This is a genomic window from Thalassobaculum litoreum DSM 18839 (genome assembly GCF_900102465.1).
Lineage (GTDB): Bacteria > Pseudomonadota > Alphaproteobacteria > Thalassobaculales > Thalassobaculaceae > Thalassobaculum > Thalassobaculum litoreum.
The window spans coordinates 1-54235 of sequence record NZ_FNBW01000006.1; the positions used below are offsets into that span (position 1 = coordinate 1).

The window sequence follows — 54235 nt, forward strand, 5'->3', positions numbered from 1 at the left end:
AGGTCTTGGTACCGACACTGCGGTCAGGCGACATCGTCGTGATGGATAACCTTCCGGCTCACAAGCCCGCCGCAGTCCGCGACGCGATTGAGCGGGCCGGCGCCGAGCTCCGCTTCCTGCCGCCCTACAGCCCAGACTTCAACCCGATCGAATTGGCCTTCTCCAAGATCAAGGCGCTACTCAAAAAGGCCGCCGCCCGAACCCTACAAGACCTCTGGGACGCAATCGCTCAGGCCATCGATGCCGTCACGCCGGAAGAGGCCAGAAACTACTTCACCGCTACAGGGTACGATCATGAGTGATCCGAAAACGCTCTAGAGCGCGATCGGTTCAGATCGAACCGATCTGAACCGTGAACCGCCCTCTTACCCATTAAAGACAGAGAAAATTCACACGGGCAGACGGTTCCATCTGATCATGGTTTGCGCTATCCGCGCAGGGCGTCGCGCACCGCGTCGGTGAACAGCCGAAGCTCGCCGTGGCGGTCCGGCACCGGGGCCGGGACATGGGGGAGCTGCGGGAAGGCGGACAGTGTGACGATGGCCAGCCGCTCGGCCCGGTCAAGGAAGATCCGTTGGCCCGCGAATCCATGGGCTTGTGCGCTGCCGTCCTCGCCGATCCACCAGCTGTAGCCGTAGCCCTTCAGGCGCGAACTGCGGATCGAGCCGAAATCCTGGTCCCGCGGCCCGAATAGGAAGGCGGGCGACAGCGCCTCGTCGACCCAGCCCTCCGGCAGCACCCGCCGGCCGCCGATCACGCCGTCATCGAGCACGACCTGGGCGACCCTGCCGAAATCGCGCAGCGCCATCCCGGCGCGGCTGCCGCCGATCTCGTTCCCGCCGGGCATGTCCAGGGTATAGAAGGCGTCGAACTCCATGCCCGCCGGCTTCCAGATCGTCTGCGACAGATAGTCCGCGAGCGGGCCCCCGAGGGCCGCGACCAGAACCCGGCCGAGCAGATAGGTGTCGCCGGTGTTGTAGGCCCAACGTGTTCCTGGCGGGCAGGTCCGCCTGAGCCCGCGCAGCAGCGTGATCACCCCATCCGGCGTCCCTTCCGCCAGGCATCGGCTGTACCGGTTCACATCGGAGGCCGGATCGGCATAGGCCTCGCTCCACGCCAGCCCGGATGACATGGTCAGGAGGTGACGCAAGGTCACGCCCTCGTATCCGCTTCCCCCGATGGCCGGCAGATAACGCTCGACGGGGTCGTCCAGGCCCTCGATCACCCCGTCCCGGATGCAGGCTCCGACCAGCATTGCGGTGATCGACTTCACCGTCGACATAGTGCTCCAGCGGTCGTGGTCGCGCAGCCCGAGCCCGTACCGCTCCAGAACGATGCGCCCGGCCTTCAGCACGAGCAGGCCGGCCACGACGTTGTGATCCATGAAGGCGTCGATCCCGCGCTCGATCCCGCCGCTGACATAGCGCAAGTCCAGCTCGGGGCCGTAAGGCATGGCGCTTCCCGCCCCGCTCGCCGGTACCGTCCGCGAGTGGAACAGGCGGTCGACGATCCGATACCCGTAGGCCTGAAACTGCGGCGGCCAGTACAGGAACTCTGCCGCCGGCGGCAGATGCGGCCTGGGCCCGGCGGCCGGGTGATCCGTCACGGCCGCGGTCCCACGGGGCCGGATCGGTCCGGTCGGGTATAACTAAATTGATTATACGTGGTATTTCGGACCGATAGGCTGGATCGATCTGGCATCGATGGATCAGGTCTTAGGGACGAGAGGGTCGTCCTCGTCGTCGTCGGCATCGAAATCCCAACTCGTGCCGCTCGAATCCTCCGCGTCGGAGTCACCCTCGATGTCCGCCTCCGGATCCGCATTGTCTGCTTCGACCGAGGTCCCGCCGTCCATAGACGGCGCCGGCGTCCGCGTCGGATCCACGGGACCCTTTAGATCGACTTCACCCGGCAGCGGCTCCGCCCAGTCGCCCCCACCCTCCCCGTCCGGGTCGGCATCGTCGCCGTCGTCGGCGGTGGCGACCGGTGCTTCGGAGCGCGTCGGATGCGCCGACAGACGCTCCACGATCAGGTCGAGCTGGTCGAGATCCTGGTAGCGCAGCGTGACACTACCGGACCCGTTATTGCTGTTATGACTGATCGCTACCACAAGACCTGTGCGATCTGACAGGTCCTGTTCGAGGATCCGGGTATCCGCGTCCTTCTGCTTCGGCGCGGCGGGCGTCGGAGGCGGCGTCTTCTCGCGCTGCACCAGGCGCTCGGTATCGCGCACGTTCAGCTTCCGGGTCACCACTTCGCGCGCCAAAGCCGCCGGGTCCTCCGCCGACAGCAGCGCGCGGGCGTGGCCGGCGGTGAGCTGGCCGTCCTCGACGAGAACCCGGACCTCGTCCGGCAGGTTCAGCAGCCGCAGCGTATTGGCCACATGGCTGCGGCTCTTGCCGACGGCCCGGGCGATATCCTCCTGGGAATGACTGTATTCCTCGATCAGCCGGCGATAGCCCTCGGCCTCCTCCAGCGGCGTGAGGTCGCGGCGCTGGACGTTCTCGACGATGGCGATCTCCATCGCCGTCTGGTCGTCGAACTCGCGGATGAGGACCGGGACCTCGTGCAGCTGGGCGAGCTGCGCGGCCCGCCAGCGGCGTTCGCCGGCGATGATCTGGTACTTGTCGCCGTCCGGCGCGCGGCGGACCAGGATCGGCTGGATCACCCCCTGCTCGCGTACGCTCTCCGCCAGCTCGCGCAGCTCCTCCTGGTCGAACCGCCGGCGCGGCTGGAACGGGCCGGGTGTGAGCTGCTCGACCGGGAGCGCCCGGGACTGACGCAGCCGCTCGAGCTGGACCTGCTCGTCCTCGTCCTCGCCCAGCAGGGCGGACAGGCCGCGGCCCAGCTTGTTGCTGCGTCGTTTGCCGGTTTCTTCGCTCATCTCACCTCGGACGGGCTGGTCTGAGTGGCTGGTCTAGGTGGCTAGCTCGGGCGCGTCCTCAGGCGGCGAAGGCGTTCGCCGCCAGGGTGGATTCGCGGGTCAGGACCTCACGCGCCAGGGAGATATACGCCCTCGATCCGCTGCAGGCCATGTCGTAGACGATCACCGGCTTGCCGTAGGACGGCGCCTCGGAGACCCGGACGTTGCGCGGGATCATGGTGCGGTAGACCACGTCGCCGAAATACTCACGCACATCGGCCGCCACCTGATCCGACAGGTTGTTGCGGCGATCGTACATGGTCAGCACCACGCCCTGGATCTCCAGGCCGGGGTTCAGCGCCTTGCGCACCCGCTCCACCGTGCGCACCAGCTGGGACAGACCCTCCAGTGCGTAGAACTCGCATTGCAGCGGCACCAGCACCGCGTCGGCGGCGACCAGCGCGTTCAGGGTCAGCAGGCCGAGGGACGGCGGACAGTCGATCAGGATGTAGTCGTAGGGCGAGGTCGCCGCGTGGCGCACCACCGCCTCGCGCAGGCGGAACTCGCGGTGGTCCATCTCGACCAGCTCGATCTCCGCGCCCGACAGGTCGCTGGAGGCCGGCACCACTTCCAGCCCCGGCACCGGCGTCTCGATCGCCGCCTCGGCGATCGTCGCCTCGCCGATCAGCACGGCGTAGGAATCCGCGTCGCGACCCTTGCGCGGCACGCCGAACCCGGTGGATGCGTTACCCTGTGGATCCAGGTCGATGACCAGGACCTTCTTCTTGCAGGCCGCCATGGCCGTGGCCAGGTTCACCGCCGTCGTCGTCTTTCCGACGCCACCCTTCTGGTTCACGATCGCCAGAATGCGCGGTGCCACTACCTGGTTGGTCTGTCCGTCAAGCACGGCTCACCTCCTCCAGCCTCAGCACGACCCCCCGGGAGTCAGAAATGCTGGGAGCCTTGGTGACAGCCATTTTCCAGGTGTTTTGCGCGGTAGTCAACTCGGCGTCAACCTGCTCTCCCTTGAGGAAGAGAAATACCGCTTTCTCATCGGCATATGGCGCGGCGTAGCGCAGCAGCTTATGGACCGGCGCGAGGGCCCTCGCGGTGATAATACCGGCGCGAATCGGACGTAGTGATTCGATTCGACAGGCTTCCAGGGTCGGTTTCACCCCGGTCATGCGGGCCACCTCCTGTAGGAAGGCGACCTTGCGGCGGTCGGATTCGACCATGGTGACATCGTCGCGCCCGAGAATCGAAAGCACCAGACCGGGAAACCCCGCCCCCGACCCGAAGTCCAGAACCGGCCCCGGCAGATCTTTCATGTGAGACAGGAGCTGCGCCGAATCGAGGAAATGGCGCGACCAGAGGTCCGGAAGGGTCGCCGGCGCCACCAGATTGATCCGCGCCTGCCACTTCTGGAGCAGCTCGGCATAGGCTTCCAGGGCCCGGCGCTGGGCGTCGGTCAGGGAAAGCCGCTGTTGAAGCTCGCTTGGGGTCACGCCGCTGTCTTTTTGTCCGTCTTTTTCACGTGACGCAGCAGAGCGACCGTCGCCGCCGGCGTCATTCCGGGCAGACGGCTCGCCTGCCCGAGCGTCCGCGGCCGCTCGCGCTTCAGAAGCGTGCGGATTTCCGTCGAGAGCGAGCCGATCGCATCCGGATTCAGGTCCTCCGGCAGCTCCAACCCCTCGTCCCGGCGATAGGCGCGGATATCCGCGTCCTGCCGATCCAGATATCCGGCGTATTTCGCTTCGGTGGCGATCTGCTCGACGACGGTTTCGGGGATTCCGTCGAGCGACTCCGGCCACACGGCCACCAATCTGTTCCACGTGACGTCCGGATAGGACAGGAGATCGAGGGCGGAGCGGCGTTTGCCGTCCTGATTTACTGTGAACCCCAGTCTGGCCAGCACCTGGGGCGAGCCGCCGAGGGTCTCCAGTGTTTCACGTGAAACACGCATGAGGGTCTGGCGCGCCTCGAAAGCCTCTAGCCGGACCGATCCGACCAGGCCGACACGCTGCCCCATCGGGGTCAGGCGCAGATCGGCGTTATCGGCGCGCAGCCGCAGCCGATACTCGGCCCGGGAGGTGAACATACGGTAGGGCTCGGGTGCGCCACGGGACACAAGATCATCGATCATGACCCCAATATACCCGTCTGCCCTGTCTATATATAGTGAGTCATCCGACCCACTCGCTACCAGGGTAGCGTTGGTAGCAGCGACCAGACCCTGGGCGGCGGCCTCCTCGTATCCGGTCGTGCCGTTGATCTGGCCGGCCAGATACAGGCCCGGCAGCGCCCTCACCTCGAGGTTTCGGGACAGCGACCGCGGGTCCACGTAGTCGTATTCGATGGCATAGCCGTATTGCAGAATCCGCGCCCGCTCCAGTCCGGGGATGGAGGCGACCATCTGGTCCTGCACATCCCGGGGCATCGAGGTCGAGATTCCGTTCGGATAGACCGTCGGATCGTCCAGGCCCTCGGGCTCCAGGAAGATCTGATGCGCCTCCTTGTCGGCGAAGCGGACGATCTTGTCCTCGATCGACGGGCAATAGCGCGGACCGGAGCTGCCGATCTGGCCGCTATACATCGGCGCCCGGTCCAGATCGGCCCGGATCGCGGCGTGGGTCGCGGCGGTCGTATAGGTGATGTGGCAGGGCACCTGCGGCACCGTGATCCGCTCGGTCAGGGTCGAGAACGGCTCCGGCGGATCGTCGCCGGGCTGAACCTCCAGAGCGTCCCAGTCGATGGTGGTCCCGTCGAGGCGCGGCGGCGTGCCGGTCTTCAGCCGGCCGAGGGGCAGACCCAGCCGCTCCAGCGTGAGCGCAAGCCCGACCGCCGGCGCGTCGCCGACCCGACCGGCCGGCCGCCGCTCCTCCCCGAGATGGATCTCGCCCCGCAGGAACGTGCCGGTGGTCAGCACCACGGCGGCGGCGGTCAGCGTGCGGCCATCGGCCAGGACGACCCCCCGGCAGCGCCCGTCGGTGACGATCAGATCCTCGACTCCGGCCTCGACGATGGAGAGCGTTTGGAACTCCGCCAGGATATCCTGGATGGCCGCGCGATAGAGCGTCCGGTCGGCCTGGGCTCGCGGCCCACGGACCGCCGGCCCCTTCGACCGGTTCAGCATGCGGAACTGGATTCCGGACCGGTCGATCCCCCGCCCCATGATCCCGTCCAGGGCGTCGATCTCGCGCACCAGATGGCCCTTGCCGAGCCCGCCGATCGCCGGGTTGCAGGACATCACCCCGATGGTGTCGCGCCGATGGGTCACCAGGGCCGTGCGCGCGCCCATTCGGGCCGCGGCCGCCGCCGCTTCCGCGCCGGCATGGCCCCCACCCACCACGATGATGTCAAAGGCGTTCATGGGTCTGAGATACGCAGCCCCAGCCGCCCTGTCAAAGCCCGCGCGCGATTCCGGAGTCTCCGGCGCCGTTTCACGTGAAACGACCGCCCTCCCTCCGCTATTTGCCGAGGCAGAATTCCCCGAAGATCCGGTCGAGCAGCTCTTCCACGTCCACCCGCCCCAGGATTCGGCCCAGCGCCGCGGTGGCGATGCGCAGATCCTCCGCCGCGATCTCCAGCGGCGCACCGGTTTCCAGCGCCTCCAGGCATCGCCCGACCGCCGCCCGCGCCGCACCGACCGCATCGCGATGGCGCGCCCGGGTCAGGGCCACGGACCCGACCCGGTCCATGCGGTCGGCCATCGCCGTGCCCAACGCCGTCAGAAATTCCTCGGTCCCCGCCCCGGTCCGGGTCGACAGACCGATCCAGGGCGCCGGAGCCGGCCCCTCCACCAGATCGATCTTCGTCGCGATGGCCAGCGCCGACTCCTGGACCAGGTACGGTCGCATCGCATCGCGCCCGGCCTCACCGTCCGAGGCATCGGCAAGGACAAGCGTCAGATCCGCCGCCTCGGCCCGCGCCAGGGCCCGCCGCACCCCTTCCGCCTCAATCTCGTCGGGGGTTTCGCGCAGCCCGGCGGTGTCCGCTACCGTGGCCGCATACCCGTTGATATCGAGGTGAACCTCGAGCACGTCGCGGGTCGTGCCCGCGGTGGCGCTCACGATGGCAACATCACGTTTCGCCAACCAGTTAAGCAGGGAGGACTTGCCCGCATTCGGCACTCCCACGATGGCGATCCGCAGCCCCTCGCGCACCAGCTCGGCCCGACTACCTTCGGCCAGGGCCGCGGCCATGGCGGCGTCGAGCGAGGACAGCCCGGCGCGGATCTCCGTTTGCAGGGAGTCCGGCAGATCCTCGTCCGGAAAATCGATGAACGCCTCCAGCCGCGCCATCGCGGTGACCAGGATCTCGCGCCAGCCGTCGAGCGCGGCCGCCAGTCCACCCGTCGCCTGGCGCACGGCCTGGCGGCGCTGGGCGTCGGTCTCCGCATCGACCAGATCGAGGATCCCTTCCGCCCGTGTCAGGTCGATCCGGTCGTTGAGAAAGGCCCGACGGGTGAATTCGCCGGGATCGGCGATGCGCAGACCCGGCAGCGTGGCGAGCCGGTCGCAGACCGCGGCGACCACCGCCCGGCCGCCATGCAGATGCAGCTCGACCAGATCCTCGCCGGTGGCGCTGGCCGGGCCGGGAAAGGCCGCCACCATCGCCTCGTCCAGCACCTCCTCCCTGCTGGAGTCCCGCAGGACTCGCAACGACAGGCGCCGCGCCGGCGGGACGTCGCCGGTAAGCGTGCGCAACGCCTCCAGCGCCCGCGGACCGGAGATCCGCACGACCGCCAGGGCCGCCCTTCCCGGTGCCGTCGCCGGCGCGAAGATGGTATCCTGCTCCACCGTGTCCGCCTCGTGCTGTCGATATATTGTCGATACGCCGCTGATCCTGCGCCCGTCTTATCAGGCCGTCCGCCATGCCCGCCAGCGAACTCGATACCCCGGTTGGCCGTCTGCGCGCCGTCAGCGACGGCGAGGCCCTCGTGCGCGTCACCTGGGTTCCGGCGGGCATGACCCCTACAAGCACGACCGCTGTCGATGAGGAAGAGTGCGACGCTGTTTCACGTGAAACCGTGCGCCAGCTCGACGCCTATTTCCACCAGGGACTCACCGTATTCGATCTGCCGATCCGGTTCCGTGGCGGCTCGGCCTTCGAATACAGCGTCTGGGAAGCCATGCGCTCCATCCCCTATGGCGAGACCTGGACCTACGGCGATCTGGCAGCGCGGGTCGGCGGTGTGGCCCGCGCGGTCGGCGGCGCCTGCGGCCGCAATCCGATCCCCGTGGTCGTTCCCTGCCATCGCGTCGTCGGGTCCAGCGGCAAGCTCGTCGGCTTCTCCGGCGGCGAGGGCGTGGAGAGCAAGCGCCAGCTTCTGGATCTGGAGCGCGGACAGACATCGCTGTTCTGAGGCGCGGCTTGAGCGCACCCTTCCGAAGCCCCTCCTCGGCGTGTCGGTTCCGACGCGTTGTTTCCATATGGCCGGCTTTGCTACGGTCGCGTCCAACGACGCCTGAACCCACAGCGAGTCAGAGGGGAGTCCCATGTCCACCGTTACCGTCACCGCCGCCGACGGCGGCAGTTTCAGCGCCTATGTCGCCAAGCCCTCAGCCACGCCGACCGCGGCCGTGGTCGTCATTCAGGAGATCTTCGGCGTGAATCAGGTGATGCGCGACCTGACCGACGCCTATGCCGCCCAGGGATATCTGGCGATCTGCCCGGACCTCTTCTGGCGCATCGAACCGGGGATCGACATCACCGACAAGACCGAGGCGGAGTGGCAGAAGGCATTCGACCTGTTCGGCAAGTTCGACGTCGATCTCGGCGTGAAGGACCTGATCGCCACCCTCGACCATGTGCGCGGCATGGACGGCTGCAACGGCAAGGCCGGCTCGGTCGGCTACTGCCTGGGCGGCAAGCTGGCCTATCTGATGGCCACCCGCTCCGATGCCGATGCGAATGTCAGCTTCTACGGCGTCGGGCTCGACGAGCTCATCGGCGAGGCCGACAGGATCAGCCGGCCCTATCTCTGCCATGTGGCCGAGAAGGACGGCTTCGTGCCGCCGGAGGCCCAGGCCCAGTTCGTCCCGGTGCTCGAGGCCAACAGCAAGGCCACCGTGCATGTCTACGCGGGCCAGGACCACGCCTTCGCCCGGGTCGGCGGCCAGCATTACGACAAGGCATCCGCCGATCTGGCGAACCGCCGCACGACGGAGTTCTTCAGGACCCATCTGGCCTGAGCCTTCTCACGCAAAGAATTTCCGTGCCGCCAGGCACGGCACTGCTGCCCGCGACGACGGTTCACGTCGCGCGGGTCCTGGCGTAGCCAAGCGAAGCTAGAACAGGGAACAGGGAGGACATCCCATGGTAAAAGCCATCCGCATGCACGAACAGGGCGGCCCCGAGGTCATGAAGCTCGAGGACGTCGACCTGCCCAAGCCGGACGCCGGCCAGATCCAGATCAAGCACAGCGTCATCGGCCTGAACTATATCGACACCTATCACCGCTCGGGCCTGTATCCCCTGCCCCTGCCCTCGGGCATCGGCATGGAGGCCTCCGGCACCGTCGAGGCGCTCGGTGACGGCGTGACCGATTTCGCGATCGGCGACCGGGTGGCCTACGCCGCCCCGCCGCCGGGATCCTATGCCGAGGCCCGGAACCTGGAAGCGACCAAGGTGGTCAAGGTGCCGGACTCGGTCGACGACAAGCTCGCCGCCGCGATGATGCTCCAGGGCATGACGGTGCAGTACCTGATCCGGCAGATCTACAAGGTCGGTCCGGGCGACACGATCCTGATCCATGCCGCCGCCGGCGGTGTCGGCCTGATCCTGTGCCAGTGGGCCAAGCACCTGGGTGCCACGGTCATCGGCACGGTCAGCTCCGACGAGAAGGCGGCGCTGGCCAAGAAGAACGGCTGCGACCATCCGATCATCTATACCCGCGAGAACTTCGTGGAGCGGGTGATCGAGATCACCGACGGCAAGAAGGTGCCCGTGGTCTATGACAGCATCGGCAAGGACACCTGGCCGGCCAGCCTGGACTGCATCGCGCCCACCGGCATGATGGTGAGCTTCGGCCAGGCTTCCGGTCCGATCGCGCCTGTCGATCTCGGCATCTTCGCCGCCAAGGGCTCGCTGAAGTTCACCCGGCCGACCCTGATGACCTACACGGCCACCAAGGAACTGCTCGCCGCCTCCGCGGCCGATCTGTTCGACGTGGTCGGCAAAGGCGTGGTCAGCGTTTCGATCAACCAGGAATACGCCCTGGCCGACGCGGTCCAGGCGCATATCGACCTGGAAGGCCGCAAGACCACCGGATCGACCGTTCTGCTGCCGTAACAACAGAGCCATGTTTCACGTGAAACATGGTGGGACAGGCAGTTAGCCGGCCCCCTCATACGCCACCGCCATCCTGGCGGTGGCGGTCAGGGGCAAACCCTGCATCCCCTACAATCCGTCTCCACACCCTCTCCGCCTCGGCCCGCTGGCGGTCTCGCGGCGATCGCGATAGCGTGGCGCCCATGATGACCCGCGACTCCTTCAATGCCTTCTGCGCCTCCCTGCCCGCCACGTTCCAGGTCGTGCAATGGGGCGGCTCGACGGTGTGGAAGGTCGGCAACGCCGAGCAGAGCAAGGTCTTCACTATCGCCGGATTGAGCAATGGGAGCCAGCCGGGCTACACCTTCAAGGTCTCGCCCATCGCCTATGAGATGCTGCGCGAGGAACCGGGGCTGCGCCCGGCGCCGTATCTGGCCTCCCGTGGCATGAAATGGATCCAGCAGTACGAGGACCCCGGCCTCGGGGAGGCCGACCTGAAGGCCTATCTGGCGGAATCCCACCGGCTGGCGTCCCGCAACCTCACGAAGAAACTGCAGCGCGCGCTCGGCCTGAATCAGGACTGACCGTCAGCCCGCGGCGGCGGAGACCGCCGGCGGGACGGCGTTCGGGTTGACGCCGACCGGCAGCAGCAGCCACATCCGGCCGCTGGCCGCCATCGCCCCGGCCTTGTCCCCGGCCGCAGCGCCAGAGCCCCAGAAGAAGTCTCCGCGGATCGGACCGCGGATCGCGCCGCCGGTATCCTGGGCGACCATCAGACGGCGCAGCCCACCATCGTCCCCGTAGTCGATATCGACCCAGATCGGCACGCCGAGCGCATGCTTGGTGCGGTCGACGGCGAGCGAGCGCTGGGCGGTCAGGGCCACCCCCTGGGCGCCGATCGGGCCGTCGCCGGTCAGCTCGCGGAAGAAGATGTACGAGGGATTGAGGTTCATCACCGCCTGCATCTGACCCGGATGGGCCTCCAGCCAAGTGCGGATCGCCTGCATCGACATCTCTTCCTTGGGGACATGCCCCTCGCCGATCAGGTGGCGGCCGATGGGGAAGTAGATGTGGCCGTTATGCCCGTCATAGCCCACCCGGGTGCGGGTGCCGTCGGGCAGGCGGATCAGGCCGGAGCCCTGGATATGCAGGAAGAAAGCGTCGATCGGGTCGGCCAGCCAGAAGATCGGCTGCACCTTACCGTCGAGCGCGCCGGTATCGATCTCGGCCCGGCTGTCGTAAGGCTTGAGCCGGAACCCCTCGAGCCGACCGGCGATCCGTTCGCCCTTCATGCTCTCGCGGAAATCGCCCAGATCGACCAGCACCAGGTCGCCCGGCCGCGGATAGAGCGGCACGCCATAGGTCGCGTCCGGTCGCCGCGCCCCGCGCAGCTCCGGCTCGTAATAGCCGGTGAACAGATCGTCCTTCGGAACGGCGTCGGAGGCCCGCCAGACCGTGAACTGCTCCTCGAACACGGCGCGTGCGGCGGCGGTGTCGCCGGGCGTGAGCCGTTCCATCGCCGCGCAGGCGGCGCGCCAGTCGCCGATGGTGCCGAAACGGGGACCCGGAGTCAGCGGCTTGGCGTCCTCGCCGCGCAGCATCCGGGAACAGGACCGGCGCATGGCCGGCACCGCGGCGGCCACGTCGTCTTCGGTCCAGCCCGGCAGGTCGGAGAAGCCGGCACGCGCCAGCAGCAGCGTCCCACCGTCGGCGGTCTCGGGCGGTTGATCGGCCGAGCATGCGGCAAGGACACCCAGCAGCAGCGAGGCCGCAAGCGCCCGGAGGCGAGGTTTATTCCTCGGGGACACGGGCGGCGACCAGCTCCCAATTCGGATCGCTGGACCGGACGTCGCGCTCGAAGGTCCAGATATCGGTCAGGACTTCGATCTTGTCGGGATCGCCGTCGACCACCGTTCCCGCCGCATCGCGGGTCACCTTGACCTGCTCGGTGACGAATTCGACGGTCACCCGGGCCTCGTGGCCATCCAGCTCGGCGCCGGTGATCTCGACCGAACGAAAGCTGACGATGGTGGTTTCCTGGGTCTCGTTGGCCTGTTCCCGCTCCTCGATCGCCTGGACGAACCCGCCATAGAGCGGGCCGGAGATCAGGGATTTGAGGGTGTCGACGTCGCCGGCGGCATAGGCCTGGACGATCATCTCGAACGCGCCGCGGGCGCCGCCGACGAATTCCTTATCGTCGAAGCTGTCGTCGGCCAGCTTGATGCGCATCAGGCTGGCGGTCAGCGGATCCCGCTCGTCGATGTCGTCCGGCTCCTTGGCGGCGCGGTCGGGCAGCGGAATGATATTGTCCTGCTCGCTCTCATTGGCGGCCGGCGGAGCGCTGAACGGATCCGGCCGCTGCTTCTCGTTGCCGGTACGCCGGCCGAGAACGCTGCGCAGCTTTAAGATCAAAAACCCGGCTATCATCGCGTAGAGGATGATTTCGAAGAGTGGAAAACTGGATCCCATACCTGTTGCGCCCTCCGGGTGGACCGAGCCGCACCCGCCCGTTTAGAGTGCCCGCCCCGGACAGCGGTCGCCACGGCGGTCGCGGCGCCGGTGCATCCATGAGGATGCGGGCATCGCTTCGACGGCCATCGGGATTGCATCCCGACGCCTCCGGTGTAGATAGGGCCTTGATATCCGAAGGGCAAGCATGGGCTTAGTCATTCTCCTGATTCTGATCGGCGTGCCGACGGTGGAACTCTGGCTTCTCATCGAAGTCGGCGGTGAAATCGGCGCCGCGGCGACCATCGCGCTCATCATTCTGACCGCCGTGCTGGGCACGGTGCTGTTCAGAATTCAGGGTCTCGCCACCCTGGAACGGCTGCGCGGCCATATCGATCGGGGCGAAACGCCGGCCGTGGAGGCCGTCTCCGGCTTCGGCCTGCTGTTCGCCGGTCTTCTGCTGCTGATCCCGGGTTTCGCGACCGACGCGCTCGGGTTTCTGCTGTTCATCCCGCCCCTGCGACGCTGGCTGGCCGGGATGATCATCGCCTATCTCGTCGCACGCGGCGGTACGACGGTGTTCGTCAACCTGCGCGGCGGCGGGTTCGGGGGCCGAGGACCCGGTGGCGGACCCGGTGGCGGGCCCGGTGGCGGACCCGGCGGCGCACCTGGTGGGAGACCTGGCGGCGGACGCGCACCGGGCGGTCGCGGCGACATCATCGAGGGCGAGTACGAAGACCTCTCCGACCGCCCGACGCAGGACGAAAGTTCGCCCGACGACACCCAGTCCGACGACACCCCGTCCGGCGAAACCGGATCCGACAGCGTCCGGCCGACCCTCGACCGGCCCCGGGACTGACCGGCCATGTATCTGCTGCGTCACGGAGAGAGCGAGTTCAACGTCCACTTCTCCAAGACCCGGGTCGACCCGGGCATCGAGGATCCGGCTCTGACCGAGTCCGGCCGGGTCCAGGCCGCCGCCGCCGCCGACCGGCTTGAGGGACGGCCGATCAGCCGGGTGGTGGCGAGCCCCTACCGGCGCGCCCTGCAGACTGCGGAGATCGTCGCCGGCCGGCTCGGCCTGCCCATCGAGATCGAGCCACTGGTGCGCGAGCGATGCTGGTTCGTCTGCGATATCGGCACCCCGGCCTCCCGTCTGCGTGTCGACTGGCCCGCCATCGCCTTCGGAGATCTGCCGGAGCAGTGGTGGCCGGCCGGCGGAGAGAACGAGGAGGAGCTCGGGCTGCGCTGCTCCGCGTTCCGCGAGAAGCTGAATGCCGCGGAGCGCTGGGACGACACGGTTTTCGTCACCCATTGGGCCTTCATCCGCGGCCTGACGGGCATGACGGTGCCGAACGGAACGCTCCTGTCGCTGGACCGGTCGCTGGCCGCCACTATTGTCCACACCTCGCAGTCGTGTTAGCGAAGCCGCAACCATTCTGTCCGCTGGCGGACGCTAGACCCGGGATACCTCATGTCCGACACCCCTCTCGCCACCGAGCCCCAGCCGATGCAGGCCACGTCGATGCCGCTGCAGATCAACGCGCAGTACATCAAGGACTTCTCCTTCGAGAATCCGCGCGCGCCCTCCAGCCTGCGTCCGCAGAGCTCGCAGCCGCGGATCGACGTGAATGTCGACGTCCAGGCGTCCAAGGTGTCAAAGGACGACGAACTCTTCGAGGTGGTCCTGAAGATCACCGCCACCGCAAAGGTTGAAGAGGATCCGCTGTTTCTCGCGGACCTGACCTATGCCGGCCTGTTCAAGCTTCAGGCCATGGACGAGGACTCGCTGCATGCGGTGCTGCTGGTGGAATGCCCGCGCCTGCTGTTCCCCTTCGCCCGGGCGATCGTGGCCGACGCCACCCGCGACGGCGGCTTCCCGCCGCTGCTGATCCAGCCGGTCGACTTCGCGTCGATGTACCGCCAGAGCAAGGAATCCTCGATCGGCGCGCCGGTGGCCTCGGCCTGACGGGGCCTGACCGGCAGCGCCACTTACTCGGCGGCGCCGCCGCTCCAGATCGGGTTCTTGATCCTCTCCAGGAAGGCGGCATGCGCCGCCGCCTCCTCCGCGCTCGGGGCGTGGGGCCGGGGTTCCCGGTAGACCCGCTCGATCTTCTCGACGGTCTTGGGCGCTCCTCCGGCAGCCGCCCCCCCTTTGCTGTCCTCCGCCGGCGGCGCCATCAGATCCGGCTGACGCCCGCCGATCAGCTCCAGATAGACCGAGGCCAGCAGATCGGCGTCGATCAGCGCCCCGTGCAGCGACCGGTTCGAGTTGTCGATCTCGAAACGACGGCACAGGGCGTCCAGGCTGACCTGCGCACCCGGATACTTGCGGCGCGCGAGCGCCACCGTATCCAGGGCGCGGTCCATCGGGATCGGCGCCCGGCCGAGAAGCTGCAGCTCCTTGTTCAGGAACTTCATGTCGAAGCTGGCGTTGTGGATCACCAGGGTCGCGTCGCCCAGGAACTCCATCACCTCGTCCACCAGGACGCCGAAGGTCGGATGGCCTGAGAGAAACTCCGCCGACAGGCCGTGCACCCGGAAGGCTTCCTCCGGCATGTCGCGTTCGGGGTTGAAGTAATGGTGCAGCGTGCGGCCGGTCGGTACGTGGTTGATCAGCTCCAGGCAGCCGATCTCTACGACCCGGTCCCCTGTCTCGGGGTCCAGGCCCGTCGTCTCCGTATCGAGCACGATTTCCCGCATGCGATCCTCTTTCCGTAGGCCGGGTCCCGCCGGAGCCCGGCCACAAGCCGTTTGACCGACCGCATGGTAAAGGCCCGGCCGAGCCCGGTGGGGATCACCCGGTCGGCCCGGCGGCGCTTCTCCGCGTCCGGCATTTGCTTCGCAAGGATACTTGCCAGGCGCCCGTCCGTCATCCCGGGCCTGGCCAGAACCCGCTGGCGCTGGATGAATCCGGGCGCGCTGACCACGGCGACCAGGTCGCACAGCCGATGACTGTTGCCCTCCAGGAGCAAGGGCACGTCCAGCACCACGATGGACCGCCGATGCCGGCGCGACAGGCTCAGGAAGCGCCGCGTCCGCGCCCCCACCATCGGGTGGACGATCGATTCAAGCCGGCGCAGGGCCGCGGCATCCCCGAACACCCGCGCGCCGAGCGCGGCCCGGTCGACCGCCCCGTCCCGCACCACGTCGGGAAACGCCGACGCGATGGCGGCCACCGCCTCACCGCCCCGGCGCATCGTCGCATGAACGGCGGCGTCGGAATCATGCAGCGGAACGCCGAGCCGCCGGAACATGGTCGCCGTCGTGCTCTTGCCCATGCCGATCGAGCCGGTCAGGCCGATGACGATCATCGCGCCAGCACACCGTGAGTCCGCAGATACTCGAGCAGCTGGAGCAGCGGCAATCCCAGCACGGTGAAATAGTCGCCCTCGACCCCGGTGAACAGCTGCGCGCCGAGGCCTTCCAACTGATAGGCGCCGACCGAGGCGAAGACGTCCTCGCCGACGACATCCAGATATTGGTCGATGAACCCGTCGGAGAGCGGGCGCATCCGCATGGTCACGCTGTCCATCGCGTGCCAGATCCGGCTGCCGGCCCGGGCCACGACCACAGCCGTCACCAGGCGATGGGTCTTGCCGGACAGGGCCTTCAGCGTGGCCTGGGCATGGTCGCGATCCACCGGCTTCTCGAACCACACGCCGCCGCAATCCAGCATCTGGTCCGAGCCGATGACCAGGGCGTCGGGATGTTTCCGCGAGATCGCGATGGCCTTCAGTTCGGCTAGGACGGTGGCCACGTCCTCGGTGGTCGCGTTCTCCGCACGCAGGGAGTCCCGCACCGATCCCTCGTCCACGCCGGGTACGTCGATCGAGAACGGCACCCCGGCATTGCGCAAGAGCTCGGCACGGAACCGGCTGCCCGAGGCGAGCACCACCGGCACCGATCCGGCGGACGCTCCGAGCAGGGTCGGACCCAGCGCCTCAGACATTGCCGGTCTCCCGCGCTTCAAGATGCTGCAGCACCGCCGCGGACGTCTCCTCGATCGATCGACGGGTGACGTCGATCACCGGCCAGCCGTTCTTCACGAACATGCGGCGGGCTTCCGCCACCTCCTTGCGCACCTGCTCCATCGCCACGTAGTCGGTCTCCTCGCGCTGCTTGAGCATCAGCACCCGGTTGCGCCGGACCTGGATCAGCCGGGCCGGGTCGGTGGTGAAGGCGACCACCAGCGGCCGCTTCAGATGAAAGATCTCGTCCGGCGGCGGCACGTCCGGGACGATCGGCACGTTCGCCGTCTTGTAGCCGCGGTTGGCCAGATACAGCGAGGTCGGCGTCTTCGACGTGCGCGACACCCCGAGGATGACAATATCCGCCTCCTCCAGGTCATGGACCTGCTGGCCGTCGTCATGGGCCAGGGTGAAGTCCATCGCCTCGATGCGGTTGAAATAGGCGGCGTCCATCTCGTGCTGGCGGCCCGGGCGGGGATGGGATTCCCGCCCCATGTAGTTGGCCAGGGTCATCACGATCGGGTCGAGCACCGGCAGGCACGGTACCTCGATCCGCCGGCAGGCCTCCTCCAGCCGCCGGCGCAGGTCCGGATCGACCAGGGTGAACAGCACCGGCCCCGGATTGGCCTCCACCCCGGCGATCACCTTGTCGAGATAGCTGCCGGTGCGCACCAGCGACCAGACATGCTCCTTCGCCCGCACATCCTCGAACTGCACCAGGCAGGCGCGCGCGATCTGGTGATTGGTCTCGCCGGTTGCGTCGGACACCAGATGCAGGTGGAGAAGATCGGTCGAACTCATCCACCGACACCCTGGGGAGAACTGCCGCGAGCAGGGGGATAAGTCGGGCCGAAACCGACGGCGTCGAAATTGCTCAAGGATCACCTCGATTCACTGCCCCCGCTTGTCCGGGGGTGGACAAGTTTATCGGGGCGACGGGACAACGTCACCGTCCGCACACTTGACCAGACTGTCCCCGTTATCCCCATGATTCAATTCCGCCGTCATGGCCAGGGCAGCCGCGGCACAGCGCGGGCCTGTCACCGGATCGCTCCCCATGGGCCGAAGCGGAATCACGTCGCCGACAAGTCTGTGGATGAGCGGTGGACCGGATTTGATCCCCAGGTTTCCACCCCCCAACCACTTCAACTCCCTATCTTTTAAAAAGAGTAATGAGGTAGAGAAGTTGTGCAGAACGTGAGGGAGCGAAGCATGTCGGGCATCCCGTTGTTGGACACGCTGAACGGTCGGGTCGGATCGCCGCCGCCGGTCTGGCTGATGCGCCAGGCCGGGCGCTATCTGCCCGAGTACAAGGAAACCCGGAAACTGGCCGGCGGTTTCGTCGATCTGTGCCTGAATCCGGAACTGGCCTGCGAAGTGACGATGCAGCCGATCAGGCGCTTCGGCTTCGATGCGGCGATCCTGTTCTCCGATATCCTGATCGTGCCCTATGGGGTCGGCCGGCGCCTGGAGTTCGTAGAAGGCCGCGGACCGGTCCTCGATCCGATCGAGAGCGAGGCCGAGATCCCGCCGTTCGACGCGGATGCGTTCCACGCCAAGGTCGGCAATGTGTACGAGACCGTCGCCCGTCTCCATGAAGCGCTCCCGAAGGAGGTGGCGCTGATCGGGTTCGCCGGCAGCCCCTGGACCGTCGCCTCCTACATGGTCGAGGGCGGCAGCAGCCGCGACTACGCGAAGCTCAAAGGCTGGGCCTATGGCCGTCCGGAGGGCTTCGCCAAGCTGATGGACCTCCTGGTCGACGCCACCGTGGCCTATCTGGACCGCCAGGTCGCCGCCGGCGCCCAGGTGGTGAAGCTGTTCGACAGCTGGGCCGGGGCGGCGCCGGAGAGCGTCTTCCGCCACGCAGTGGTCGAGCCGACGGCCGAGATCGTGCGCCGGCTGAAGGCGCTGCATCCCGAGGTCAAGGTGATCGGCTTCGCCCGCGGCGCCGGGGCGATGACCCGTGATTATGCGGCAGCCACCGGGATCGACGCGCTGGCGTTGGACAGCGCCATCCCGCTGGCCATGGCCTGCGCGCTCCAGGCCGAACTGCCGGTGCAGGGCAACCTCGATCCGATCGCCCTGGTCACGGGCGGCGACGCGCTGAGGTCGGAAACCGACCGCATCCTGGAGGCGCTGTCCGGCGGGCCGTTCATCTTCAACCTGGGCCACGGGATCGTGCCGCAGACCCCGCCGGAGCATGTGAAGGCCCTGCTCAAGCAGATCCGGGGCTGAGCGGCCATGGACTGGTACGGCATCGTCAAGGCGCTGCACGTGATCAGCGTCATTTCCTGGATGGCGGGGCTGCTCTATCTGCCCCGGCTGTTCGTCTATCACGCGTCGGAACCGCCGGGCTCGGCCACCGCGGAGACCTTCAAGGTCATGGAGCGCCGGCTGTACCGGGCGATCATGAATCCGGCGATGATGGCGACCTGGGTGTTCGGCCTGGCCATGCTCTGGATGACCCCGGGCTGGCTCGAGGACGGCTGGATGCACGCCAAGCTGTTCCTGGTCCTCGTGCTCACCGCGACGCACCACATGATGGGGCGGTGGCGCAAGGCCTTCGCGGCCGACGAGAACGGAAATTCGACCCGGTTCTACCGAATCGCCAACGAAATCCCCACCTTACTGATGGTCGTCGTGGTCTTCCTGGTGATCACGAAACCGTTTTAAGACCTGTCGTACGGTTAACGGCGTTGACACCGTCCGGTGGGTCGGGTAAGGCCTGTTTCCGGTCGCCGGCCGCGACCGCTTTTCTCCGGAACATTGCATGTGTTGCAGACGGCCCCCGTATGGACGGGCCCATGGGTAAAACGAAAACCCTTTGCGTCGGGCGCGTTCCGGTCCCTTCCCTGAAGGCAATCCACAGCAGATGAATCTTCAAGAACTCAAAGCGAAAACCCCCGCCGATCTCCTCGCCTACGCCGAGGAGCTTGAAGTCGAGAACGCGAGCACGCTGCGCAAGCAGGACATGATGTTCGCGATCCTCAAGCAGTTGGCGGAAAACGACGTTCCGATCTCCGGCCAGGGCGTGCTCGAGATCCTGCCCGACGGGTTCGGCTTCCTGCGCGCGCCGGAATCCAACTACCTGCCGGGGCCGGACGACATCTACGTCTCGCCGAGCCAGGTGCGCCGTTTCGGGCTGCGGACCGGCGACACGGTCGAGGGCCAGATCCGCGCGCCGAAGGACGGCGAGCGGTACTTTGCCCTGCTCAAGGTGAACCAGATCAACTTCGAGGATCCCGAAGCGGTCCGTCACCGGATCAACTTCGACAACCTCACGCCCCTGTTCCCGAACGAGAAGCTGAAGCTCGAGCCCGACTTCAAGCCGGAGAACAAGGACTTCACCTCCCGGGTGATCGATCTGATCGCGCCGCTCGGCAAGGGCCAGCGCGCGCTGATGGTGGCGCCGCCGCGCACCGGTAAGACGGTGATGCTGCAGAACGTCGCCCACGCCATCTCCCAGGGCAATCCGGAGGTCTACCTCATCGTGCTGCTGATCGACGAGCGGCCGGAGGAAGTGACCGACATGGTGCGCTCGGTGAAGGGCGAGGTGATCTCCTCCACCTTCGACGAGCCGGCCTCGCGCCACGTGCAGGTCACCGAGATGGTGATCGAGAAGGCCAAGCGCCTGGTCGAGCACAAGCGCGACGTGGTGATCCTGCTGGACTCCATCACCCGCCTGGCCCGCGCCTACAACACCGTGGTGCCGTCCTCGGGCAAGGTGCTGACCGGCGGTGTCGACGCCAACGCCCTGCAGCGCCCGAAGCGCTTCTTCGGTGCGGCCCGTAACATCGAGGAGGGCGGTTCGCTGACGATCATCGCGACCGCGCTGATCGATACCGGCTCGCGCATGGACGAGGTGATCTTCGAGGAGTTCAAGGGTACCGGTAACTCCGAGGTCATCCTCGACCGCAAGCTGTCCGACAAGCGCACCTTCCCGGCGATCGACATCACCAAGTCGGGTACGCGTAAGGAAGAGCTGCTGGTCGACAAGGCGACCCTGTCGAAGATGTGGGTCCTGCGCCGGATCCTCATGCAGATGGGCACGGTCGATGGCATGGAGTTCCTGCTCGACAAGCTCAAGCATTCCAAGACCAACCAGGATTTCTTCGACCAGATGAATTCCTGAGGGATCGGGAAGTTCCGGCTTCCCCCGTCATCCCATATCGCTCGTCGTCATCCTGATGACCCCGGACCTGATCCGGGGCAGGATCATGATCCGGGCGGATCGGACAGAATTCTGGAACGGGCCGGCCTTCGGGGTCGGCCTTTTTCGTGGCGACGGCGGTCCCCTCCCCCTCCTCTCCCCCACTCCCCGGACTTGTTCCGGGGCCTACGCATGGCTCGGTACGGTCGCTAAGGAGCTATCCCCATCCGTCTCGACGGGTGAACACGTGGGCCCCGGAACAAGTCCGGGGAGTGGGTGAAGGGGGAAGGTGCCGCACAAGCATGCCGCACATCCCCAACACCGCCGCCGCACCTTGTCGCTCCCCCGCCCCCGTGATAGCTCAAAGGCTTGACCGTTCACCGCCTGCGAAGGGGCGTCGATGGCCCATCCCCAGCCGCCTGAGTCCGATCCGCAAAGCCCGTCCGCCCCAACGGCGCCGGCCAAATCTCCCAGGGTCGGGCTGTTCGTCACCTGCCTGGTCGACATGTTCCGGCCGTCCATCGGCTTCGCCACCCTCAAGCTGCTGGAGGATGCCGGCTGCACGGTGGTCGTGCCGGCGGCCCAGACCTGCTGCGGCCAGCCGGCCTTCAATTCCGGCGACAACAAGGACACCCGCGCGATCGCCACTCAGGTCATTGAAGCGTTCGAGGGGCTGGACTACGTGGTTGCCCCGTCCGGGTCCTGCGCCGGGATGATCCGCGAGCATTACCCGGAGCTGTTCGCCGACGACCCGGCCATGGCCCAGCGCGCCCAGCACGTGGCCAAGCGGACCTACGAGCTGACCTCCTTCCTGGTCGACGTGCTCGGCGTCACCAAGGTCGATGCGGCGATGGCCGGCACCGTCACCTATCACGACAGCTGCTCCGGCCTGCGCGAGCTGGAGGTGAAGGTCCAGCCGCGCCGCCTGCTCGCCGGGGTCAGCGGCCTGTCGCTCACCGAACTTCCGGGGGCGGAGGTGTGCTGCGGCTTCGGCGGCACCTTCTGCGTCAAGTACCCGGAGATCTCCGACAAGATGGTCACCAACAAGGCCGAGGAGATCGTCGCCACCGGCGCCGACACCCTGCTGGCCGGCGATCTCGGCTGCCTGCTGAACATGGCCGGCAAGCTGAAGCGCCTGGGGGCCGAGACCAAGGTGCGCCACGTGGCCGAGGTGCTGGCCGGGATGACCGACACGCCCGCCATCGGCGACCCCGCCGCCTCCCTGCCCAACAAGGAGCGCTGAGCCATGCAGTCCACGTCCAGGAACTTCAAGGACAACGCCCATAAGGCGCTGAACGACGCGACCCTGCAGCGGGCGCTGCTGAACGTGAAGTCCGGCTTCCAGGAGAACCGGGCCCGCACGGTCGCCGGCCTGCCGGAATTCGAGCGGCTCCGCGATGCCGGCCGCGACATCAAGAACCACGTGCTGGCGAATCTGGATTTCTACCTGGAGCGGTTCGAGGAGAACGTCACTGCCAATGGCGGCCACGTGCACTGGTGCCGCACCCCGGCCGAGGCCCGCGAAAAGATCCTGGAGATCTGCAAGCGGCGGGAAGCCAAAACCGTCACCAAGGGCAAGTCCATGGTGGCCGAGGAGATCGGCCTCAACGACTACCTGGAGGAGAACGGCGTCGAGCCGATCGAGACCGATCTGGGCGAGTACATCATCCAGCTGCGCCACGAGCCGCCGAGCCACATCATCGCGCCGGCGATCCATGTCACCCGCGAGCAGATCGCGGTGGATTTCCGCCGCGAGCACAGCGATCTCGACCCGAACCGCCGCCTGGAAGAGCCCCGCGACTTCACCGACGAGGCGCGGGCCAAGCTGCGCGACAAGTATTTCGCCGCCGATGTGGGCATCACCGGCGCGAACTTCCTGATCGCCGAGACCGGCTCGACGGTCATCGTGACTAACGAAGGCAACGGCGACATGACCCAGCTGCTGGGCAAGGCCCATGTGGTCATCGCCAGCCTGGAGAAGATCGTCCCCACCCTGGAGGATGCCTCCACCATCCTGCGCCTGCTGGCCCGCTCGGCGACCGGGCAGGAGATGTCGGTCTACACCTCCTTCTCCACCGGTCCGCGCCGCTCGGAGGACAGGGACGGGCCGGAGGAATTCCACGTCGTCCTGCTGGACAATGGCCGCAGCGCCATGCTGGGCACCGAGTTCCAGGACATGCTGCGCTGTATTCGGTGCGCCGCCTGCATGAACCACTGCCCGGTCTATGAGGCGGTTGGCGGCCATGCCTATGGCTGGGTGTATCCGGGGCCGATGGGCTCGGTGCTGACGCCGTCGCTGATCGGCGTGGAGGAGGCCGGCCACCTGCCGAACGCTTCCACCTTCTGCGGGCGCTGCGAGAGCGTGTGCCCGATGCGCATTCCACTACCGAAAATGATGCGTCACTACCGCCAGCGCGAATTCGAAAAAGGCCTTTCGCCGCAAAAGGCTAGGGCGGGTCTGTCGGTATGGTCGTACGTTGCCACCCGACCCAAGCTGTATCGACTGGCCACCCGGCTGGCCTCCGGCCTGCTGGGTCGTCTCGGAAAGGTTAAGGGCCGCTTAACCACTCTGCCGCTGGCCGGCGGATGGACCTCGGTCCGCGACATGCCGGCACCCGAGGGCAAGACGTTCCACGATCTGTACCGCGACCGCCAGGCGGCCAAGGGAGGCCGGGAATGAGCGCGCGGGACGACATTCTCGGCTCGATCCGCAAGTCGCTCGGCCGTGAGGCGCTGACCGGCGACGCGGCGGCCCAACTGCGCCAGCGCCTTGCCCAGCCTGCGCGGAACCTGATCCCCGATCGTACCGCCGGGCGGGATACCGCGGGCCTGACCACCCTGTTCGTCGATAAGGCGCGGGAGTTCGCCTGTACGGTGGACGAAGTGGACTCTCTGGACGCCGTGCCGGAAGCGGTGCGCGCCTATCTGTCCCGCGAGAACCTGCCGGCGCGGCTTGTTCAGGCGCCGGCCCTGGCCGACGGATTGGACTGGTCGCAGACCCCGACCCTGGAGATCAAGACCGGTACCTCGGACGGTTCGGAAGACACCAGCGTTACCCCGGTCTTCGCGGCGGTGGCGGAAACCGGCACGCTGATGCTGACCTCCGACGTGACGACGCCGACGGGACTGAATTTCCTGCCGGAAAACCACATTGCCGTGCTGCGCCGCAGCCAGATCGTCGGCCCGCTGGAGGATGCCTGGGCCCGGTTCCGCGCCGCCCGCGCCAAGGCAGGCACTGCCGGTCCGGGGGACAGCTTCACCATGCCGCGAACGGTGAACCTGATCACCGGGCCGTCCCGCACAGGCGATATCGAGCAGAAGATTCAAATGGGCGCCCACGGTCCGCGCCGGCTGCACGTCATCCTCGTCGCCGATTGAGGTGGCGGATGGCGGGCCCGCGCAAACCCCGGCGACCCTCCACGGATGAGCTGGACCTGTTCGGCAAGGTCCTGAAAGACGCCACCCGGATCGAAAGCGACCGGCATGCCGAGCACGCGGTGGCACCCGAACCGCTCCCCATTCCACCGCCTGAGAAACCCGCAACCCTGCAGAAACCTGCAGGGACCGTCGCGTATTCGCCACCTCCCCCGCCCCCCGCGCCGCCGGAAATCGCGCCGTCGGATCTGCGGGATCTCGCCCATGGCGGGGCGCCTGGCATGGACCGGCGTCTGCAGCTTCGTCTGAAGCGGGGCCAGCTGCCGATCGAGGCGCGCATCGACCTGCACGGCCTGTCGCGGGAAAAAGCCCATGTGACGCTGAACGGCTTCCTTGCCCGCCAGGAGGCCCTGGGCCGGCGCTGCGTGCTGGTGATCACCGGCAAGGGGCGGCCGGACTGGCAGGCGCCGAGATATGACGTCCCCTGGGGCCGCGACGACCGGGAAATCGGCGTGATCCGCCGGGCGCTGCCGGGCTGGCTGGGCGACTATCCCAATAAAGAGAGGATTCTCGCCTTCACGCCGGCCCAACCGCAGGACGGCGGCAAGGGCGCCTGGTACGTACTGCTGCGCCGGCGACGCGACCGCACGCGCGGCGGGCTGGACGAGACGTGACGCCGCTCGGCCAGCGTCTGCGCGATCTGCGCGAGAGCCGCGGCCTGACGCTGGCGGTCATGGCCGAGGGGCTCGGCGTGTCGGCGGCCTATCTCTCCGCGGTGGAGCACGGCAAGCGCGCCCGGCCCCGCTCCGGATTCCTGGAGCTGGTGAATGCCTGCCTGAACCTGGACTGGGAAGAGGCGGAAGAACTGCGCCGCCTGTCGGAGATCTCGCGTCCCCGCGTGGTGCTCGACACCGGCGGCCTCAGTCCGAAGGCGACGGAGCTGGCGAACCTGATGGCGGTGCGGATCCGGGAGTTGGACGACAGCCGGATCGACACGCTGCTGGCGGAGCTGCGGGATCTGTGAGGGCGTTAGTTTCGGAATCGTAATTACTGAATAACTTCCCTCATTCCCGACTTCCTGGACGACCCCTGACCTTGATTCAGGGATCGATCCAGGATCGTGCCCAAGAGTTCGTCACAGGATCCTGGATAGACCCCCGGATGGGATCCGGGGCCTTCCAGGAAGTCGGATTGGTTTGGAGTGAGGAAGAACGGGGACGGAGTGAGCCCTACAGGATGAACCGGCTCAGATCGGCGTTCTTGGCGAGTTCGCCGACCCGTTCCTTCACCATGGCGGCGTCGACCGTGACCGTCTGGCCGCCGCGGTCGGAGGCGGTGAAGCTCACCTCCTCCAGCAGCTTTTCCAACACCGTGTGCAGCCGGCGCGCGCCGAGGTTCTCGATCGACCGGTTGATGTCCACCGCCATGTCGGCCAAGGCTTCGATGGCGTCTTCGGTGAAGTCGAGGGTGACGTCTTCGGTGCCCATCAGCGCCTTGTACTGGGTGACCAGGCTGGCTTCCGGCTCGGTGAGGATGCGGCGGAAATCGTCGCGGGTCAGCGCTTTCAGCTCGACCCGGATCGGCAGACGCCCCTGCAGCTCCGGCAGCAGGTCCGACGGCTTGGCCAGATGGAAGGCGCCCGAGGCGATGAACAGGATGAAGTCGGTCTTCACCGCCCCGTGCTTGGTGGCGACGGTGGTGCCCTCGATCAGCGGCAGCAGGTCGCGCTGCACGCCCTCGCGGCTGACATCGCCGCTGCTGCGCTCCTCCGAGCGGGCGATCTTGTCGACCTCGTCCAGGAACACGATACCGTTCTGCTCGACCAGCTCGATCGCCTCGCGGGTGACCGCCTCCTCGTCGAGCAGCTTGTCGGCCTCCTGGCGCACCAGGACCTCGTAGCTCTCCGGCACGCTCATCCGCTTGCGCTTGCTCTGGCCGCCGAAGGCCTTGCCCAGCATGTCGTTCAGGTTCATCACGCCGAGCTGGCCGCCGGGCATCCCGGGGATGTCGAAGGTCGGCATGCCCGGCGCGCCGCCGCCGCTGGTCACGTCGATCTCGATCTCGCGCTCTGCAAGCAGGCCCTCGCGCAGCATTTTGCGGAACTTCTGCCGGGTCTCCTGGCTGGCGCTGTCGCCGACCAGGGCGTCGATCACCCGCTCCTCGGCCTGCAGTTCGGCCTTGGCGTGGACCTCCTTGCGCATCCGCTCGCGGGTCATGGTGATGGCGGACTCCAGCAGGTCGCGGATGATGGATTCCACGTCGCGGCCGACATAGCCGACCTCGGTGAACTTGGTCGCCTCCACCTTCAGGAACGGCGCGTTCGCCAGCTTGGCGAGCCGGCGGGCGATCTCGGTCTTGCCGACGCCGGTCGGGCCGATCATCAGGATGTTCTTCGGCAGGATCTCCTCGCGCAGACCCTCGTCCAGCTGCCGGCGGCGCCAGCGGTTGCGCAGGGCGATGGCGACGGCGCGCTTGGCGTCCTTCTGACCGATGATGAAGCGGTCGAGCTCGGAGACGATCTCTCGGGGGGAAAAGTCGGTCATAGGCCTTCGACGGTTACGTTGTCGTTGGTGTAGATGCAGATGTCGGCGGCGATCGCCATGGCGCGCCGGGCAATGGCCTCGGCGTCCATGTCGTCCCGGTCGGCGAGCGCCCGGGCGGCGGCGAGCGCGTAGGATCCGCCGGATCCGATGCCGATCAGCCCGTCCTCCGGCTCCAGGACGTCGCCGGTGCCGGTCAGCACCAGGGAGACGTCGGCATCGACCACGGCCATCATCGCCTCCAGGCGGCGCAGGTAGCGGTCGGTGCGCCAGTCCTTGGCCAGCTCGACGCAGGCGCGGGTGAGCTGACCTGGATGCTGCTCCAGCTTGGCTTCCAGCCGCTCGAACAGGGTGAAGGCGTCGGCCGTGGCCCCGGCGAACCCGGCGATCACGTTGCCGCCGGACAGCCGGCGCACCTTGCGCGCGGTCGCCTTCATCACGGTGTTGCCGAACGTCACCTGCCCGTCGCCGGCGACGACGACGCGACCGCCCTTGCGCACGGCCAGGATCGTCGTGCCGTGCCACTGGGTCGGATCGTCACTCATGGGGTTCTGCCTTATTCCGATGGTCAGGCGAATGTAATGTCCGGCGCGCGCGGTTCAAGCAAGTCTGGCGGGCGCCTTAGACTGGCACCTGGGCGGCCTTCCTGCTAAACAGCCGCCATTCTCCAGGGAGGGTGGCATGGCCCGCACGGCGCGCGTGGAGCGCAACACCAATGAGACCCGTATTTCCGCCTCCGTCGATCTGGACGGATCGGGCGCCTATGACGTGGCGACTGGCATCGGGTTCCTCGACCATATGCTGGAGCAGCTCTCCCGACATTCCCTGATCGACCTGACCGTCAAGGCCGAGGGCGATCTGCATATCGACGATCACCACACGGTGGAAGATTCCGGCTATGCGGTGGGCTCGGCCATCGCCCAGGCGCTGGGCGAGCGGCGCGGCATCACCCGCTACGGCTCCTGCCTGCTGCCGATGGACGAGGCGCTGACCCGGGTGGCGATCGACCTGTCGGGCCGGCCGTTCCTGTCCTGGGGCGTGGTGTTCCCGACCCAGAAGGTCGGCACCTTCGATACCGAACTGTTCAAGGAGTGGTTCCGCGCCTTTGCCCAGGCGTCGGGCGCCACCCTGCATGTGGACACCCTCAAGGGCGAGAACAGCCACCATATCGTGGAGACCTGTTTCAAGGGTCTCGCCCGCGCCCTGCGCGCGGCGGTGGAGATCGACCCGCGCAAGGCCGACGCCGTGCCGTCGACCAAGGGCGCGCTGCGGAGCGACTGAGGCGGCCATGCAGACCATCGCGATTATCGACTACGGGTCGGGGAACCTCCGCTCGGCGGCGAAGGCTTTCGAGCGGTCGTCCCGGGAAGCCGGCGTGGCCGCCGACATTCAGGTAACCGACGACCTGGGCATCATCGCCCGGGCCGACCGGATCGTCCTTCCGGGGGTCGGCGCCTTCGGCGATTGCCGCGACGGGGTCGAGCGGGTCCAGGGGCTGCGCGAGACGCTGGAGGCGCGGGTGATCCGCGAGGCGGTGCCGTTCCTGGGCATCTGCGTCGGCATGCAGCTCATGGCCAGGGCCGGGTTCGAGCACCTGACCACGGAGGGCTTCGGCTGGATCGACGGCGAGGTCCACCGGATCGAGCCGGCCGACGAGGATGACGGCCGTCAGCGCAAGGTACCGCATATGGGCTGGAACGTGCTGAGCGTTCAGGGCGGCCACCATCCGGTGCTGGCCGGGCTGGAGGACGGGCACCACGCCTATTTCGTCCATTCCTATGCCATGCGCCTTGAGACCGCCGATCAGCAGCTCGCCACCGTGGATTACGGCGGCCCGATCTGCGCCATGGTCGGCCGGGACAATATGATCGGAACCCAGTTCCACCCCGAGAAGAGCCAGGCGACCGGCCTGCGCCTCATCGCCAACTTCATCGGATGGACGCCATGACCGGCGATCAGAGCCAGTTCGCCCCGAAGCCGGCGACCCTGGTCGAGCACATCACCGCGCTTTCGGTGGGCGACCTGAACGACCTGTGTGACGCGGCCGAGGCGGCGATCATCGACGGCGGCGGCTTCGGCTGGCTGACGCCGCCGCCGCGCGAGACGCTGGAGGCCTATTGGCGCGGCACCCTGCTGATCCCCGACCGCGACCTGTTCGTCGGCCGGCTCGACGGGGTGATCGCCGGTTCGTCCCAGCTCCACCGTCCGCCGCGCAACAACGAGGCGCAGAGCTTCGCCTGCAACTTCACCACCTCCTTCGTCGCCCCCTGGGCGCGCGGGCATGGGCTGGCGCGCGACCTGACCCAGATCGCCGAGAACCACGCCCGCAAACTCGGCTTCGAGGTGATGAACCTGGACGTGCGCGAGACCCAGCGCGCGGCGATCCGGCTCTACGAGGCGCTCGGCTTCCAGAAGTTCGGCGAGCATCCGTATTATGCCCGGACCCGCGACGGCTATGTACGGGGCCTCTACTACTTCAAGAACCTGTCGGTCACCGGCCCGACCGGGACGACGGAGGGCGGTACCTCGTGATCCTCTATCCTGCCATCGATCTGAAGGGCGGCGAGTGCGTCCGCCTGCTGCGCGGCGAGATGACCGCCGCGACCGTCTACAACCCAGACCCGGCGAGCCAGGCCAGGGCGTTTCAGGATTCCGGCTGCGCCTGGATCCATGTCGTCGACCTGGACGGCGCCTTCGCCGGCGAGGCGGTCAACGGGGCCGCCGTGCGCTCGATCCTGTCGGCGGTGGACGTGCCGGTGCAGCTCGGCGGCGGCATCCGAAGCCGCGCCCATATCGACACCTGGCTGGAGGCCGGGATCAGCCGGGTCATCCTCGGCACCGTGGCGCTGCGCGATCCCGAGCTGGTGATCGCCGCCTGCCGCGACCATCCCGGCAAGATCGCCGTCGGCATCGACGCGCGGGACGGCAAGGTCGCGGTGGAGGGCTGGGCCGAGACCTCCGAGATCACCGCCACCGACCTGGCGCTGAAATTCGAGGATGCCGGCGTGGCCGCCATCATCTTCACCGATATCGACCGGGATGGCGCCCTGCAGGGTCCGAACCTGGAGGCGACCGGCGCGCTGGCCCGAGCCCTGTCGACGCCGGTCATCGCCTCGGGCGGGGTGTCGTCGCTGGAGGACCTGCGGGCGATCGCCAAGCTGGACGGCGACGGGGTCGCCGGCGCCATCGTCGGTCGGGCGCTGTATGACGGCCGGGTCGATGTGGTCGGCGCGGTGCGTGCGCTTGCCGGGGAGGCCGCGTGATGCTGAAGGTCCGCGTCATCCCCTGCCTCGACGTGAAGGACGGCCGGGTGGTCAAGGGCGTCAACTTCGTCGATCTGATCGATGCCGGCGATCCGGTCGAGCAGGCCAAGCTCTACGATGCGGAAGGGGCGGACGAGCTCTGCTTCCTCGACATCACCGCCAGCCACGAGAACCGCGACACGATCTTCGACGTCATCGCCCGCACCGCAGAGCAGTGCTTCATGCCGCTGACCGTCGGCGGCGGCGTGCGCAGCGTGGAGGATATCCGCAAGCTGCTGCTGGCCGGCGCCGACAAGGTGTCGATCAACACCGCCGCGGTGACCAACCCCGACTTCGTGCGCCAGGCGGCCCACAAGTTCGGCAGCCAGTGCATCACCGTGGCGGTCGACGCCAAGAGCGTGGGCGACGGGCGGTTCGAGGTCTTCACCCATGGCGGCCGCAACGCCACCGGACTCGATGCCGTTGCGTGGGCGCAACAAATGGCCGAGTTCGGCGCCGGCGAGATCCTGCTGACCTCCATGGACCGCGACGGCACCAAACAGGGCTTCGACATTCCGCTGACCCGCGCCATCTCCGACGCGGTGCCGGTGCCGGTGATCGCGTCCGGCGGGGTGGGAACCCTGGACCATCTGGTCGACGGCGTGCGCGACGGCCATGCCAGCGCCGTGCTCGCCGCGTCGATCTTCCATTTCGGCACCTACCGGATCAGCGAGGCGAAGGAGGCCATGGCCGCCGCCGGTCTCGCCATGCGCCAGGGGGACTGAGGCTGCGATGAACGATCACATCCTCGACCGGCTCGCCGCCACCATCGCGTCCCGCCAGGGCGGCGACCCGGAGACCAGCTACACCGCGAAGCTGCTGGCCAAGGGGCCGGTGAAATCGGCTCAGAAGGTCGGCGAGGAAGCCGTGGAAGTGGCGATCGAGGCCGCCCGGGGGGATGCCGAGGCGCTGGCGTCGGAGAGCGCCGATCTGCTGTATCACCTGCTGGTGCTGTGGACCGCGGCGGGGGTGACCCCGGACCGGGTCTGGGCCAAGCTCGAGGCGCGGGAGGGGACCTCCGGTCTGGCCGAGAAGGCTGCCCGCGGACAAGCGAACGGAGAGGGTGAATGAGCTACGATCCCAACAACATCTTCGCCAAGATCCTGCGTGGCGAGATTCCGAACGACACGGTCTACGAGGACGAGCACGTCCTGGCGTTCCGGGATATCCAGCCCCAGGCCCAGACCCATGTCCTGGTCATCCCCAAGGGCGCCTATGTCTCCTTCGCAGACTTCGCTGAGACGGCGAGCGACGCGGAGATCGCGGCCTTCGTGCGCGCCACCGGCAAGATCGCCCGCGACCTCGGCATCGAGGAGAACGGCTACCGCGTCATCTCCAACCACGGCCGCGACGCGAACCAGGAAGTACCCCACTTCCATCTGCACCTGTTCGGCGGCCAGAACCTCGGGCGCATCATCAAGCCGGTCTGAGGGTGCCGGTCTGGGGGTGCCGGTCTGCCGGCACCGGTCCGACGATGGCGCTTGCCGGGGCATATCTGGGGTTCTTCAGCCAAGAGCGTTGACGATCTTGTGAAAGGTCGTCATCGAATATGCTTAACAAACTGAAACTTTTGACAAATTCGGCCTGCAGGTTCATAGTTAAGGTCGAGTGGGGACTTTCCGACAGTGTCGGAACCATAAGATTCCACCAGACGTAGTCATGACAATGCACGCGAGGTCGCCGGCGCAGCCTCGCGGTCGGTATGGGTTTCGTATGCAGCGGGCAAACGATCTCGATTGGGATGTGGCGGAGACGATCCGCCGGCACGCTCTGTTCCTGAAACAGAATACCGGCGGTGCGCAGGCCGATTTCCGGCACAAGACGCTGCGTGGCGCGATGCTGGCGGGGACCGACCTGCGCCAGGGGCTGTTCCACGGCACCGATCTGCGCGGTGCCAGCTTCGCCGGCTCCAATCTGAACGCCACCCAGTTCTCGACCGCCAAGCTGGAGCAGTGCGATTTCGCCGGCGCCAAGCTGGTGAAGGCGGATCTGCGCGGCGCCAACCTGAAGGGCGCCAAGCTGATGACGGCGGACCTGACCGATGCCGATCTCAGGCCGGCGCGGATCCAGGACCTCAACCGCACCATCGAGCAGAACGCGAATCTCAGCCGGGCCGACCTTTCCGAGGCGACCGTGGTCCGCACCGACCTGACCGGCGCCAACATGTCCGGCGTGACGGCCGTGAACACGGCGTTCGAGAGCGCGGTGCTGCGCAATGTGAACCTGAACAAGGCGAACCTGTCGAAGAGTTCGTTCCAGGGCACCGACATGCGGGGATCCAACCTGCGGGGCGTGAACTTCGCCGACTCCGTGCTGACGGACACCGACCTCACGGGATCGGACCTGCGGTCGTGCAACCTCGACGGTGCGGATCTCGGTGGCGCCAACCTGACCGACTGCAAGATCGCCACCGGGCTGGAGAGCATGGCGCCCGACGTGCAGCACAAGGTCGTGCAGCATTTCCTGTGGATCAGCTCCGGCGGCAAGAGGGGCGAGCGGGGCCTGTTCCGCGACATGGACCTGGCGGGGTTCGATTTCTCCGGCGCCGATCTTTCGGCCGCCGATTTCGAGGGCGCCAACCTTTCCGGCGCCAATATGAAGCACTGTTCCTTCCGCTTCGCCCTGATGGGCGGCGCCAAGCTGCAGCGCGCCGATCTGACCGGCGCCGACCTGCGGGGTACGACGCTGAAGGGGGCAGTGTTGGACGGCGCGACCCTGACCCAGGCGCGCCTGACGCCGATGCAGATCCTGAAGCCGGCGACACTGGAGCTTCTGCGCGAATGGCCGGCCGATCTGTCGGGAGCGTCGCTGGTCGGTGCGGTCGCGCACAAGGCGGATTTCAGCCAGGCGATCCTCGACCGCGCCGTCTTCCATCATGCCGACCTGGCCGGCGCAAAGCTGGACCGCGCCGCCCTGAAGAGTGCCGATCTCGAAGGTGCCGTGGGTCTTTCGCGGTCGATCCCCAACGCGGCGGAATAGCCACCGCCTCCCCCTTGCGCATGCCACGGTGCCCCTTGCGGCGCCCAAATCCGAACCCGGCTCTCCCATAGGGTCTGCGGCGCAGGCGAAGCTGTGTCGGTGCGAGGGAGGTCTGCCCATGGGCGCGCGAGTGACGACGGTCGCGTTCCGCGGCATCGACACGGTGGAGGTCGACGTCCAGGTCCATGTCGGCGGCGGCGGCATGGGGGGTGTCTGCCTGGTCGGGCTGGCCGACAAGGCGGTGACCGAAAGCCGCGAGCGGGTTGTTGCCGCGCTCTCCGCGCTGGGCCTGGCGCTGCCGTACAAGCGGATCACGGTGAACCTGGCGCCGGCCGACCTGCCGAAAGAGGGCGGGCATTTCGACCTGCCGGTGGCGCTGGGCATCCTGGTGGCCATGGGCGCGCTGTCGGTCGAGGATGTGGGCGACCGCATCGTGCTGGGCGAACTGGCGCTGGATGGCCGGATCTCGCCGGTGGCGGGCGTCCTGCCGGCGGCGGTGGCCGCGGCCGCAGGCGGGCGGCGCGGGGTGATCTGCCCGGCGGCCTGCGGCCCCGAGGCGCGCTGGGCCGAAGGGATCGAGGTGATCGCCGCCCCCGACCTGCTGTCCCTGCTGAACCATCTGCGTGGCGTGCAGGTGCTGCCCGAGGCGGCGGACGGGGTGGTCGAGGCCGAGCCGCATTATCCCGACCTGAAGGACGTGAAGGGCCAGGAGACCGCCAAGCGGGCACTGGAGGTGGTGGCGGCCGGCAATCACAACCTTCTCATGGTCGGCCCGCCCGGCGCCGGCAAGTCGATGATGGCCGCCCGCCTGCCCGGCCTGCTGCCGCCGCTGACCCCGGCCGAGGCGCTGGAGGTGTCGATGATCCGCTCCGTGGCCGGCGTGCTCCGGGAGGGCCGGATCGAGCGCGGCCGGCCGTTCCGCGATCCGCACCATTCCAGCTCCGGTCCCGCTCTGATCGGCGGCGGAATCCGGGCGAAGCCGGGCGAGGTGTCGCTCGCCCATCGCGGCGTGCTGTTCCTGGACGAGCTGGCCGAATTCCCCGGTATTAGGTAGCAAATGCACCTAGGGGAAACGGAGCGATGAACACGGGAATAAATCCCGCTATGGTGCGGGGATGGGGTGGATCAAGCGACACTGGATCGGCGTGCTCGGAGGACTCAACCTCATCGAGCCCATATTCCGCGGGATCAAGTGGCTTATTGGACTCGGCGGTGACGTCGACTTCCTTGTTGCTAGGGCGCAGGACCCAGACTGGGTGGGCGTCATGATCGACGCGCTCCTAAATGTTCCCGGATGGCTCTCGTTGCTGCTCATCGTTCTGGGGTTCGCACTCATCCGATGGGACATCCGGCGAAACAATATGCGTGACCGCGAAAGCAGGGCAGTTGGGGCGGCGGGCGCGGTCGATAAAGCCGCGTCATCCGATGCCAAGACGCTTATGCACGGAGGCGCCGAGGCGAACCCGACGACGAGTTGGACGGTTCGCCTCGGCGACCGCTCCACTGCTGTAAGTGGGGTTTCCATCGTAGCGACATCGACAGCCATCTACGCGCTATCCTCCGTCAAAAGCCTGAATGACGGCGCGACGAAATCTCGGATTAGAATCGACGCGCTTGAGTTAAATGGAGAGCGAAATAAAGAATTTGGTGAGAATGGCGCCGGATACATTATTTTTTCTCTTCCTGGCTCATATCGGCCAGATGCACGACGGATAGTCCCGCTTAATGAAGGCGGTATGATTGTCGTTGGCACTGCATTCGAAGATGAGACAGCGCTATCGCATCCGTTCTTGGTAAGAATCGATAAAACAGGTTCGTTATTTTCTGATTTTGGCCGTGGCGGATTTACACTGCTGCCAATGTCAGCTGGACTGAATTATGGATGGGATGCTGTTCAAGTCGGCGAAAGAATCTATACTATTTGTAGTTCTTTTGAGTCATCCATGTTGACCCTAGCCGTTACGCCAATAAATTTGCGGGCCGATTCATCTATAATCTTCCAGCCAATTTCGATTTTTGAGGGCGGGACTGTGTGGCCATCGCGAATCGTTCGCGTTTTCCCAGAAACGGCATTCTACATAATAGGCAAGAGCGTCAGCGCCGCGCATCAGACCGACGGCTTTATTGCAAAGGTGGACGCAACAGGCAAACTAGATTCAGGATTTGGCGATTCAGGAAAAGCGCTATTGAAGACTGCGTTTAATCCTGCGTTCATAAATAACTGTTCAGGCGCAGCAGTCATAAGTGATGGTGTGTGCTTAATAGGCGGATTCGGTAATGACGCATTCATGGTTGCGGTGGGACCGCATGGTAACCGGGTTGCCTCATTCTCAGAGAACGGCGTGTATTGCCTTCGTGGTGTTCATCGGACCTATGCTTCATCAGTAGCCGCATCGACACGCCTGAATGTCGTAGCGCTTAGCGGGATGGAAAGCGACGGGAACAGCATCGAGCGGGCGTTCGTCGCGTTCACAGACCTCCGGGGAAACGACCTGAGAGTGGGCGCTGACAACATGGAGCGCGTATCCTCAGACGCCAAAACGAAGATGGTGGATCACGTCATCTCTGACGAAGGTGCAATCTTCGGATTGGTGCAGGAAGGTGGCACATCTCAGGGCTCACAACGAGTTGCGGTCGTGCGCATCCCGGTGCCGCAGCCTTAGTCGTCTGTCAGGCGCACCGTAACTGCCCCCATCACACTTAGGCATTGCACAAAGAACGCCGCCGAGAAGCCGCCGCGCGCCACCTTGTTCCGCAGGTTGACGGGCGTTTCGTTAACGCCATTCGCCGCCAATCGCTCTGATAGCTGGTCGTATGTGATGCCTCGTCGGGTCATCTCTGCGCGGAGAATACCCTTAACCAGGCTAATCCACTTGTCGTCCGTCTTCATGGCGCCATCCATCACGTTACGACCGCCATCATATTTGTTACTAACGCCATTGACAACGCTACAATATGCCTCCATATTCGTTACAACAGTAACGTATTTGATGGCGACAACAGATGGCCCAACACTTCCTCCTCAGCGCGAAAGCCCGGACATTGTCCGTGGTTCAGGTCGCGCGGATGACGGAAGACGAGGCCCGCTCTCTGTTCCGTGCCATCCGTTGGGCCGACACTGACGGCGAGCCGGTTTGCCCGCGCTGCGGCTGCTTTGCGGTCAACGAGTACAAGTCTCGCCCGATCTTCAAGTGCAAGGGCTGCGGCCACCAGTTCAGCATCACGTCCGGTACGATCTTCGCCAGCCGCAAGCTGCCGGTGCGCGATATCCTGCTTGCCATCGCTCTGTTCGTGAACGGCGCCAAGGGCATGTCCGCTCTGCAGATGAGCCGGAACCTCGATGTTCAGTACAAGTCGGCATACGTCCTGCTCCACAAGATCCGCGAAGTCATGGCCGCTGAGACTGCCGACGCCACCCTGTCCGGTGAGGTCGAGGTTGATGGTGCCTATTTCGGCGGTCACGTCCGCCCGGAGAACCGCAAGGAAGACCGCAAGGATCGTCGCCTGAAAGAGAACCAGACCGGCAAGCGCCGTGTTGTCGTTGTCATGCGTGAGCGTGGCGGGCGCACCCTGCCGTTCGTGTTCCGCTCTGAGGACCAGTCAGTCGCCACGATCCGCGCCCATGTCGCCAGCGGCACCACCGTCTACGCTGACGAGGCGTCCGGCTGGGACGAGCTGCACGCCACTTACGAGACCAAGCGTATCAATCACAGCCTCGCGTTCATGGATGACGGCGCCTGCACTAATCAGGCGGAAAGCTACTTCTCCCGTCTGCGCCGTGCCGAGTGGGGCCAGCACCATCACATCAGCGGGCGTCACCTGCACGCCTATGCCGCCGAAATGGCGTGGCGTGAGGATCACCGCCGGGTACCGAACGGTACGCTGTTCACCGCCGTTGTGGACGCTGCGCTCAATGCCCCGGTGTCGCGGCAGTGGAAGGGCTATTGGCAGAAGTAAAAACCCCCGCCTGGGGCGGGGGTAAGAAGTTCAACTAATCGCCTCTAGCCTTGGCGTGGCTTGTTCTACGCGTTCCGCCACCGCACGGATTGTGTCTTCGTCGGTATTTTGGTGGTAAATACCCCTTACCACCCGCTCGACAAAATCATGAGCTGCCTTTTTACGGTTGCTTTCCTTGTCCATTAGATCCATCTGATCCTCCATCCGACGTTGTTATTTCGCCCCACACTCTATCAATAATCAAATCAGCGAAATGACCAAACCAATACTTTTGTGTTAGCTTCTTTCCGGACAAAAATTTCTGTAAATCCTCGTTAACGTTCAACACCTCCTTTAAAGAGCCTTGAATGTCGTCAGGTCGAATAGGAGACTTATCCGGAAAGTTACCCTTAATATAATCGTACGAGCTCTGCGCAACGTCAAGCCAAACACCCTTGTCTTTCTCAAAAAATCTTACAAGACCTGCATTTTCAAGCTTTTGTTCTACTTCAAGTGTAAGCGCCATTATTTCACCATACCGTTATGTAAGACCAAATTGCGGCGATTAACACCACAACAAACGATAGGCCTAAAAGAGCCACAGAGGTGTAAACAATCCAATCATAGCTAAAGAAAAGATATGATATTGCAGTTGCACTAGCTAAGACTCCAAATATAAATCCGGCCAGAGAAAGTCCCGCACGACGCAAAAATTGGGCCCGAACGGCACCCTGATGTTCTGTTTCATAGCTGTTGTACCCGGCAATAGCGTTGCCCAAAAATACCAGCGTAAAGCCTGCAAATGCGGAACCGCTGATGGCGACCCGGCTCGCAACATCAAGCAACATATTAGGCTCTGGACAGATACACATCGATTATCTTATCCCCCGAATCGTTATGAATTTACGATTCGAGTTCAATCAACGCAAGAATAATATCGATTTTTGGTGGTTTGGTAGTCATACCAGATAATGATTGTCACCCTATCTGGTGTCCGACCTCACTCATCCCGTCACCCACTGCTTATACGTCCCTTCGCTCGGAACCTCCCGCGCCAAGCCCTTTGCGACTAGCTTGTTCATACATGACCCCACCCGCTTGCGGATCAGCGACACGGCCCGCGCGTCGTTCGGGTCCAGCCCGCGCCCTTTGACCACCTCTATGGCGATTTCCAGCGTGGTGACGGCGCTGTCCGCGTTCCTGAGCGCTCCTAGGACGAACCGCTGCATTTCCCCACGATAGGCCCCGTGACGGGCCGGGAACTGCTTTGGCTGCACCAGGGCTAGATCCTGATCCGGGGCAAACATGTGGATGGTGTGGTCTATGTGGTCCAGGTCAACGATCAGGTCGTTGAGGGCGCGTTGGTGGTGCTCGATCTGGCCGGATATCTCGCGGCGCTTCTCGATCAGTCCTGCGACTGTGTTGGGGCGTTCTGTCATGCGGCAAGCATATGAAAAGCCTGGAAAAATTTTGAGGGGCTTCTAGGTGCATTTGCTACCTAATACCGGAATTCCCGCGTCAGGTGCTGGACGCCCTGCGGCAGCCGATCGAGACCGGGGAGGCGGTGATCGCCCGGGCCAATCACCACGTCACCTACCCCGCCCGGTTCCAGCTCGTCGCCGCCATGAACCCCTGCCGCTGCGGCCATCTGGCCGATCCGAACCGGGCCTGCTCGCGGGCCCCGCGTTGCGGCGGCGACTACCAGAACCGGCTGTCCGGCCCTCTGCTGGACCGTTTCGATCTGGCAATAGAGGTGCAAGCGGTGTCGGCGGCCGACCTGTCCCTGCCGCCGCCGGCCGAGGGCAGCGCCACCGTCGCCGCCCGGGTCGCCGCCGCCCGGGCGCTGCAGACGGAGCGTTACCGCCGCCTCGACCCGACGGGCGCGGTACGCACCAACGCCGATGCCAATGGCGAGCTGCTGACCGCCGTGGCCGAGCCGGACCCACCGGGCCGGGCGCTGATGCGCCAGGCGGCGGAGAAGCTGCAGCTCTCGGCCCGGGGCTATCATCGGGTGCTGAAGGTGGCGCGGACCCTGGCCGATCTGGACCGGGCGGAGACGGTCTGCCGCGTGCACGTGGCCGAAGCCCTGGCCTATCGCGGGCGCGGGGGATAGCTGCCGGGGGTAGCGGAGGGATCGCCGGCCCGGCCCTTGACTTCGGTCGGGCCGGACCACCTTTGTGGCCGGGCGGGCCCGCCCCGAAGCGCATCTTGGGAGGCCATACGGGCGATGCTCGCGTCGAGCTCGGACATATCGCGGCTGCTTGACCGCGTGGCCGGCGGTGATCGGCAGGCCTTCGCCGACCTGTATGAAGCGACTGCGCCGAAACTCTACGGCATCATTCTGCGTATCTTGCGGCGACGGGACGAGACCGACGAGGTGGTGCAGGACGTGTACGTGAAGATCTGGCAGCGGGCAGGCGATTTCGATCCGGCCCGCGCCTCCCCCATCACCTGGATGGCGACCATCGCCCGCAACCGCGCGCTGGACGAGGTGCGCCGTGCGCGGGTCGCCACGGTCTCGGACGACATTGCCCTGGAACGGGCGGCCGATCCGGCGCGATCGGCCCTTGGCGACTTGGAGGCAGGTGAGGATCGGCGCCGGTTGGAGATCTGCCTCGACGCGCTGGAAGGCGAGCGCGGGAGCTTGGTGCGCCTCGCCTATCTGGACGGGCTGTCGCGCCAGGACCTTGCCGATCGGTTCGGCCAGCCCGTCGGCACGATCAAGACCTGGCTGCACCGCAGCCTGAAGCAGCTCAGGGACTGCCTGACGGCATGAGGGAACGCGAGGACATCGAGCTGACGGCGGCGGAATACGTGCTCGGGACGCTGACGCGGGAGGAGCGGGTCGCCGTTGAGGCCCGGCGGACACGGGAGCCGGCGCTGGATGCGGCCATCGCCGTGTGGGAGCGGCATCTGTCGCCGATGCTGGACGACGTGGCACCGGTCGCGCCGCCGCCGGACCTGTTCCCGGCCATCGAGGCGGCCATCGCCGGACCCGCCCGGGAGGGTGGGGGCCAGGATGGAGCCCGGGTCGGAACCCGGGACGGAACGGTGACCGACCTCGCCCGGATGCGCCGCCGGCTCGGCCGCTGGCGCGCGGCGGCCGTCGGCGCGGCGGCGATCGCCGCCTGTCTCGCCGGCGTGCTTGTGGTCCGCGAGGTGATCCTGCCGCCGTCCCGGACCTTCGTGGCGGTGTTCCACGACGGCGATACCCAGCCGCGCTTCCTGCTCTCGGTCGATCTGGAGAGCCGGGAGCTCACCATCCGCCCGGTCACCGCCGAGCCGGTGGCGGACAAGACCTACCAGCTCTGGATCGTCGGCGAGGGGATCTCCCCGATCCCGCGGTCGCTCGGCCTGCTGGAGGACGTCTCCGGCACGACCCGCAAGCGCCTGGATCAGGTCGACCCGGCCCTGCTGCGCAACGCCACCTTCGGCATCAGCCTGGAGCCGCCCGGCGGCTCGCCCACCGGCCAGCCCACCGGTCCGGCCCTGCACGGCACGCTGATCCCGGCCGAGGACTGATCCGCAAAAAATCGCGCGGGCCTGAAACCCGCCGCGAAATCCTCCGTATCTACGGGCGGCTTCGATGAGAGCCGGCGTCGGGCTCTGTGTCCGGCGCACCCGAGAACAGACGAACGAGGATTCACGACATGACCGTCAAATGCGCGAAACACACCCTGATCGCCTCCGTCCTCCTGACGGGCCTCACTCTGGGTGCCGCCCAGGCCATGGACCATGCCGGCGTCAAGGCGTCGGGCCAGTCGGTCGCCGAGGGCTCGGTGACCGCGATGGAGGTGATGGCGCCCGAGAACGGCTGGCTCGTCGTTCACCGCACCGGCGCCGACCACAAGCCCGGGCCGGTCGTCGGCTACGCGCCGCTGAAGAAGGGCGAGAACGCCCATGTCACCGCCCTGCTGTCCGAGCCGGTGAAATCCGGCGAGATGCTGATGCTCATGGTCCACAGCGAGGCCGGCGGCACCAAGACCGGCATTTTTGAGTACACCCTCGGCGCCAAGGAAGACGGCCCGATCAAGCCGGACGGCAAGCTGGTCATGACGGTGATCACCGCCGAGTGACGGGCCGGCACCACTCAGGGTTGAGTAGTATAATTTTCGACGTTGAGTATTGATATACTCATACTCCCTCCCGGTTCTCAGATCGGGAGGGAGACATGGCTCGGGTTGCGGCGGTCCTGGCGCTGCTATGGGTGGCGGCCGCAAGTCCGGCCGCCGCGCAGTTCCTGGTCACCGAAGCCTGCATGGGCACCTGCCCCAACGGACCTGGCGGCCTACAGCTTCTCCTCGATCGCGTCCCACAGCATGGCGGGGACGTCGATGCCGTCGAACCGGCTCAGCTCCTGGATGCCGGTGGGCGATGTCACGTTGATTTCGGTCAGGTAACGACCGATCACGTCGATGCCGACGAAGATCTGGCCGCGCTTCTTCAGTTCCGGGCCGATGATCTCGCAGATCTCGTGGTCGCGCCGGGTCATCTCGCATTTCACCGCGCGCCCGCCGACATGCATGTTGGAGCGGGCCTCGCCGTCCGCCGGGATGCGGTTGATGGCGCCCACACCCTTGCCGTCGACCAGGATCACCCGCTTGTCGCCCTGGCGGACCTCCGGCAGGTAGGTCTGCACGATGATCGGCTCGCGAAACATCTGGGTGAAGATCTCCAGCAGGGAGTTCAGGTTCTCGTCGCCCGGCTTGATGTGGAACACGCCGGCGCCGCCGTTGCCGAACAGCGGCTTGACGATGATGTCCTTGTGCTCGTCGCGGAACGCCTTGATCTCTTCCGGATCGTGCGTGATCAGGGTCGGCGGCATGACGTCTTCGAAATGGGTGACGAAGAGCTTCTCTGGGGCGTTGCGCACATGGGCCGGGTCGTTCACCACCAGGGTCTTTGGGTGGATGTGCTCCAGCACATGGGTGGCGGTGATGTAGGACATGTCGAAGGGCGGGTCCTGGCGCATCAGCACCACGTCCACATCGGCCAGGTTCATCACGCCGCGTTCGCCCAGGGTGAAGTGGTCGCCCATGACCCGGCGCACGTCCAGTTCCGCCGCCCGGGCGGTGACCCTGCCGTCGCGGAAGCTCAGATGCTTTGGGAGATAGTGGTAGAGTGTATGTCCGCGCTTCTTCGCTTCCAGCGCCAGGGCGAAGGTGCTGTCCGCGTCGATGTTGACCGGCTCGATCGGGTCCATCTGGATCGCGACCTCAAGGCCCATGGCTCTCTCCCCGTCTCACTCTTGGTGGATGCGTTGGCTTGGTGGGTGCGGCGTGCGCGTCAGCGCGACAATCGACCGGCGCGGCGGTCAGTTCAAGCGGGTTTGTATCGACGCCAGGAACCGCTCCATCTCCGTGCGGTCCTCAATCGCGCCATAGCCCGCCGCCAGGTAACTCTTCACGGCCTTGGCGGCGCCCAGGATTGCCCCGCCCTCCGCCAGGATCGCCGCCTCCTCCATGACCAGTGCGGCCACGTCCGGCGCCAGGCGGCGCATCCGGGCCAGCACGGCGAGCCCGCCCTCGATGTCGTTGCTCTGCAGCCGGCGCAGCTTGATGTTGTTCTGCAGGCGTAACAGAACCAGACGGTCGGCGACGTCCCGATGATGCTCGGCGGTCAGGTCCTCGCCGGCGCCCATATGGCGCAGCAGGCTGCGCATGGTGCCGGCATCCATGGCCCGGCCACCGTGGAACGGGTCGAGGATGTGCCGGCCGCCGGGTCCGTCGACGCGGATCAGGAAATGCGCCGGGAAGCTCAGCCCGGCCGCGTCCCAGCCGGCCGCCCGGGCGGCGTGGCAGTACAGGATGCCGAGCGCCACGGGCAGGCCGCGGCGGCGGTCGATCACCGCGGCCAGGTCGGCATTGATCATGTCCTCGTAGCTGTCGGTGTCGCCGGCATAGCCGAGTTCGTCGGCCATGAGCGACGGCAGGACCTGCGAGGGATCGCGGCCGGCCAGACTGGCCGCCTTGCCGGCGATCTCCTCCAGATGGGAGAGCTGGGGCCTCACCTCCGGCTCCGGGTGGGCCAGGACCGACAGGGCGAGCCCGAGCCGCGCCATGTCGAGCCGGGCGTTCGGATCGGCGGCGCATGCGGCGGCGGCCTCGTCCAGCAGCGCCCCCGCCGTCTCGACGGTCAGTCCGGCCTGCGGGTCTGCGGTCACGGGCGCACCGTCACGTAGTCGACCACGCCGCGCACATAGGGAATGTTGCGGGCATGGCCGATCGCCCTGCCGAGCTCGGCCTGGGAGCGGGCGATGCCCATGATGTAGACGGTCTGGTTCACCACCTCGATCGAGTAGTTGATGGAGGCGATCTTGTCGTCGGCCAGCAGCTTGAGCCGCAGCTCGGTGCCGATCCGCGTGTCGCGACCGAAATCGGTCAGCGAGGACTGGTCGGTGACCTGCAGCTCGTTGATCACCTCGACCACGCCGTCGGCGCTCCAGGCGAGGCGGGTGGCGGTCACCCGGTCCTCCGGATCCTCCACCGTGCCGGTCAGCAGCACCCGGCCCTGGTCGACGGTGAAGGAGACGTCGGCGAACAGGTCGTAGTTGGTCTCGAAGAACTTGGCGTTGAGCTGCAGGCGGATGCGGCTGTCATCGACGGAGCGGGTGAAGCCCTTCTCGGTCTGCGCGGCGGTGGCGCCGGCGGCACCGGCACCCACGGCCATCCCCACGGGCGAGCATCCGGCCAGGGGCACCGCCAGGGCGGCCAGCACGATCAGCGCTGCGCCAAGGCGCGCGCGGGGGGAGCGGCGCGAGACGGGGCGGGGGAACAGGGGGCGCTGGCGAACGGGTTTCTGCGGCATCGATGCGTACTCCAGTGACGTCGGTTCCATACTTAGGGGTTTCGCGGCCGTCCGTCACCGGTTGTCGCGGTGCACGTCGACCAGATGGATCGGCAGGCGCCAGGGGCGCACGATCACCAGGTCCAGGCGTCGGCCCAGGCCGGACAGGGTCGGATCCCTGCCCGCGACCAGTGCCAGGGCGCGGGCGATGCGCAGCCGCTGTCGGGTCGAAACGGCATCGACGGCGGCGGCCAGACTGCGCCGGGCCTTGACCTCGACGGCGACGAGAACATCGCCGCGCCGGACCACCAGATCGATCTCCCCGGCCGGCGTGCGTTCGCGTCGGGCGAGGACCCGATAGCCCTTCAGGCGCAGCCAGAGGGCGGCCCAGGTCTCCGCCGCCAGGCCCCAGGACTGGGCGCGCCGGCGCCGCCGGCGGCCGGCTGCCGCGATCCTGTCATCTTCCTGTGCTTGAGTAATTCGGGCTTGAGTAATTGATGCTTGAGTGACGGAACTGGCGCTCGTGTCGCCACGTTTACTTGACGGCGCGTGTCGATTAGCGTCGGCCACGGTCTGACCGGCCAGATTTCAGGAACCCGTGGGTTTCGACCAAAGCGGAGGAAAGCTGCATGATGAGGTTCCGGACACGGCGGGCGGGGCTTTTCGCGACGTTGGCCGTCATGGTTGCAGTTCTGGCGGCATGTTCAAGCGCAAAGCAGCCGGAGGCGCCGAGCGAGCGGGTCGAGACCGCGCCACCGCCCAAGACCTCCGAAGCCCCGCCGCCGTCGAGCCTGGATCTGCAGCCGAACCAGCCGGTCCCCGGAGGCGTCACCATCCCCGATCGGACCGGTCCGCCCAAGGTTGCGCTGCTGCTGCCGCTCACCGGCCGGGCCGCGACGGTGGGCAAGGCGCTGCGCAATGCCGCCGAGCTCGCCCTGTTCGACATCGCGACCGAGGACTTCGCCCTCGCCTTCTACGACACCGCCTCCGACCCGCAGACCGCCGTCGGGGTCGCCCGCAATGCCATCAGCGAAGGCGCCGACATGATCATCGGCCCGCTGTTCTCCGATTCGGCCCGGGCGGTCGGTCCGGTGGCCCAGGCGGCGAACGTGCCGGTGCTGTCGTTCTCCAACGACCGCTCCGCGGCGGGCAACGGCGTGTGGGTGCTGGGACTGCTGCCGGGCGAGCAGGTCGAGCGGGTGATCCGCTATGCCGCCGCCAACGGCTATAGCCGCATCGGCGTCCTGGCGCCGTCCAATGCCTACGGGTTCGAAGCGATGCAGGCGGCGCGGGACACCGCGGCGAAGACCGGGGCGACAATCAGCCGGATGCGGTCCTACACGCCGGGCTCCTCGACCTCGCTCTCCGAGACGGTCAAGAGCTTCGCGGCCGGCGGGGAAGCCGGCTACGACGCGGTCCTCGTGCCCGAGGGTGGGCAGAACATCCTCAATCTGGCGCCGCTGATGGCTTACTATGACATCGACCCGAACAAGGTGAAGTATCTGGGCACCGCGTTGTGGGCCGACCCTGCCCTGGGCCGGGAGCCGACCCTGGTGGGCGGCTGGTTCGCGGCCCCGGACCCGGCCGGCCGCAAGCCCTTCGTCGACCGCTACCGCGCGGTGCATGGCGGCGCCCCCCACGGCCTCGCCTCGCTGGCCTATGACGCGGTGGGCCTGGCGGCCGTGCTGGCCCGCCAGCCGGATGGCGACGGCTTCTCGGTGGAGACCCTGACCCAGCCGTCGGGCTTCAACGGGGCCGACGGGCTGTTCCGCCTGCTGATCGACGGGACCAACCAGCGCGGCCTCGCCGTCCTGCGGCTGACCGCCAACGGGTTCGAGCGGGTGGACCCGGCGCCGACCAGCTTCTCGGCGGCGATCAACTGAGCCGGCCTACCGGCCCGTCAGCGGCCGGGCGTGCTGCAACAGGCGTGCGGTGACCGCGTCCAGACGGGCGCGGCCGGCGGCGGTGGCGCGGATATCGGCACCCGCGGTCTCCAGGAATCCGGCGGCGACCAGCCCCTCCAGCGCCGGGGCCTCGAACAGGTCGGCGGGCGCGGCGCCGAACAGGTGGCGACACCGGTCCTCGGTCAGCCCTTCGTCGATGCGCAGGCCCATCAGCACCGCTTCCATTAGCGCCTCGTCCCGTGGGATCGGCGCATCGTCCACCAGGGCATGACCCTCCCGGGCCACCCGGTCCAGCCAGATCGTCGGCGCCCGGTGGGTGCGGGTCGCGGTCTTCGCCGCGCCGGGCCGTCCGTCCGACAGCCGGCCATGGGCGCCGGGTCCGATGCCGAGATAGTCCTGATAGCGCCAGTAGACGAGGTTGTGCCGGCATTCATGGCCGGGGCGGGCGTGGTTGGACACCTCGTAGGCCGGCAGGCCCGCCCGGCCTAGGATTTCCTGGGTCGCCTCATACAGGTCGGCCGCCCCGTCGTCGTCCGGGAGGGCGAACTCGCCGCGGGCGTGGCGGGCGTAGAACGGCGTCGTCGGCTCGATGGTGAGCTGATAGAGCGACAGGTGCACCGGCTCCAGGGCGATCGCCCGCTCCAGTTCCCGCTGCCAGCCGGCCAGGTCCTGCTCCGGCCGGGCATAGATCAGGTCGAAGGAGACGGTGTCGAACTGCGCCCGTACGGCATCCAGGGCGGCCAGCGCCTCCGCCGCCGAGTGCTCCCGTCCCAGAAAGCGCAGCGACGCGTCGTCCAGGGCCTGCACCCCGAGCGAGACCCGGGTGATCCCGGCCTGCCGGAACGCCGCCATCTTCGCCGCCTCCACCGAGGTGGGGTTGGCCTCCAGGGTGATCTCGATGTCGTTGTTGAAGCGGAACAGCCGCCGCGCCGCCGCTAGCACGTCGGCGACGGTTTCCGGCTCCATCAGTGACGGGGTGCCGCCGCCGAAGAAGATGCTGACCAGCCGCCGGGTGCCGTCCGCCGCGCCGCCGACCCGGGGCGCCAGGGTTTCCAGCTCGCGCACCAGGAGGTTGCGCCACAGGGCGTGATCGACGCTGTCCGAGACATGGCTGTTGAAGTCGCAATAGGGGCACTTGGCCCGGCAGAACGGCCAGTGGACATAGAGTCCGAGCGGGTCCGACGCCGCCGCCGCCCGAGCGGTGGGGTCAGTCGCCAGCAGGGCCGCCATCGAAGCACCGCGCCACGAGCTGGGCGAAGGCGTCCGCCCGGTGGCTGACCGAATGTTTCCAGTCGGCATCCCCCTCGCCGAAGGTCTTGGTGTCGCCGTCGGGCACGAACATGGGATCGTAGCCGAAGCCCTTGTCGCCGCGCGGCGGCCACACGGCGGTGCCGTGCACGAAGCCCTCCACGCTTTCGCAATGGCCGTCGGGCCAGGCGAGGGTCAGCGCGCAGGTGAACCAGGCCCGGTCGTCGTCCGAGCCGCTCTCCGCCATCTTCCGGTGGACCAGCTCCATGGCGACCGAGAAGTCCTTGGACGGTCCGGCCCAGCGGGCGGAGTAGATCCCCGGATCGCCGTCCAGAGCCGCGACGCAGAACCCGGAATCGTCGGCCAGCGCCGGTTTCCCGGAGGCCGTGGCCGCCGCCAGCGCCTTCAGTTCCGCATTCGCAACGAAAGTGGTGCCCGTCTCCTCCGGCTCCGGCAGGCCGAGCTCGCCGGCGGAGACCACGCTCATGCCATAGGGCGCCAGCAGCTCGCCGATCTCCCGCACCTTGCCGGGATTATGGGTGGCGAGGACCAGGGTCTCGCCGGCCAGCTTGCGGGGCGCCATGGCGTCGGTCTCCTCAGCCCACGGCCGCGAGCTGCAGGGAGGCGAGTTCGTCGGTGCCCTTGCGGGCGAGGCGCAGCAGTTCCATGAACGCCGCCTCCGAGAACGGATCGCCCTCGGCCGTGGCCTGGACCTCGACCAGTCCGCCGCCGGCGGTCAGCACGAAATTGGCGTCGGCGTCGCAGTCGCTGTCCTCGGCATAGTCGAGATCCAGCACCGGCACACCCTTGTAGATGCCGCAGGAGATCGCGGCCACGCGGTCGACCAGCGGATCGCTCTTCACCGCGCCGAAGCGCTTCAGGGTGGCGATCGCCTGGTGCAGGGCGACCCAGGATCCGGTGATCGCCGCGGTGCGGGTCCCGCCATCGGCCTGCAGCACGTCGCAGTCGATCCGGATCTGACGCTCGCCCAGGGCGGCGAGGTCGGTGACGGCGCGCAGGGAGCGGCCGATAAGGCGCTGGATCTCCTGGGTACGGCCCGACTGCTTGCCGCGGGCAGCCTCGCGGTCGGTGCGGGTATGGGTGGAGCGCGGCAGCATGCCGTATTCGGCGGTGACCCAGCCCTTGCCGCCGCCCTTCAGCCACGGCGGGACCCGCTCTTCCACGGTGGCGGTGCACAGCACGTGGGTGTCGCCGAACCGGGCGAGGCAGGAGCCTTCGGCATGCTTGGCGAAGCCGGGTTCCAGGACCACCTTGCGCAGTTCGTCGACGGCGCGGCCGGAGGGCCGGGAGCCCGCCGGGGTCTGGCCGGCGTTCTGGCCGGAGGTCGGGGCGGATGCCATGGGGTCGCCTTTCGTTGCGGATGGCTCTGGTCGAAATCTGCGCGGAAGCTAGCGATCCCGACCCCCGGCGTCCAGTCTCGCGGACCGCTTCGGGCGGACCGGCGGAGGCGGGGGCGACACACGTTGACCGGCCGCATAGCGCTTCCTAGATTTTGCGCTACGATGGCAGCTATGCACAAAGAACCCTTTGACGGCACGTCGATGCCGTCCACCGCCCTGGCGCAACTCAACGAGCGGTCGCGCCGGATCCTCATGCACGTGGTCGATGCCTATGTGGAGACGGGGGAACCGGTGGGCTCGCGCACCCTGTCGCGTAAGCAGGGCCTGGTGCTGTCGCCGGCGACAATCCGCAACGTCATGGCCGATCTGGAGGAGGCGGGACTGCTGTTCTCGCCCCATACCTCCGCCGGGCGCCTGCCGACCGACGCGGGCCTGCGCATGTTCGTCGACGGCCTGCTGGAGATCGGCGGCGATCTCGGGCCGGAGGAACGGGAGAGCATCGACGGACAGTGCGCCGCCGCGGGCCGCAGTGTGGCGGAGATGCTGGAGGAGGCGTCCTCCGCCCTGGCCGGGCTGACCCGCTGCGCCGGCCTCGTCGTTTCGCCGAAGAATGAAGGCTCGCTGCGCCATATCGAGTTCGTGCCGCTCGGCAACCAGCGCGCCCTGGTGGTGCTGGTCAGCGAGACCGGCCTGGTGGAGAACCGGGTGGTGGAGCTGCCCGCCGGCCTGCCGCCCTCGGCCCTGGTGGAGGCGACCAACTACCTCAACACCCGGCTCAGCGGTCGCACGCTCAGCGAGGCGATGGCGCGGATCGAGGAGGAGATCGTCCAGCGCAAGGCCGAGCTCGACGACCTGACCTCCCGCGTCGTGCAGGCCGGGCTGGCCACCTGGGGCGGGGGGCCGGGAGCCTCGACCCTGATCCTGCGCGGCCAGTCGGCCCTGCTGCACGACGTGACCGCCCTGGAGGACCTGGAGCGGATCCGCGGGCTGTTCGAGCAGCTCGAGGAGAAGGAGAGCACCCTGCGCCTGCTCGACGCCACCGGGGCCGCCGACGGGGTGCAGATCTTCATCGGCGCCGAGAATCAGCTGTTCCGCAACACCGGCTGCTCGATGATCATCGCGCCGTACCACGATCAGAAACGTTCGGTCGTGGGCGCCATCGGTGTGATCGGCCCGACCCGGATGAACTACGCCCGCATCATCCCGATGGTCGACTACACCTCCAAGCTGATCAGCCGGCTGCTGGGCTAGAGCAGATCGTGCGGTGACGGGATCACTTCGCGATCCCATCGGCGTGCCTGATTCTGCTCTATCTTATTGGTTCAGAGACAAATTCACCGACCGTATTGAATCGCTCCGTGATTCAATACGATCGGATATGGTTCTAGGAAATCCGGGACGCCGCACCGGGCCGACGCCGAGGGATCCGCCGACGCTCGGGGGTGATTTGCGGCGATTCGGGTTTTCATCGACGCACAGGCGCCTTACATAGCGGACGTCACGACAGTCTCCGATCCACGGACGTGCCGCATTTTCAACCGCAGGACCACGAGTAGCGATCATGGCGAACGACCAGAACAAGCCCGCCGGCCCGCAACCCGTCAACGATCAGCAGGCGCCGGGCGAAGCCCCGTACGATCAGGCGGCCGAGGCGTCGCTTGCCGAGAGCCTGGGCCTGTCGGAAGAAGGCCTGATCGACACGGACGGGGGCCAGACCGATGCCCGCGACGTGCGGATCGCCGAGCTCGAGGAGCAGGTCGCCCATCTCAAGGACCAGGCACTGCGGGCCCTGGCCGATGCGGAGAACCTGCGCCGGCGCACCGAGCGCGAGAAGGAGCAGTGGCGCAAGTTCGCGTCGGCCGACCTGGCCAAGGATCTGCTGAACGCCGTCGACAACCTGCGCCGTGCGCTGGACTCCGCCCCGGCGGACCGGGATTCCCTCGACGACGCGGTGAAGAACGTCATCGTCGGCGTGGAGATGACCGAGAAGGAGGTTCTGAACGCCTTCGACAAGCACAAGATCGTGCGGATCAACCCACTCGGCGAGAAGTTCGACTACAACCTGCATCAGGCGATGTTCGAGGTCGAGGATCCGAGCAAGGCGCCGGGCACGGTGGTTCAGGTTCTCGCGCCGGGCTACGTGCTGCACGATCGGCTGCTGCGCGCCGCCATGGTCGGCGTCGCCAAGGGTGGCAAGCCGGACGACCACGAGCGGGTCGATACCACGGCGTGAGGCTGGGGGTGCTCGAGCGCCCCTCTCTCTACCTTCTACCCTCCAAAAAGCACGCCCCGGATTTATGCCGGGGCCCATCCGTCTGCACGCGCGGACGCCATGAATCAGGCGCCAGGACTTGGAACAGCGGGCGAGTAGGCCCCGGCATAAATCCGGGGAGTGGCGCTGTAGTAAAGTGTCATGAGCTAGGTTTTGGTCCTTCCATCCGGCGGGAACAGGAACTCGCTGTCCGGATCATGTGCCCGCATCTTGCGCTTGGCGGTTTCCGGCCGGCCGACCGCGTAGCAGTAGAGACAGCCGTGCGGGCACGTGTCGTAGGCGCCGATATCGCGGGATTCCGCGCAGGCGCAGCCCGGCCGGTTGCCCTTCTCCCGTCCTCCGATCTCCCGGTCCGCGATTCCGGACAGCCGGGTCACGTCGATGCAGGCGGCCGGGGCCAGTCCGGGCGAGAGCAGGTCCGGCTGGGCGCAAAGGGTGGGACGGATGCCCCGCTCGGCGGCGATCTCCGCCAGACGGGCCAGCAGCGCGCGCTTCTCTTCGGCCTCCGGATCGCGCCAGGCGATGCCGGCCTCCCGTTCCAGCCGGCGCAGGTTGGCGCCGGTCTTGCGGTAGATCGTGGCGAAGGACAGCACGACCTCGTCGACCGCGCCGGCCAGGTCCTGCGCCAGCGCGGCAAAGGTCCGCGCGTGGAAATCGGGCGGCGTAAGATCGGTGATCAGCACCGGATCGTAGCGCCAGACCACGGTCCGCGGCCCGAAATGCCGGGCCATCTCGCGGATCTGCGCCACCGCGCGGCCGGTATCGATCACCGACCGCTCCAGCGCCCGCGGATAGCCGGTGACGGTCACCTGCACCATGAACGGCCGCCGCTGCGTCGCCAGCGTTTCCAGCGTGTCGAGGAACGGTTCGGCGTTGCGGGTCCAGAACACGAAGGCCTCGGCGGCCTCCGGGTCGAGCCCCACGGTGAAGGGTTTGCCGCCATAGGGGTTCGTGACCCGGGCGAAGCCGGCGGCCAGCCGGTTGCGGAACCAGGAACCGTAGAAGGCGGGGATGTCGGTCTTGTAGCTGGCGGAGACGATCATGGTAAACGCCAACTTGGGCCGAGAATCAGGCTCCGGCAACGCTTGCGTCGGCGATTGGCCCCACTATATACGGTTCAATCCTGAAATTGTCCCCGATGGGGGCGCCGACGGCGCTTTCGAGGCCAACGGCGCCTGCCGCTGAAGAGAGGATCGCATGAGCAAGGTTATCGGTATTGATCTCGGCACGACGAACTCGTGCGTCGCCGTCATGGACGGCTCGACTTCCAAGGTCATCGAAAACGCCGAGGGCGCGCGCACCACGCCCTCCATGGTCGCCTTCGCCGAAGGTGGCGAGCGGCTGGTCGGCCAGGCCGCCAAGCGCCAGGCCGTGACCAATCCGGAAAAGACGCTGTTCGCGATCAAGCGCCTGCTGGGCCGCCGCGCGGACGACGCCGCGTCGAAGAAATTCAACGAGCTCGTCCCCTACAAGGTCGTCGCCGGCGACAATGGCGACGCGTGGGTCGAGATCGACGGGAACAAGTACAGCCCGGCGCAGATCTCCGCGATGATCCTCGGCAAGCTGAAGGAGGACGCGGAGACCTATCTGGGCGAGAGCGTGACCCAGGCGGTCATCACCGTCCCGGCCTACTTCAACGACGCCCAGCGTCAGGCCACCAAGGACGCCGGCAAGATCGCCGGTCTCGAAGTCCTGCGCATCATCAACGAGCCGACCGCCGCCTCCCTGGCCTACGGCCTGGACAAGAAGTCGACCGGCACCATCGCGGTCTATGACCTCGGCGGCGGTACCTTCGACGTGTCCGTGCTGGAGATCGGCGACGGCGTGTTCGAGGTGAAGTCGACCAACGGCGACACGTTCCTCGGCGGCGAGGATTTCGACCAGCGGGTGATCGACTATCTGGCCGACGAGTTCAAGAAGGAGAACGGGATCGACCTGCGCTCCGACCGCCTGGCGCTGCAGCGTCTGAAGGAAGCGGCCGAGAAGGCGAAGATCGAGCTGTCCTCCTCGCAGCAGACCGAGGTCAACCTGCCGTTCATCACGGCCGACCAGTCCGGTCCGAAGCACCTGAACATCAAGGTCACCCGCGCCAAGCTGGAAGCCCTGGTGGACGACCTGGTGCAGCGCACGATCGCGCCGTGCAAGGCCGCGCTGAAGGATGCCGGCCTGTCCGCCGGCGAGATCGACGAGGTGATCCTGGTCGGCGGCATGACCCGCATGCCGAAGATCATCGAGACGGTGAAGAGCTTCTTCGGCAAGGACCCGAATCGCGGCGTGAACCCGGACGAGGTCGTCGCCTCCGGCGCGGCGATCCAGGCCGGCGTGCTGAAGGGCGAGGTCAAGGACGTCCTGCTGCTCGACGTGACCCCGCTGTCGCTCGGCATCGAGACCCTGGGCGGTGTGTTCACCCGACTGATCGACCGCAACACGACGATCCCGACCAAGAAGAGCCAGACCTTCTCGACCGCCGAGGACAACCAGACCGCGGTGACGATCCGGGTGTTCCAGGGCGAACGCGAGATGGCGGCCGACAACAAGATGCTCGGCCAGTTCGACCTTGTCGGCATTCCGCCGGCACCGCGCGGCGTGCCGCAGGTCGAGGTGACCTTCGACATCGACGCCAACGGCATCGTCAACGTCTCGGCCAAGGACAAGGCCACCGGCAAGGAGCAGCAGATCCGCATCCAGGCGTCGGGCGGTCTGTCCGACAGCGACATCGAGCAGATGATCAAGGACGCCGAGACGAATGCCGCCGGTGACAAGAAGCGCCGCGAGCTGATCGAGGCGCGCAACCAGGCGGACAACGCCATCCACGCCACGGAGAAGACCCTTGCCGACTTCGGCGACAAGGTCGATCCGGCGGACAAGTCGGCGGTGGAGTCGGACCTCGCGGCGCTCAAGACCGCGATGGACGGCGACGACGTCGAGGACATCCAGGCCAAGCTTCAGGCGCTGCAGCAGTCGTCCATGAAGCTGGGCGAGGCGATGTACAAGGCCCAGCAGGAGGCCGGGGCCGCCGAGGGCGGTGCCGAGACCGGTTCCGGCGGTCAGTCGGACTCCTCCGCCGGAGCCGACGATGTGGTCGACGCCGACTTCGAGGAAGTCGACGACCAGGATCGCAACAAGTCGGCCTGATCCCGATCAGGTGAAAACGCGTGGCCCGGCATCATCCCTTGGCGGATCGATGCCGGGCGCCGCGGTCCGCTCGGACCGGGGCTTTTCAGCGACACGCGCAACGACGACACTAGCGCGATACCGGGGGCGGTGACGATCGATGGCGAAGCGCGACTATTATGAGGTCCTGGGCGTTGACCGGAACGCCGACAAGGACACCCTGAAGAAGGCGTATCGCAAGCTTGCGATGCAGTTCCATCCCGACCGCAATCACGGTAACGCGGAAGCGGAGCTCAAGTTCAAGGAACTCAACGAGGCCTATGACGTCCTGAAGGACGACGAGAAGAAGGCCGCCTACGATCGTTTCGGTCACGCAGCGTTCGAAGGCGGCGGACCGCGTCCCGGCGGCGGCGGCGGTTTCGAGGGCTTCTCCGGCGGTTTCGCCGACATCTTCGAGGAGATGTTCGGAGACTTCATGGGCGGCGGTGGCGGCAGGCGGGGCGCCAGCCCGGGCCGCGGCGCCGATCTGCGCTACAACATGACGGTCAGCCTGGAGGACGCGTTCAACGGCAGGCAGGCAGAGATCCGCGTGCCGACCTCCGTGACCTGCGACGTCTGCGACGGCGCGGGCGCGGAGAAGGGCTCCAAGCCGATCGCCTGTCCGACCTGCGGAGGTCGCGGCAAGACCCGGACCCAGCAGGGCTTCTTCACCAT

Annotated in this window: 61 protein-coding genes and 2 pseudogenes (1 of these 63 cut by a window edge); 36 read left to right on the forward strand and 27 right to left on the reverse strand. The window is 66.9% G+C overall.

Going from position 1 to position 54235, the window contains the following annotated elements; all coding sequences use genetic code 11:
- On the forward strand, positions 1-302 hold a 302-nt coding region (locus tag BLS34_RS10365; RefSeq protein WP_139189106.1), incomplete at its 5' end, for a transposase.
- Positions 303-427: 125 nt separating this feature from the next.
- Here the strand turns inward: BLS34_RS10365 and BLS34_RS10370 are convergent.
- From BLS34_RS10370 to mnmE, 6 genes are all read right to left on the reverse strand, one after another.
- Positions 428-1606, reverse strand: coding sequence for a serine hydrolase domain-containing protein (locus BLS34_RS10370; protein WP_093150117.1), 1179 nt, complete (start codon positions 1604-1606; stop codon positions 428-430).
- 102 nt (positions 1607-1708) lie between these two features.
- Positions 1709-2884, reverse strand: a complete 1176-nt coding sequence (locus BLS34_RS10375) for a ParB/RepB/Spo0J family partition protein (RefSeq protein WP_093150119.1) — start codon at positions 2882-2884, stop codon at positions 1709-1711.
- Between the two features lie 58 nt (positions 2885-2942).
- Complete coding sequence (locus BLS34_RS10380; protein WP_281169195.1) at positions 2943-3770, reverse strand: ParA family protein; 828 nt, start codon at positions 3768-3770, stop codon at positions 2943-2945.
- Positions 3763-4368 (reverse strand): 16S rRNA (guanine(527)-N(7))-methyltransferase RsmG, encoded by a 606-nt coding sequence (rsmG, locus tag BLS34_RS10385; RefSeq protein WP_093150121.1) that lies wholly within the window; start codon positions 4366-4368, stop codon positions 3763-3765. Before rsmG ends, BLS34_RS10380 begins: the two co-directional genes overlap by 8 nt.
- A complete protein-coding gene (mnmG, locus tag BLS34_RS10390) occupies positions 4365-6233 on the reverse strand; it encodes a tRNA uridine-5-carboxymethylaminomethyl(34) synthesis enzyme MnmG (RefSeq protein ID WP_093150123.1) in 1869 nt (622 codons plus the stop codon). The genes rsmG and mnmG overlap by 4 nt, the downstream gene beginning before the upstream one ends.
- Before the next feature lie 97 nt (positions 6234-6330).
- Positions 6331-7662: a tRNA uridine-5-carboxymethylaminomethyl(34) synthesis GTPase MnmE gene (gene mnmE / locus BLS34_RS10395; protein ID WP_093150124.1), complete on the reverse strand. Its 1332-nt coding sequence runs from the start codon at positions 7660-7662 to the stop codon at positions 6331-6333.
- A gap of 74 nt (positions 7663-7736) precedes the next feature.
- On the opposite strand from mnmE, the gene BLS34_RS10400 reads away from it, so the two are divergent.
- The 4 genes from BLS34_RS10400 to BLS34_RS10415 all read left to right on the forward strand — a co-directional run bounded on the left by BLS34_RS10400 (position 7737) and on the right by BLS34_RS10415 (position 10719).
- A complete protein-coding gene (locus tag BLS34_RS10400) occupies positions 7737-8228 on the forward strand; it encodes a methylated-DNA--[protein]-cysteine S-methyltransferase (RefSeq protein ID WP_093150126.1) in 492 nt (163 codons plus the stop codon).
- A 133-nt stretch (positions 8229-8361) separates the two neighbouring features.
- Entirely contained in the window at positions 8362-9057 is a 696-nt protein-coding gene (locus BLS34_RS10405) for a dienelactone hydrolase family protein (protein WP_028796114.1), read from the forward strand.
- A gap of 124 nt (positions 9058-9181) precedes the next feature.
- Positions 9182-10156 (forward strand): quinone oxidoreductase family protein, encoded by a 975-nt coding sequence (locus BLS34_RS10410; protein WP_028796115.1) that lies wholly within the window; start codon positions 9182-9184, stop codon positions 10154-10156.
- Positions 10157-10341: 185 nt separating this feature from the next.
- Positions 10342-10719 (forward strand): MmcQ/YjbR family DNA-binding protein, encoded by a 378-nt coding sequence (locus BLS34_RS10415; RefSeq protein WP_093150492.1) that lies wholly within the window; start codon positions 10342-10344, stop codon positions 10717-10719.
- Positions 10720-10722: 3 nt separating this feature from the next.
- Here the strand turns inward: BLS34_RS10415 and mltA are convergent, their stop codons facing one another.
- Both mltA and BLS34_RS10425 read right to left on the reverse strand, forming a co-directional pair.
- Complete coding sequence (gene mltA / locus BLS34_RS10420; protein WP_093150128.1) at positions 10723-11943, reverse strand: murein transglycosylase A; 1221 nt, start codon at positions 11941-11943, stop codon at positions 10723-10725.
- Positions 11927-12604 (reverse strand): Tim44/TimA family putative adaptor protein, encoded by a 678-nt coding sequence (locus BLS34_RS10425; protein WP_028796118.1) that lies wholly within the window; start codon positions 12602-12604, stop codon positions 11927-11929. Before BLS34_RS10425 ends, mltA begins: the two co-directional genes overlap by 17 nt.
- Before the next feature lie 187 nt (positions 12605-12791).
- On the opposite strand from BLS34_RS10425, the gene BLS34_RS26200 reads away from it, so the two are divergent.
- Genes BLS34_RS26200 through secB form a run of 3 tightly spaced genes read left to right on the forward strand, consistent with a single transcriptional unit; the run spans position 12792 to position 14552 of the window.
- On the forward strand, positions 12792-13442 hold the full coding sequence (locus tag BLS34_RS26200; RefSeq protein WP_215906087.1) for an FxsA family protein: 651 nt from the start codon (positions 12792-12794) through the stop codon (positions 13440-13442).
- A 6-nt stretch (positions 13443-13448) separates the two neighbouring features.
- Positions 13449-14006, forward strand: a complete 558-nt coding sequence (locus tag BLS34_RS10435; protein WP_028796119.1) for a histidine phosphatase family protein — start codon at positions 13449-13451, stop codon at positions 14004-14006.
- A 51-nt stretch (positions 14007-14057) separates the two neighbouring features.
- A complete protein-coding gene (gene secB, locus BLS34_RS10440) occupies positions 14058-14552 on the forward strand; it encodes a protein-export chaperone SecB (protein ID WP_028796120.1) in 495 nt (164 codons plus the stop codon).
- Between the two features lie 23 nt (positions 14553-14575).
- On the opposite strand, the gene dnaQ is transcribed toward secB, so the two are convergent.
- The 4 genes from dnaQ to BLS34_RS10460 are packed head-to-tail and all read right to left on the reverse strand — an operon-like array spanning position 14576 to position 17355.
- Entirely contained in the window at positions 14576-15286 is a 711-nt protein-coding gene (dnaQ, locus tag BLS34_RS10445) for a DNA polymerase III subunit epsilon (RefSeq protein ID WP_093150129.1), read from the reverse strand.
- Entirely contained in the window at positions 15220-15897 is a 678-nt protein-coding gene (gene coaE / locus BLS34_RS10450; protein ID WP_038015699.1) for a dephospho-CoA kinase, read from the reverse strand. The genes dnaQ and coaE overlap by 67 nt, the downstream gene beginning before the upstream one ends.
- Positions 15894-16535 (reverse strand): Maf family protein, encoded by a 642-nt coding sequence (locus BLS34_RS10455; RefSeq protein ID WP_051245173.1) that lies wholly within the window; start codon positions 16533-16535, stop codon positions 15894-15896. The genes coaE and BLS34_RS10455 overlap by 4 nt, the downstream gene beginning before the upstream one ends.
- A complete protein-coding gene (locus BLS34_RS10460; RefSeq protein WP_093150132.1) occupies positions 16528-17355 on the reverse strand; it encodes a pyruvate, water dikinase regulatory protein in 828 nt (275 codons plus the stop codon). The genes BLS34_RS10455 and BLS34_RS10460 overlap by 8 nt, the downstream gene beginning before the upstream one ends.
- Positions 17356-17766: 411 nt before the next feature.
- On the opposite strand from BLS34_RS10460, the gene hemE reads away from it, so the two are divergent.
- From hemE to BLS34_RS10500, 8 genes are all read left to right on the forward strand, one after another.
- Positions 17767-18789, forward strand: a complete 1023-nt coding sequence (hemE, locus tag BLS34_RS10465) for a uroporphyrinogen decarboxylase (RefSeq protein WP_093150135.1) — start codon at positions 17767-17769, stop codon at positions 18787-18789.
- Positions 18790-18795: 6 nt separating this feature from the next.
- Positions 18796-19227 carry a protoporphyrinogen oxidase HemJ gene (gene hemJ, locus BLS34_RS10470; protein ID WP_093150136.1) on the forward strand — a complete coding sequence of 144 codons (432 nt, stop codon included), beginning with the start codon at positions 18796-18798 and terminating at the stop codon, positions 19225-19227.
- A gap of 199 nt (positions 19228-19426) precedes the next feature.
- On the forward strand, positions 19427-20686 hold the full coding sequence (gene rho, locus BLS34_RS10475; RefSeq protein ID WP_028796126.1) for a transcription termination factor Rho: 1260 nt from the start codon (positions 19427-19429) through the stop codon (positions 20684-20686).
- 418 nt (positions 20687-21104) lie between these two features.
- Entirely contained in the window at positions 21105-21947 is an 843-nt protein-coding gene (locus tag BLS34_RS10480; RefSeq protein ID WP_093150139.1) for a (Fe-S)-binding protein, read from the forward strand.
- A gap of 3 nt (positions 21948-21950) precedes the next feature.
- On the forward strand, positions 21951-23384 hold the full coding sequence (locus BLS34_RS10485) for a LutB/LldF family L-lactate oxidation iron-sulfur protein (RefSeq protein WP_093150141.1): 1434 nt from the start codon (positions 21951-21953) through the stop codon (positions 23382-23384).
- The gene (locus BLS34_RS10490) at positions 23381-24082 is read left to right on the forward strand and encodes a LutC/YkgG family protein (RefSeq protein WP_093150143.1); all 702 of its coding nucleotides are present in this window, start codon (positions 23381-23383) and stop codon (positions 24080-24082) included. Before BLS34_RS10485 ends, BLS34_RS10490 begins: the two co-directional genes overlap by 4 nt.
- A gap of 278 nt (positions 24083-24360) precedes the next feature.
- The gene (locus tag BLS34_RS25845; protein ID WP_175474176.1) at positions 24361-24753 is read left to right on the forward strand and encodes a Smr/MutS family protein; all 393 of its coding nucleotides are present in this window, start codon (positions 24361-24363) and stop codon (positions 24751-24753) included.
- Entirely contained in the window at positions 24750-25103 is a 354-nt protein-coding gene (locus tag BLS34_RS10500) for a helix-turn-helix domain-containing protein (protein ID WP_093150147.1), read from the forward strand. The genes BLS34_RS25845 and BLS34_RS10500 overlap by 4 nt, the downstream gene beginning before the upstream one ends.
- Positions 25104-25308: 205 nt before the next feature.
- On the opposite strand, the gene hslU is transcribed toward BLS34_RS10500, so the two are convergent.
- Together hslU and hslV are read right to left on the reverse strand one after the other, a co-directional pair.
- Complete coding sequence (hslU, locus tag BLS34_RS10505; protein ID WP_093150149.1) at positions 25309-26622, reverse strand: ATP-dependent protease ATPase subunit HslU; 1314 nt, start codon at positions 26620-26622, stop codon at positions 25309-25311.
- Positions 26619-27164: an ATP-dependent protease subunit HslV gene (gene hslV / locus BLS34_RS10510; RefSeq protein WP_028796133.1), complete on the reverse strand. Its 546-nt coding sequence runs from the start codon at positions 27162-27164 to the stop codon at positions 26619-26621. The genes hslU and hslV overlap by 4 nt, the downstream gene beginning before the upstream one ends.
- 136 nt (positions 27165-27300) lie before the next feature.
- Between hslV and hisB the strand changes: the two genes are divergently transcribed.
- The 10 genes and pseudogenes from hisB to BLS34_RS25360 all read left to right on the forward strand — a co-directional run bounded on the left by hisB (position 27301) and on the right by BLS34_RS25360 (position 35563).
- Positions 27301-27900: an imidazoleglycerol-phosphate dehydratase HisB gene (gene hisB / locus BLS34_RS10515; protein ID WP_093150152.1), complete on the forward strand. Its 600-nt coding sequence runs from the start codon at positions 27301-27303 to the stop codon at positions 27898-27900.
- A 7-nt stretch (positions 27901-27907) separates the two neighbouring features.
- The gene (gene hisH / locus BLS34_RS10520; protein WP_093150153.1) at positions 27908-28567 is read left to right on the forward strand and encodes an imidazole glycerol phosphate synthase subunit HisH; all 660 of its coding nucleotides are present in this window, start codon (positions 27908-27910) and stop codon (positions 28565-28567) included.
- Positions 28564-29151 carry a GNAT family N-acetyltransferase gene (locus BLS34_RS10525; RefSeq protein WP_051245174.1) on the forward strand — a complete coding sequence of 196 codons (588 nt, stop codon included), beginning with the start codon at positions 28564-28566 and terminating at the stop codon, positions 29149-29151. The genes hisH and BLS34_RS10525 overlap by 4 nt, the downstream gene beginning before the upstream one ends.
- Positions 29148-29882 carry a 1-(5-phosphoribosyl)-5-[(5-phosphoribosylamino)methylideneamino]imidazole-4-carboxamide isomerase gene (gene hisA, locus BLS34_RS10530; protein ID WP_028796136.1) on the forward strand — a complete coding sequence of 245 codons (735 nt, stop codon included), beginning with the start codon at positions 29148-29150 and terminating at the stop codon, positions 29880-29882. Before BLS34_RS10525 ends, hisA begins: the two co-directional genes overlap by 4 nt.
- Positions 29882-30646 carry an imidazole glycerol phosphate synthase subunit HisF gene (gene hisF / locus BLS34_RS10535; RefSeq protein ID WP_028796137.1) on the forward strand — a complete coding sequence of 255 codons (765 nt, stop codon included), beginning with the start codon at positions 29882-29884 and terminating at the stop codon, positions 30644-30646. The genes hisA and hisF overlap by 1 nt, the downstream gene beginning before the upstream one ends.
- A 7-nt stretch (positions 30647-30653) precedes the next feature.
- Entirely contained in the window at positions 30654-30992 is a 339-nt protein-coding gene (locus BLS34_RS10540) for a phosphoribosyl-ATP diphosphatase (protein WP_028796138.1), read from the forward strand.
- The gene (locus tag BLS34_RS10545) at positions 30989-31351 is read left to right on the forward strand and encodes a histidine triad nucleotide-binding protein (RefSeq protein ID WP_028796139.1); all 363 of its coding nucleotides are present in this window, start codon (positions 30989-30991) and stop codon (positions 31349-31351) included. Before BLS34_RS10540 ends, BLS34_RS10545 begins: the two co-directional genes overlap by 4 nt.
- Before the next feature lie 283 nt (positions 31352-31634).
- Positions 31635-32900, forward strand: a complete 1266-nt coding sequence (locus BLS34_RS10550; protein ID WP_175474177.1) for a pentapeptide repeat-containing protein — start codon at positions 31635-31637, stop codon at positions 32898-32900.
- Between the two features lie 118 nt (positions 32901-33018).
- Positions 33019-33939, forward strand: a pseudogene (locus BLS34_RS10555) (ATP-binding protein); the annotation flags it as partial.
- Between the two features lie 226 nt (positions 33940-34165).
- Positions 34166-35563, forward strand: coding sequence for a hypothetical protein (locus BLS34_RS25360; protein ID WP_139189224.1), 1398 nt, complete (start codon positions 34166-34168; stop codon positions 35561-35563).
- Here the strand turns inward: BLS34_RS25360 and BLS34_RS10565 are convergent.
- Positions 35560-35790: a DUF6471 domain-containing protein gene (locus BLS34_RS10565; protein WP_093150161.1), complete on the reverse strand. Its 231-nt coding sequence runs from the start codon at positions 35788-35790 to the stop codon at positions 35560-35562. The genes BLS34_RS25360 and BLS34_RS10565 overlap by 4 nt on opposite strands.
- Positions 35791-35903: 113 nt before the next feature.
- On the opposite strand from BLS34_RS10565, the gene BLS34_RS10570 reads away from it, so the two are divergent.
- A complete protein-coding gene (locus BLS34_RS10570; protein WP_093150164.1) occupies positions 35904-36857 on the forward strand; it encodes an IS1595 family transposase in 954 nt (317 codons plus the stop codon).
- Positions 36858-36887: 30 nt separating this feature from the next.
- On the opposite strand, the gene BLS34_RS25850 is transcribed toward BLS34_RS10570, so the two are convergent.
- The 4 genes from BLS34_RS25850 to BLS34_RS10575 form a co-directional block, all read right to left on the reverse strand.
- On the reverse strand, positions 36888-37049 hold the full coding sequence (locus tag BLS34_RS25850) for a hypothetical protein (protein WP_175474178.1): 162 nt from the start codon (positions 37047-37049) through the stop codon (positions 36888-36890).
- Entirely contained in the window at positions 37018-37362 is a 345-nt protein-coding gene (locus BLS34_RS25365) for a hypothetical protein (protein ID WP_139189226.1), read from the reverse strand. Before BLS34_RS25365 ends, BLS34_RS25850 begins: the two co-directional genes overlap by 32 nt.
- Before the next feature lie 4 nt (positions 37363-37366).
- A complete protein-coding gene (locus BLS34_RS25370) occupies positions 37367-37684 on the reverse strand; it encodes a hypothetical protein (protein ID WP_139189228.1) in 318 nt (105 codons plus the stop codon).
- Positions 37685-37840: 156 nt separating this feature from the next.
- The gene (locus tag BLS34_RS10575) at positions 37841-38275 is read right to left on the reverse strand and encodes a hypothetical protein (RefSeq protein ID WP_093150166.1); all 435 of its coding nucleotides are present in this window, start codon (positions 38273-38275) and stop codon (positions 37841-37843) included.
- Between the two features lie 62 nt (positions 38276-38337).
- Here BLS34_RS10575 and BLS34_RS10580 point away from each other — a divergent pair.
- The 4 genes and pseudogenes from BLS34_RS10580 to BLS34_RS10595 form a co-directional block, all read left to right on the forward strand.
- A pseudogene (locus tag BLS34_RS10580) lies at positions 38338-38949 on the forward strand (ATP-binding protein); the annotation flags it as partial.
- 114 nt (positions 38950-39063) lie between these two features.
- The gene (locus BLS34_RS10585; RefSeq protein WP_093150170.1) at positions 39064-39612 is read left to right on the forward strand and encodes a sigma-70 family RNA polymerase sigma factor; all 549 of its coding nucleotides are present in this window, start codon (positions 39064-39066) and stop codon (positions 39610-39612) included.
- Positions 39609-40358: an anti-sigma factor gene (locus tag BLS34_RS10590; protein ID WP_093150172.1), complete on the forward strand. Its 750-nt coding sequence runs from the start codon at positions 39609-39611 to the stop codon at positions 40356-40358. Before BLS34_RS10585 ends, BLS34_RS10590 begins: the two co-directional genes overlap by 4 nt.
- A gap of 128 nt (positions 40359-40486) precedes the next feature.
- Complete coding sequence (locus BLS34_RS10595; protein ID WP_038015705.1) at positions 40487-40912, forward strand: DUF7282 domain-containing protein; 426 nt, start codon at positions 40487-40489, stop codon at positions 40910-40912.
- Between the two features lie 212 nt (positions 40913-41124).
- Here BLS34_RS10595 and gshB read toward each other — a convergent pair whose 3' ends face one another.
- The 4 genes from gshB to BLS34_RS10615 form a co-directional block, all read right to left on the reverse strand.
- Positions 41125-42063 carry a glutathione synthase gene (gshB, locus tag BLS34_RS10600; RefSeq protein WP_028796145.1) on the reverse strand — a complete coding sequence of 313 codons (939 nt, stop codon included), beginning with the start codon at positions 42061-42063 and terminating at the stop codon, positions 41125-41127.
- 87 nt (positions 42064-42150) lie between these two features.
- Complete coding sequence (locus tag BLS34_RS10605; protein ID WP_093150175.1) at positions 42151-42999, reverse strand: transglutaminase family protein; 849 nt, start codon at positions 42997-42999, stop codon at positions 42151-42153.
- Positions 42996-43643, reverse strand: coding sequence for a BON domain-containing protein (locus tag BLS34_RS10610; RefSeq protein WP_175474179.1), 648 nt, complete (start codon positions 43641-43643; stop codon positions 42996-42998). The genes BLS34_RS10605 and BLS34_RS10610 overlap by 4 nt, the downstream gene beginning before the upstream one ends.
- A gap of 54 nt (positions 43644-43697) precedes the next feature.
- Entirely contained in the window at positions 43698-44192 is a 495-nt protein-coding gene (locus BLS34_RS10615; protein WP_425441427.1) for a YraN family protein, read from the reverse strand.
- A gap of 110 nt (positions 44193-44302) precedes the next feature.
- Between BLS34_RS10615 and BLS34_RS10620 the strand changes: the two genes are divergently transcribed.
- On the forward strand, positions 44303-45505 hold the full coding sequence (locus BLS34_RS10620) for a penicillin-binding protein activator (RefSeq protein ID WP_169400902.1): 1203 nt from the start codon (positions 44303-44305) through the stop codon (positions 45503-45505).
- Positions 45506-45511: 6 nt separating this feature from the next.
- Here BLS34_RS10620 and hemW read toward each other — a convergent pair whose 3' ends face one another.
- Genes hemW through rph form a run of 3 tightly spaced genes read right to left on the reverse strand, consistent with a single transcriptional unit; the run spans position 45512 to position 48135 of the window.
- Complete coding sequence (gene hemW, locus BLS34_RS10625) at positions 45512-46756, reverse strand: radical SAM family heme chaperone HemW (RefSeq protein WP_093150180.1); 1245 nt, start codon at positions 46754-46756, stop codon at positions 45512-45514.
- Positions 46734-47357, reverse strand: a complete 624-nt coding sequence (gene rdgB, locus BLS34_RS10630) for an RdgB/HAM1 family non-canonical purine NTP pyrophosphatase (protein ID WP_093150181.1) — start codon at positions 47355-47357, stop codon at positions 46734-46736. Before rdgB ends, hemW begins: the two co-directional genes overlap by 23 nt.
- 13 nt (positions 47358-47370) lie before the next feature.
- Positions 47371-48135, reverse strand: coding sequence for a ribonuclease PH (gene rph, locus BLS34_RS10635; RefSeq protein WP_051245178.1), 765 nt, complete (start codon positions 48133-48135; stop codon positions 47371-47373).
- Positions 48136-48306: 171 nt separating this feature from the next.
- On the opposite strand from rph, the gene hrcA reads away from it, so the two are divergent.
- Together hrcA and grpE are read left to right on the forward strand one after the other, a co-directional pair.
- Positions 48307-49386, forward strand: coding sequence for a heat-inducible transcriptional repressor HrcA (hrcA, locus tag BLS34_RS10640; protein WP_245565676.1), 1080 nt, complete (start codon positions 48307-48309; stop codon positions 49384-49386).
- Positions 49387-49696: 310 nt separating this feature from the next.
- Complete coding sequence (gene grpE / locus BLS34_RS10645; protein WP_028796154.1) at positions 49697-50368, forward strand: nucleotide exchange factor GrpE; 672 nt, start codon at positions 49697-49699, stop codon at positions 50366-50368.
- Between the two features lie 185 nt (positions 50369-50553).
- Here grpE and BLS34_RS10650 read toward each other — a convergent pair whose 3' ends face one another.
- Positions 50554-51450: a DUF1848 domain-containing protein gene (locus BLS34_RS10650; RefSeq protein WP_028796155.1), complete on the reverse strand. Its 897-nt coding sequence runs from the start codon at positions 51448-51450 to the stop codon at positions 50554-50556.
- A 154-nt stretch (positions 51451-51604) separates the two neighbouring features.
- Here BLS34_RS10650 and dnaK point away from each other — a divergent pair, with 154 nt between their 5' ends.
- Both dnaK and dnaJ read left to right on the forward strand, forming a co-directional pair.
- Positions 51605-53542, forward strand: coding sequence for a molecular chaperone DnaK (dnaK, locus tag BLS34_RS10655; protein WP_028796156.1), 1938 nt, complete (start codon positions 51605-51607; stop codon positions 53540-53542).
- 139 nt (positions 53543-53681) lie between these two features.
- Positions 53682-54235 carry the 5' end (the start) of a molecular chaperone DnaJ gene (gene dnaJ / locus BLS34_RS10660; protein WP_028796157.1) on the forward strand. It continues 589 nt past the right edge of the window, so 554 of the gene's 1143 nt are visible here — the first part of the coding sequence; it begins with the start codon at positions 53682-53684; its stop codon lies off the right edge, out of view.

Bases quoted from the DNA above. Each gene is read 5' to 3' on its own strand.
- BLS34_RS10375 (WP_093150119.1), bottom strand. From the start codon at position 2,884: ATGAGCGAAGAAACCGGCAAACGACGCAGCAACAAGCTGGGCCGCGGC.
- mnmG (WP_093150123.1), bottom strand. From the start codon at position 6,233: ATGAACGCCTTTGACATCATCGTGGTGGGTGGGGGCCATGCCGGCGCG.
- BLS34_RS10400 (WP_093150126.1), top strand. From the start codon at position 7,737: ATGCCCGCCAGCGAACTCGATACCCCGGTTGGCCGTCTGCGCGCCGTC.
- BLS34_RS10405 (WP_028796114.1), top strand. From the start codon at position 8,362: ATGTCCACCGTTACCGTCACCGCCGCCGACGGCGGCAGTTTCAGCGCC.
- BLS34_RS10410 (WP_028796115.1), top strand. From the start codon at position 9,182: ATGGTAAAAGCCATCCGCATGCACGAACAGGGCGGCCCCGAGGTCATG.
- BLS34_RS10415 (WP_093150492.1), top strand. From the start codon at position 10,342: ATGACCCGCGACTCCTTCAATGCCTTCTGCGCCTCCCTGCCCGCCACG.
- BLS34_RS10425 (WP_028796118.1), bottom strand. From the start codon at position 12,604: ATGGGATCCAGTTTTCCACTCTTCGAAATCATCCTCTACGCGATGATA.
- BLS34_RS26200 (WP_215906087.1), top strand. From the start codon at position 12,792: ATGGGCTTAGTCATTCTCCTGATTCTGATCGGCGTGCCGACGGTGGAA.
- BLS34_RS10435 (WP_028796119.1), top strand. From the start codon at position 13,449: ATGTATCTGCTGCGTCACGGAGAGAGCGAGTTCAACGTCCACTTCTCC.
- secB (WP_028796120.1), top strand. From the start codon at position 14,058: ATGTCCGACACCCCTCTCGCCACCGAGCCCCAGCCGATGCAGGCCACG.
- dnaQ (WP_093150129.1), bottom strand. From the start codon at position 15,286: ATGCGGGAAATCGTGCTCGATACGGAGACGACGGGCCTGGACCCCGAG.
- coaE (WP_038015699.1), bottom strand. From the start codon at position 15,897: ATGATCGTCATCGGCCTGACCGGCTCGATCGGCATGGGCAAGAGCACG.
- BLS34_RS10455 (WP_051245173.1), bottom strand. From the start codon at position 16,535: ATGTCTGAGGCGCTGGGTCCGACCCTGCTCGGAGCGTCCGCCGGATCG.
- BLS34_RS10460 (WP_093150132.1), bottom strand. From the start codon at position 17,355: ATGAGTTCGACCGATCTTCTCCACCTGCATCTGGTGTCCGACGCAACC.
- hemE (WP_093150135.1), top strand. From the start codon at position 17,767: ATGTCGGGCATCCCGTTGTTGGACACGCTGAACGGTCGGGTCGGATCG.
- hemJ (WP_093150136.1), top strand. From the start codon at position 18,796: ATGGACTGGTACGGCATCGTCAAGGCGCTGCACGTGATCAGCGTCATT.
- rho (WP_028796126.1), top strand. From the start codon at position 19,427: ATGAATCTTCAAGAACTCAAAGCGAAAACCCCCGCCGATCTCCTCGCC.
- BLS34_RS10480 (WP_093150139.1), top strand. From the start codon at position 21,105: ATGGCCCATCCCCAGCCGCCTGAGTCCGATCCGCAAAGCCCGTCCGCC.
- BLS34_RS10485 (WP_093150141.1), top strand. From the start codon at position 21,951: ATGCAGTCCACGTCCAGGAACTTCAAGGACAACGCCCATAAGGCGCTG.
- BLS34_RS10490 (WP_093150143.1), top strand. From the start codon at position 23,381: ATGAGCGCGCGGGACGACATTCTCGGCTCGATCCGCAAGTCGCTCGGC.
- BLS34_RS25845 (WP_175474176.1), top strand. From the start codon at position 24,361: ATGGACCGGCGTCTGCAGCTTCGTCTGAAGCGGGGCCAGCTGCCGATC.
- hslU (WP_093150149.1), bottom strand. From the start codon at position 26,622: ATGACCGACTTTTCCCCCCGAGAGATCGTCTCCGAGCTCGACCGCTTC.
- hslV (WP_028796133.1), bottom strand. From the start codon at position 27,164: ATGAGTGACGATCCGACCCAGTGGCACGGCACGACGATCCTGGCCGTG.
- hisB (WP_093150152.1), top strand. From the start codon at position 27,301: ATGGCCCGCACGGCGCGCGTGGAGCGCAACACCAATGAGACCCGTATT.
- hisH (WP_093150153.1), top strand. From the start codon at position 27,908: ATGCAGACCATCGCGATTATCGACTACGGGTCGGGGAACCTCCGCTCG.
- BLS34_RS10525 (WP_051245174.1), top strand. From the start codon at position 28,564: ATGACCGGCGATCAGAGCCAGTTCGCCCCGAAGCCGGCGACCCTGGTC.
- hisF (WP_028796137.1), top strand. From the start codon at position 29,882: ATGCTGAAGGTCCGCGTCATCCCCTGCCTCGACGTGAAGGACGGCCGG.
- BLS34_RS10540 (WP_028796138.1), top strand. From the start codon at position 30,654: ATGAACGATCACATCCTCGACCGGCTCGCCGCCACCATCGCGTCCCGC.
- BLS34_RS10545 (WP_028796139.1), top strand. From the start codon at position 30,989: ATGAGCTACGATCCCAACAACATCTTCGCCAAGATCCTGCGTGGCGAG.
- BLS34_RS10550 (WP_175474177.1), top strand. From the start codon at position 31,635: ATGCAGCGGGCAAACGATCTCGATTGGGATGTGGCGGAGACGATCCGC.
- BLS34_RS25360 (WP_139189224.1), top strand. From the start codon at position 34,166: ATGATCGACGCGCTCCTAAATGTTCCCGGATGGCTCTCGTTGCTGCTC.
- BLS34_RS10565 (WP_093150161.1), bottom strand. From the start codon at position 35,790: ATGAAGACGGACGACAAGTGGATTAGCCTGGTTAAGGGTATTCTCCGC.
- BLS34_RS10570 (WP_093150164.1), top strand. From the start codon at position 35,904: ATGGCCCAACACTTCCTCCTCAGCGCGAAAGCCCGGACATTGTCCGTG.
- BLS34_RS25850 (WP_175474178.1), bottom strand. From the start codon at position 37,049: ATGGATCTAATGGACAAGGAAAGCAACCGTAAAAAGGCAGCTCATGAT.
- BLS34_RS25365 (WP_139189226.1), bottom strand. From the start codon at position 37,362: ATGGCGCTTACACTTGAAGTAGAACAAAAGCTTGAAAATGCAGGTCTT.
- BLS34_RS25370 (WP_139189228.1), bottom strand. From the start codon at position 37,684: ATGTTGCTTGATGTTGCGAGCCGGGTCGCCATCAGCGGTTCCGCATTT.
- BLS34_RS10575 (WP_093150166.1), bottom strand. From the start codon at position 38,275: ATGACAGAACGCCCCAACACAGTCGCAGGACTGATCGAGAAGCGCCGC.
- BLS34_RS10585 (WP_093150170.1), top strand. From the start codon at position 39,064: ATGCTCGCGTCGAGCTCGGACATATCGCGGCTGCTTGACCGCGTGGCC.
- BLS34_RS10590 (WP_093150172.1), top strand. From the start codon at position 39,609: ATGAGGGAACGCGAGGACATCGAGCTGACGGCGGCGGAATACGTGCTC.
- BLS34_RS10595 (WP_038015705.1), top strand. From the start codon at position 40,487: ATGACCGTCAAATGCGCGAAACACACCCTGATCGCCTCCGTCCTCCTG.
- gshB (WP_028796145.1), bottom strand. From the start codon at position 42,063: ATGGGCCTTGAGGTCGCGATCCAGATGGACCCGATCGAGCCGGTCAAC.
- BLS34_RS10610 (WP_175474179.1), bottom strand. From the start codon at position 43,643: ATGCCGCAGAAACCCGTTCGCCAGCGCCCCCTGTTCCCCCGCCCCGTC.
- BLS34_RS10620 (WP_169400902.1), top strand. From the start codon at position 44,303: ATGGTTGCAGTTCTGGCGGCATGTTCAAGCGCAAAGCAGCCGGAGGCG.
- hemW (WP_093150180.1), bottom strand. From the start codon at position 46,756: ATGGCGGCCCTGCTGGCGACTGACCCCACCGCTCGGGCGGCGGCGGCG.
- rdgB (WP_093150181.1), bottom strand. From the start codon at position 47,357: ATGGCGCCCCGCAAGCTGGCCGGCGAGACCCTGGTCCTCGCCACCCAT.
- rph (WP_051245178.1), bottom strand. From the start codon at position 48,135: ATGGCATCCGCCCCGACCTCCGGCCAGAACGCCGGCCAGACCCCGGCG.
- hrcA (WP_245565676.1), top strand. From the start codon at position 48,307: ATGCACAAAGAACCCTTTGACGGCACGTCGATGCCGTCCACCGCCCTG.
- grpE (WP_028796154.1), top strand. From the start codon at position 49,697: ATGGCGAACGACCAGAACAAGCCCGCCGGCCCGCAACCCGTCAACGAT.
- BLS34_RS10650 (WP_028796155.1), bottom strand. From the start codon at position 51,450: ATGATCGTCTCCGCCAGCTACAAGACCGACATCCCCGCCTTCTACGGT.
- dnaK (WP_028796156.1), top strand. From the start codon at position 51,605: ATGAGCAAGGTTATCGGTATTGATCTCGGCACGACGAACTCGTGCGTC.